Source organism: Alkalibacterium thalassium, from assembly GCF_900101165.1.
GTDB classification, from domain to species: Bacteria; Bacillota; Bacilli; order Lactobacillales; family Carnobacteriaceae_A; genus Alkalibacterium; species Alkalibacterium indicireducens.
On record NZ_FNFK01000011.1, the window covers coordinates 1 to 57056 of the forward strand.

At 44.4% G+C, this 57056-nt stretch carries 46 protein-coding genes, 1 rRNA gene and 1 other annotated feature; of the genes, 5 read left to right on the forward strand and 42 right to left on the reverse strand.

The window, feature by feature from the left end:
* The 15 genes from BLR76_RS04175 to BLR76_RS04245 form a co-directional block, all read right to left on the reverse strand.
* A 16S ribosomal RNA gene (locus BLR76_RS04175) occupies positions 1-337 on the reverse strand; the annotation flags it as partial.
* Positions 338-792: 455 nt separating this feature from the next.
* Positions 793-2109 (reverse strand): AI-2E family transporter, encoded by a 1317-nt coding sequence (locus BLR76_RS04180; protein ID WP_091265839.1) that lies wholly within the window; start codon positions 2107-2109, stop codon positions 793-795.
* 153 nt (positions 2110-2262) lie between these two features.
* Complete coding sequence (lysS, locus tag BLR76_RS04185; RefSeq protein WP_091265843.1) at positions 2263-3765, reverse strand: lysine--tRNA ligase; 1503 nt, start codon at positions 3763-3765, stop codon at positions 2263-2265.
* 187 nt (positions 3766-3952) lie between these two features.
* Entirely contained in the window at positions 3953-4843 is an 891-nt protein-coding gene (gene hslO, locus BLR76_RS04190; protein ID WP_091265846.1) for an Hsp33 family molecular chaperone HslO, read from the reverse strand.
* A 103-nt stretch (positions 4844-4946) separates the two neighbouring features.
* Positions 4947-7073 (reverse strand): ATP-dependent zinc metalloprotease FtsH, encoded by a 2127-nt coding sequence (gene ftsH, locus BLR76_RS04195; protein WP_091265849.1) that lies wholly within the window; start codon positions 7071-7073, stop codon positions 4947-4949.
* Between the two features lie 179 nt (positions 7074-7252).
* Complete coding sequence (gene hpt, locus BLR76_RS04200) at positions 7253-7789, reverse strand: hypoxanthine phosphoribosyltransferase (RefSeq protein ID WP_091265852.1); 537 nt, start codon at positions 7787-7789, stop codon at positions 7253-7255.
* A 38-nt stretch (positions 7790-7827) separates the two neighbouring features.
* Positions 7828-9255: a tRNA lysidine(34) synthetase TilS gene (gene tilS / locus BLR76_RS04205; RefSeq protein WP_091265855.1), complete on the reverse strand. Its 1428-nt coding sequence runs from the start codon at positions 9253-9255 to the stop codon at positions 7828-7830.
* A gap of 72 nt (positions 9256-9327) precedes the next feature.
* Positions 9328-9768, reverse strand: coding sequence for a S1 domain-containing RNA-binding protein (locus tag BLR76_RS04210; protein WP_091265858.1), 441 nt, complete (start codon positions 9766-9768; stop codon positions 9328-9330).
* Positions 9769-9881: 113 nt separating this feature from the next.
* Positions 9882-10319 carry an FtsB family cell division protein gene (locus BLR76_RS04215; protein ID WP_091265861.1) on the reverse strand — a complete coding sequence of 146 codons (438 nt, stop codon included), beginning with the start codon at positions 10317-10319 and terminating at the stop codon, positions 9882-9884.
* A gap of 172 nt (positions 10320-10491) precedes the next feature.
* Positions 10492-10761 carry an RNA-binding S4 domain-containing protein gene (locus tag BLR76_RS04220; RefSeq protein ID WP_091265864.1) on the reverse strand — a complete coding sequence of 90 codons (270 nt, stop codon included), beginning with the start codon at positions 10759-10761 and terminating at the stop codon, positions 10492-10494.
* The gene (locus BLR76_RS04225; RefSeq protein WP_245683026.1) at positions 10751-11896 is read right to left on the reverse strand and encodes a MazG nucleotide pyrophosphohydrolase domain-containing protein; all 1146 of its coding nucleotides are present in this window, start codon (positions 11894-11896) and stop codon (positions 10751-10753) included. Before BLR76_RS04225 ends, BLR76_RS04220 begins: the two co-directional genes overlap by 11 nt.
* Positions 11897-11948: 52 nt before the next feature.
* Positions 11949-15452, reverse strand: a complete 3504-nt coding sequence (gene mfd / locus BLR76_RS04230; RefSeq protein WP_091265947.1) for a transcription-repair coupling factor — start codon at positions 15450-15452, stop codon at positions 11949-11951.
* 89 nt (positions 15453-15541) lie between these two features.
* On the reverse strand, positions 15542-16102 hold the full coding sequence (gene pth / locus BLR76_RS04235; RefSeq protein WP_091265867.1) for an aminoacyl-tRNA hydrolase: 561 nt from the start codon (positions 16100-16102) through the stop codon (positions 15542-15544).
* Between the two features lie 119 nt (positions 16103-16221).
* Positions 16222-16623, reverse strand: coding sequence for a zinc ribbon domain-containing protein (locus BLR76_RS04240; RefSeq protein ID WP_091265869.1), 402 nt, complete (start codon positions 16621-16623; stop codon positions 16222-16224).
* 133 nt (positions 16624-16756) lie between these two features.
* Positions 16757-17311 carry a hypothetical protein gene (locus BLR76_RS04245; RefSeq protein WP_091265871.1) on the reverse strand — a complete coding sequence of 185 codons (555 nt, stop codon included), beginning with the start codon at positions 17309-17311 and terminating at the stop codon, positions 16757-16759.
* A 431-nt stretch (positions 17312-17742) separates the two neighbouring features.
* On the opposite strand from BLR76_RS04245, the gene glmS reads away from it, so the two are divergent.
* On the forward strand, positions 17743-19551 hold the full coding sequence (gene glmS / locus BLR76_RS04250) for a glutamine--fructose-6-phosphate transaminase (isomerizing) (protein WP_091265874.1): 1809 nt from the start codon (positions 17743-17745) through the stop codon (positions 19549-19551).
* Between the two features lie 246 nt (positions 19552-19797).
* Here glmS and aspD read toward each other — a convergent pair whose 3' ends face one another.
* Together aspD and BLR76_RS04260 are read right to left on the reverse strand one after the other, a co-directional pair.
* The gene (aspD, locus tag BLR76_RS04255) at positions 19798-21384 is read right to left on the reverse strand and encodes an aspartate 4-decarboxylase (protein ID WP_091265877.1); all 1587 of its coding nucleotides are present in this window, start codon (positions 21382-21384) and stop codon (positions 19798-19800) included.
* Between the two features lie 227 nt (positions 21385-21611).
* The gene (locus BLR76_RS04260; RefSeq protein WP_091265878.1) at positions 21612-23567 is read right to left on the reverse strand and encodes a S9 family peptidase; all 1956 of its coding nucleotides are present in this window, start codon (positions 23565-23567) and stop codon (positions 21612-21614) included.
* Between the two features lie 183 nt (positions 23568-23750).
* Between BLR76_RS04260 and BLR76_RS04265 the strand changes: the two genes are divergently transcribed.
* Positions 23751-24734 carry an L-lactate dehydrogenase gene (locus BLR76_RS04265; RefSeq protein WP_091265881.1) on the forward strand — a complete coding sequence of 328 codons (984 nt, stop codon included), beginning with the start codon at positions 23751-23753 and terminating at the stop codon, positions 24732-24734.
* Between the two features lie 167 nt (positions 24735-24901).
* Here the strand turns inward: BLR76_RS04265 and BLR76_RS04270 are convergent, their stop codons facing one another.
* The 3 genes from BLR76_RS04270 to glmU form a co-directional block, all read right to left on the reverse strand.
* A complete protein-coding gene (locus tag BLR76_RS04270; RefSeq protein ID WP_091265883.1) occupies positions 24902-25345 on the reverse strand; it encodes a NusG domain II-containing protein in 444 nt (147 codons plus the stop codon).
* 52 nt (positions 25346-25397) lie between these two features.
* Positions 25398-26372 (reverse strand): ribose-phosphate diphosphokinase, encoded by a 975-nt coding sequence (locus BLR76_RS04275; protein WP_091265886.1) that lies wholly within the window; start codon positions 26370-26372, stop codon positions 25398-25400.
* Positions 26373-26481: 109 nt separating this feature from the next.
* Complete coding sequence (glmU, locus tag BLR76_RS04280; protein ID WP_091265888.1) at positions 26482-27855, reverse strand: bifunctional UDP-N-acetylglucosamine diphosphorylase/glucosamine-1-phosphate N-acetyltransferase GlmU; 1374 nt, start codon at positions 27853-27855, stop codon at positions 26482-26484.
* A gap of 235 nt (positions 27856-28090) precedes the next feature.
* Between glmU and BLR76_RS04285 the strand changes: the two genes are divergently transcribed.
* Entirely contained in the window at positions 28091-28711 is a 621-nt protein-coding gene (locus BLR76_RS04285; RefSeq protein ID WP_176759605.1) for a general stress protein, read from the forward strand.
* A gap of 140 nt (positions 28712-28851) precedes the next feature.
* Here the strand turns inward: BLR76_RS04285 and purR are convergent, their stop codons facing one another.
* The 15 genes from purR to BLR76_RS04360 all read right to left on the reverse strand — a co-directional run bounded on the left by purR (position 28852) and on the right by BLR76_RS04360 (position 47786).
* Positions 28852-29673 (reverse strand): pur operon repressor, encoded by an 822-nt coding sequence (gene purR, locus BLR76_RS04290; RefSeq protein WP_091265893.1) that lies wholly within the window; start codon positions 29671-29673, stop codon positions 28852-28854.
* Positions 29674-29873: 200 nt separating this feature from the next.
* A complete protein-coding gene (locus tag BLR76_RS04295; RefSeq protein WP_091265896.1) occupies positions 29874-33305 on the reverse strand; it encodes a pyruvate carboxylase in 3432 nt (1143 codons plus the stop codon).
* A 500-nt stretch (positions 33306-33805) separates the two neighbouring features.
* Positions 33806-34663 (reverse strand): metal ABC transporter permease, encoded by an 858-nt coding sequence (locus BLR76_RS04300; protein WP_091265899.1) that lies wholly within the window; start codon positions 34661-34663, stop codon positions 33806-33808.
* Entirely contained in the window at positions 34600-35316 is a 717-nt protein-coding gene (locus tag BLR76_RS04305; protein ID WP_091265902.1) for a metal ABC transporter ATP-binding protein, read from the reverse strand. The genes BLR76_RS04300 and BLR76_RS04305 overlap by 64 nt, the downstream gene beginning before the upstream one ends.
* A gap of 127 nt (positions 35317-35443) precedes the next feature.
* Positions 35444-36670, reverse strand: a complete 1227-nt coding sequence (locus BLR76_RS04310; protein WP_091265905.1) for a metal ABC transporter solute-binding protein, Zn/Mn family — start codon at positions 36668-36670, stop codon at positions 35444-35446.
* Between the two features lie 128 nt (positions 36671-36798).
* Complete coding sequence (locus BLR76_RS04315; RefSeq protein ID WP_091265907.1) at positions 36799-37335, reverse strand: hypothetical protein; 537 nt, start codon at positions 37333-37335, stop codon at positions 36799-36801.
* Between the two features lie 262 nt (positions 37336-37597).
* Positions 37598-38446: a 4-(cytidine 5'-diphospho)-2-C-methyl-D-erythritol kinase gene (gene ispE / locus BLR76_RS04320; protein ID WP_091265908.1), complete on the reverse strand. Its 849-nt coding sequence runs from the start codon at positions 38444-38446 to the stop codon at positions 37598-37600.
* Between the two features lie 161 nt (positions 38447-38607).
* Entirely contained in the window at positions 38608-38865 is a 258-nt protein-coding gene (locus tag BLR76_RS04325; protein ID WP_091265911.1) for a Veg family protein, read from the reverse strand.
* Positions 38866-39069: 204 nt separating this feature from the next.
* Positions 39070-39591, reverse strand: a complete 522-nt coding sequence (thiW, locus tag BLR76_RS04330) for an energy coupling factor transporter S component ThiW (protein WP_091265914.1) — start codon at positions 39589-39591, stop codon at positions 39070-39072.
* Positions 39592-39919: 328 nt separating this feature from the next.
* Entirely contained in the window at positions 39920-40822 is a 903-nt protein-coding gene (gene rsmA / locus BLR76_RS04335; protein ID WP_091265917.1) for a 16S rRNA (adenine(1518)-N(6)/adenine(1519)-N(6))-dimethyltransferase RsmA, read from the reverse strand.
* The gene (rnmV, locus tag BLR76_RS04340; RefSeq protein WP_091265920.1) at positions 40815-41384 is read right to left on the reverse strand and encodes a ribonuclease M5; all 570 of its coding nucleotides are present in this window, start codon (positions 41382-41384) and stop codon (positions 40815-40817) included. The genes rsmA and rnmV overlap by 8 nt, the downstream gene beginning before the upstream one ends.
* A 4-nt stretch (positions 41385-41388) precedes the next feature.
* Entirely contained in the window at positions 41389-42159 is a 771-nt protein-coding gene (locus BLR76_RS04345) for a TatD family hydrolase (protein ID WP_091265921.1), read from the reverse strand.
* A gap of 123 nt (positions 42160-42282) precedes the next feature.
* Entirely contained in the window at positions 42283-44310 is a 2028-nt protein-coding gene (metG, locus tag BLR76_RS04350) for a methionine--tRNA ligase (protein WP_091265924.1), read from the reverse strand.
* A gap of 95 nt (positions 44311-44405) precedes the next feature.
* Positions 44406-45230, reverse strand: coding sequence for a Cof-type HAD-IIB family hydrolase (locus tag BLR76_RS04355; RefSeq protein ID WP_143009188.1), 825 nt, complete (start codon positions 45228-45230; stop codon positions 44406-44408).
* Between the two features lie 144 nt (positions 45231-45374).
* Entirely contained in the window at positions 45375-47786 is a 2412-nt protein-coding gene (locus BLR76_RS04360) for a glycoside hydrolase family 31 protein (RefSeq protein ID WP_218121393.1), read from the reverse strand.
* A 174-nt stretch (positions 47787-47960) separates the two neighbouring features.
* Positions 47961-48167 (forward strand) — a binding site (T-box leader).
* Between the two features lie 73 nt (positions 48168-48240).
* Between BLR76_RS04360 and BLR76_RS12340 the strand changes: the two genes are divergently transcribed.
* Complete coding sequence (locus BLR76_RS12340) at positions 48241-48372, forward strand: hypothetical protein (protein ID WP_281241333.1); 132 nt, start codon at positions 48241-48243, stop codon at positions 48370-48372.
* A gap of 61 nt (positions 48373-48433) precedes the next feature.
* Complete coding sequence (gene tyrS / locus BLR76_RS04365; protein WP_091265928.1) at positions 48434-49699, forward strand: tyrosine--tRNA ligase; 1266 nt, start codon at positions 48434-48436, stop codon at positions 49697-49699.
* Positions 49700-49920: 221 nt separating this feature from the next.
* Here tyrS and BLR76_RS04370 read toward each other — a convergent pair whose 3' ends face one another.
* The 7 genes from BLR76_RS04370 to BLR76_RS04400 all read right to left on the reverse strand — a co-directional run bounded on the left by BLR76_RS04370 (position 49921) and on the right by BLR76_RS04400 (position 56836).
* A complete protein-coding gene (locus BLR76_RS04370; RefSeq protein ID WP_091265930.1) occupies positions 49921-50886 on the reverse strand; it encodes a DUF1002 domain-containing protein in 966 nt (321 codons plus the stop codon).
* Positions 50887-51130: 244 nt separating this feature from the next.
* Positions 51131-51784, reverse strand: a complete 654-nt coding sequence (locus BLR76_RS04375; protein WP_091265932.1) for an SDR family oxidoreductase — start codon at positions 51782-51784, stop codon at positions 51131-51133.
* 105 nt (positions 51785-51889) lie between these two features.
* Entirely contained in the window at positions 51890-52672 is a 783-nt protein-coding gene (locus BLR76_RS04380) for an ABC transporter ATP-binding protein (RefSeq protein WP_091265935.1), read from the reverse strand.
* Positions 52673-52708: 36 nt separating this feature from the next.
* A complete protein-coding gene (locus tag BLR76_RS04385) occupies positions 52709-53659 on the reverse strand; it encodes an ABC transporter substrate-binding protein (RefSeq protein ID WP_176759606.1) in 951 nt (316 codons plus the stop codon).
* Between the two features lie 13 nt (positions 53660-53672).
* Positions 53673-54716, reverse strand: a complete 1044-nt coding sequence (locus BLR76_RS04390) for a FecCD family ABC transporter permease (RefSeq protein WP_091265939.1) — start codon at positions 54714-54716, stop codon at positions 53673-53675.
* 1 nt (position 54717) lies between these two features.
* Positions 54718-55776 (reverse strand): FecCD family ABC transporter permease, encoded by a 1059-nt coding sequence (locus tag BLR76_RS04395; RefSeq protein ID WP_218121394.1) that lies wholly within the window; start codon positions 55774-55776, stop codon positions 54718-54720.
* 40 nt (positions 55777-55816) lie between these two features.
* Complete coding sequence (locus BLR76_RS04400; RefSeq protein ID WP_091265942.1) at positions 55817-56836, reverse strand: NAD(P)/FAD-dependent oxidoreductase; 1020 nt, start codon at positions 56834-56836, stop codon at positions 55817-55819.
* Between the last annotated feature and the right edge of the window lie 220 nt (positions 56837-57056).

Below are 57056 nucleotides of genomic sequence, written 5' to 3' on the forward strand. Positions count from 1 at the left end.
TGTCTCAGTTCCAGTGTGGCCGATCACCCTCTCAGGTCGGCTACGTATCACAGCCTTGGTGAGCCATTACCTCACCAACTAGCTAATACGCCGCGGGGCCATCCATAAGCGATAGCCGAAGCCATCTTTAATGATCTAAGCATGCGCTATGATCACCTATGCGGTATTAGCACCCGTTTCCGGATGTTATCCCCCTCTTATGGGCAGGTTCCCCACGTGTTACTCACCCGTTCGCCACTCATCCACACTCTGCAAGCAGAGTGTTTCAGCGTTCGACTTGCATGTATTAGGCATACCGCCAGCGTTCGTCCTGAGCCAGGATCAAACTCTCGTTTTAAGTTTGACTTGCTCATTGTATTACTTGTGAGTTAACCATGTTAACTCGTTTGTTGCTTTCGACTCCAAAAGAATCGAAGACCCCTGGCACATTTGGTTGTTTCTACTTTGTTCAGTTTTCAAAGATCTATCTCGTTCAGTTTGTGTTGCTTGCGTTTCGCAACAACTTTTATATAGTACCATGTCTCCGATTCGCGGTCAACACTTTTTTTGAAAAAGTTTCTGAGCACTTCTCTCTTGAAAGCGTTACCTTCATTCGTGTGACAGCTATTTTATTATAGCTCATTGTCGACTCACTGTCAACAATCAACTTTATTTTTCTCATTGCCGTTACGTGTTTATGTTTTGCAGCAACGAGATTAATAATAACAGGTTTCTGCATCATCGTCAACAGTTAAATGTCATCTTTTCTATAAAAAAACTGGCCCGTCTGTAAGACAGGCCAGTTTTTAATTATTATTCATCATCGATTTCTACTGAATCATCTAGCTGCTCTTCTCCTGATTGACCAGCCTCAGTATCTTCTTTAACTTTCTTGTTCTCTTTTTTATTTTTTAGTTTCGCTATTTGTATATTACGCTTAAGCTGAGGGTCATGTTTGCTCTTTGCACTGACCGCAGCTTCGATTGTTCTGACTTCGTATTCTCCAGCAAGGTCCCCATAGTATTTATTATACCGTTTCTTGAACTGCTGAAACAAATGAACAACGATGACTTTAAGAATGGCATAAATCGGCACACCGAAAATCAGGCCGAATAGTCCCAGGAGGTCGCCCATGACCAGCAGGACTATAATAATAGTCAGCGGGTGAACATTTAACTGTCTTCCCATAACGTTCGGCTCAATCAGATTTCCGTCAACGAACTGAACAACTGCCCAGACGAGAAGCAGCTGTATAACCATCCACCAGGAATCGATCAATGCTATTACAAGCGCCGGGATAAAGGCCAGCGTCGGACCGATATAAGGAATAATAGATGTAAATCCGGCAATTACTGCTAGTACCCCATTAAATTCCAAATTTATTATTGAGAAGCCAATGAACATCATGACACCAATCGATGTTGCAATGATAAGCTGTCCTTTAACATAAGCCCCCACCTGATCATTAACTTCAGAGGATACTCTAATTAGATCTTCTCTCCATTTTGGTGGGACAATACTCAGCACTGCGTAAAAGAAACGTTTTTCATCTTTCAGCAGGAAAAACAGAATAATTGGGAAGGTAACGATTGTTACTACTACATTCGTCAAACCAGTCATGACCGCCGATAACCCACTGAATCCATCTGATAGATACTGATTTAAGTTGTCTGGTATCGAAGTTACAAAGTCTTCTCCTTCTTCAATAAACGATTCTATCTCATTGCCAAAAGGAAAATCTTCCAGCCATCCAGTAACTGAAGCAATGATCGACTGGATAAAGTCAGGAAAGTTTTCTACAAAGCTGGTAACCTGATCTCTAAGCAGGGGATAAAGTGAACCTATCCCTACAACCAATACCCCGATAAGTAGAAGAAATAATATGACTACTCCATATATTCTTTTGACTTTTTTCTTTTCAAGAAAATCGACGAATGGATTAAATAAGTAATACAATAATAAGGCAATAACAAATGGCATTAAGATGTTGGACACAATAACAAAGAAAGGCGTGAAAATATAGTCGACCTGGTTAAATATTATCGCCACGATACCGATCAAAATTAGTGTGACTAACGTAAACAGTAAATTGCTTCCCCCAAGAAAATTGATCCATCTTGTCTTTTTCATTCTTATTCCCACTTTCTCCTGATTCTTTATTCTCTTACCTATTATAGTATAGAAGTTTGAAGATATTATCGAGAAAATCATACTATAATTCCTGACTTCTTTTAGTTATGTAAAAAATCTGGAAGTCACAAAGGGTGGCTTCCAGATTTTCGGTTAATCAATATTTTTCATTGTAGGGAAGAGCAGAACATCACGTATAGAGTGAGAATCAGTCAGAAGCATGACCAGACGGTCTATACCGATACCTAAACCACCTGTTGGCGGCATACCGTATTCAAGTGCTTCGATGAAATCTTCATCAATATCGTGCGCTTCGTCATTTCCCTGCGCTTTTTCAAGAGACTGCGCTTCAAATCGTTCTCTCTGATCGATCGGATCATTCAGTTCGCTGAACGCATTCGCATATTCGTGTTTAGCTATAAAGAGCTCAAAGCGATTAGTGAAACGCGGATCTTCTTCATTTTTCTTAGCAAGAGGAGATATTTCCAGAGGATGACCATATACAAATGTCGGCTGAATCAGCGTATGTTCGACAAATGTTTCAAAGAACTCATTCACTACATGACCAAAAGTAGCATAATCGTCAATCGGGACATTATGCTCTTTAGCTAGCTGACGTGCTTCTTCATTTGTATAGTCCTGGAAGAAATCGATTCCCGTTTCTTCTTTGATAAGATCGACCATGTGACGACGATCCCACTTCTTACCTATTTGAATCGTTTCATCTCCATAAGGAATGTCTGTAGATCCCAGGACGTTTTCTGTTACTGTACGGATCAGGTCTTCTGTCAGGTCCATTACATCATCGACATCATGGAAAGCTGTATACAGCTCAAGCATTGTAAATTCGGGATTGTGCGTCGTATCGATTCCCTCATTACGAAAGACTCGGCCAATTTCATAAACTTTTTCCATCCCACCGACGATCAGGCGTTTCAAATGCAGTTCAATAGCTATTCGAAGATACAGTTCCATATCCAATGCATTATGATGTGTAGTAAATGGACGAGCAGCTGCTCCTCCAGCTAAATTATGCAGCAGAGGTGTCTCAACTTCAAGATAATCCAGTGAGTTCAGATACGTTCTGATTTCCTGAATGATCCGGCTGCGTTTAGTAAAGCGGTCATAACTCTCTTCATTTGAAATAAGGTCCAGGTATCTCTGACGATATTTCTGTTCAACATTTGTCAGGCCGTGGTATTTATCAGGAAGAGGACGCAGGGCTTTAGATAGATAAGTCAATTCCGTTGCGCGGACCGTTACTTCGCCCGTATTGGTTTTCATGACTGTTCCTTCGATTCCTAGAAAATCACCAAGATCGGCAGTTTTGAAACTCTCATATTGCTCATCACCAACGGCGTCTTTTCTAACATAAATCTGAATCGATCCATTTTTATCTTTAAGGTGAGCAAAACCGGCTTTTCCTTTGCCACGTTTAGTCATCAGTCTACCCGCTATTTTAACAGTAATTTCTTTTTCTGCCAGTTCTTCTTTTGACTGATCTTCATGTGCTTTATGAAGTTCGTCTGAAAAATGTGTTCGTTCGTAACGTCCGCCAAACGGGTCGACGCCTCTCTCTTTAAGGTCATTCATCTTCTGACGGCGTACCACCAGCTGATCAGTCAGTGTTTCCTCGTTATGTGTATCTTGAGACAATCCTGTCACTCCATTCTATTGACTTTTCTTCAGTAAGGTATTCATACAGGAAACACGTTTTTTATAGAAACAAGGGGTTCTTCTAAGAACCCGACCTTTCTTTTCCTGTTCTCTTAATACCTGTTATCTGAATTATAGTACCATATCTTTACTCCAGCATAAAGATGATTTCCTGACTTAATTCAGATCAGCCATTGATCCCGTCAGCTTCTTCCATCAGTTCTTCCAGTTCATTCCGGTCGAAATGGTAAGGTGTCCGACAGAATTGGCAGACTGCTTCCGCTCCGCCGTCTTCATCTATCATGTCATTTATTTCCTGTTTACCTAGTGTAATGATTGCATTTTTAAATCGTTCCTTTGAACAATCACAAGTAAAACTGACAGGCAAACCATCAATAATTCGTGCTGATCCATCTCCGACTAATCGGTCAAGAATCTCTTCTGGGGTTTCTCCCTTTTCCATAAGCTGTGAAACCATAGGTAATTCTGCAATAGCCTGTTCGATTTTATCAATTGTTTCATCCTCTGCGTTAGGAAGGACTTGAATCATGAACCCTCCTGCAGCTTTTACAGATTCATCCGGGTTGACCAGAACAGAAAGTCCGATCGCTGAAGGGACCTGTTCAGAGTTTGCCATATAATAGGTATAGTCTTCACCGAGTTCTCCGCTGATCAGTGGAACCTGGCCTACGAAGGGTTCTTTCATTCCCAGGTCCTTACTGACTGTCAGCATGCCTTCGGTTCCAACTGCTCCTCTTACATCGATTTTGCCCTGATCGTTAAGAGGCAGGCTGATATGAGGATGCTTGATATATCCCTTTGTCTCGCCTTTACCATTGCTGTCGATCAGAAGATATCCGATCGGACCATCCCCATCGATTCGAACGGTCAGCTTTTCTTCACCTTTTAATGTGGCTCCCAGAAGTGTCGTTCCCACCATTGCACGTCCCAGTGCACAAGTTGCTGCACTCCAGGTGTCATGTTTTTTCTGTGCTTCTCTTATCATATCTGTCGCATCAACGACGTAGACTCTGACCTGATCTTTGTATCCTAATGCTTTAATTAATTTATCTGACACACTATTCACGATCCTTTATTTCAGTATTTACTGCATCTTATTCTTTATTTTACATGGAAAGAAGAGGAGGGCTAATGATACGCCTCCTCTTCTACTTCAGCTGTTATTCTTTCGTTTCGTCTTCAGAAGATTCTTCTGAGTCTGTTGTTTGACTGTCGGACTCATCTGACTGTCCCTCTTCAAACTGTTTCTCTCGTGCTTTTTCTTTTTCTTCTCTTGCTGCTTTTACTTCTTCGAAGGATGTTCCGATTTGTTCCTCTTCAGGATCACGGTCAGCTTCTGCGCTTTCGCGTGGGAATTCAGTCGGCTTCTCTCCTTTTTTAGCTGGCATTTCACCTTCTTCAAACAGAGACTTGATTTGCTTCTCATCAAGTGTCTCAAACTCAAGAAGTTTTTGCGCAATTAGTTCATGAGACTCTTTATGCTCCTCAATGATTCGCTTAGCTTCTGCATGTCCTTCATTAAGAATACGTAGAACTTCCTGATCTATCTGATAGGCAAACTGTTCAGAATATGCCTTGGATTGAGAATAGTCTCTTCCAAGGAATACTTGTCCGCCGCCTTCGTACTGTACTGGTCCGAGCAGATCACTCATCCCGTATTCCGTAACCATGCTTCTGGCAATTTGTGTCGCCTGCTGGAAGTCATTGGATGCCCCACTTGACTGAGAACCGAAGATCAGCTCTTCAGCTACACGTCCACCAAGAAGGCCGACGATCTGCTCGAACAACTCTTTCTTAGTCATTAAGAAGCGGTCTTCTTTAGGCAGCATGATGGCATATCCACCGGCACGTCCACGAGGGACGATCGTCACCTTATGAACGATACGGGCATCACTTAGTACTAAACCGACAATGGTGTGTCCAGCTTCGTGGTAAGCAACCATGCTTCGTTCAGTCTCGGAAATGACTCGGTCCTTCTTAGCTGGACCTGCAATGACCCGGTCATATGCTTCGTCAATATCCATTGCTTCTATTTCTTTACTGTCGCGTCTTGCAGCGACCAGCGCAGCTTCGTTAAGCAGATTCTCAAGGTCAGCTCCTGCAAATCCAGGGGTCTGTCTTGCGATAACTTTCAAATCGACATCAGGAGACATCGGTTTATTCTTGGAGTGAACTTTAAGGATCGCTTCACGTCCTTTAACATCCGGTCTGCCGACCATGATGCGTCTGTCAAAACGTCCAGGTCTCAGAAGTGCCGGATCCAGAACGTCCTGTCTGTTGGTAGCCGCAATGACGATGATTCCTTCATTACCGGTAAATCCGTCCATTTCAACAAGCAGCTGATTAAGTGTCTGTTCACGTTCATCATGACCTCCACCCATTCCAGCGCCACGCTGACGACCGACTGCATCGATCTCATCGATGAAGATGATGGCTGGTGCAGTTTTCTTGGCATTCTCGAACAAGTCACGTACACGACTTGCCCCAACTCCGACGAACATCTCAACGAACTCAGAACCTGAGATCGAGAAGAAAGGTACGCCGGCTTCACCCGCTACTGCTTTCGCTAGCAAGGTCTTACCTGTACCGGGAGGCCCCTCAAGCAGCACACCTGCTGGAATTCGAGCACCCAGATTTGAGAATCGCCTTGGATCCTTAAGGAATTCAACGATTTCAACGAGTTCTTCTTTTTCTTCGTCTGCTCCTGCAACATCTGAGAAGCGGACTTTACTTGTCTTGGCATCCGTTTCTTTAGCTTTGGACTTGCCGAAGTTCATGACTCCGCGTCCACCGCCTGCTCCGCCACCTTGTCCAGCCTGACCCATCATAAAGTAGATGAATCCGATGAACAGAAGCATCGGCAGGAATGTAAACAGAAGACTGGTCCAGACACCGGTTGTCGGCTCTTCGACCGTCACAATATTAACATCATTTTCTCTTGCTAATGAGAACATTTCATCAACGACAATGTCGTTAACTAAAATATAAGTTGTAAATCGGGAAGCCTGCTGCTGATCAAGACTACCGAACAATGTGACATCCTGATCCTGTTCAACTTCTACTTCCTGTCCTTCTCGAAACTGCGCTCTTATCTCATATACGCCAGCTGTAGGCTGGACCTGAAATTCTTCTATGCGATCATCTTCCAGATATTCGATAAACTGGGTTGAACTAACCCTTTCTGAAGCCTGATCTCCACCGCCACTAGTCGCCCAACTTGCAATACCTATAACTGCAAGAAACACGATGACGTAGAAGAATCCACTCTTAAAAAATCCTTTCTTCATGTCATCCTCCATCTATCAACTGATTTTGATTGTGATCCATTTTAAGGTTACTTACTTAAAATAATATACCATATCATGTTACCATACTTGACCATTTTTGACTATGAATTTTGTTTGATGATTTCATATACTAGCTTTTTCAGCATTGAAAATCCATACTTCTTTCACAAGTCAGTTGACTACCGGTAGATTTCAGGCTTAAGGACGCCTATGAATGGCAGGTTACGGTAATTTTCAACATAGTCCAGTCCGTAGCCCACTACGAATTTGTGCGGCACTGTAAACCCTACCCAGTCGGCATGAATATCGATTTTACGGCCGGACGGCTTGTCCAGCAGCGTGACGATTTTGACCGAAGCTGCTTGACGGTATTTGAAAAGATCCTTCAGGTAAGCCAGAGTACCCCCAGTATCGATAATATCTTCCACGAAAAGGACGTGTCGGCCTTCGACGTTTGTATCTAAGTCTTTCAGGATCTTGACTTCTCCAGATGAGACCATTTCTTTTCCGTAGCTTGATACATCCATGAAGTCGATTTCCAGGTGTATGTCCATCTTTTTGATTAGATCTGCCATAAATGGCAGAGCACCTTTAAGTACACCAACCAATAGAGGGTTTTTCCCGTCATATTCCTTGCCAAGAAGCTCACCAAGCTCCTGAACTTTCTCCATAATTTCCTCTTCAGATATCAGTATGCTTTCAATTTCATTTCTCATGTCATGATCTCCTTTTCATCTACTCTTTACTTTTAAATTTACATTCTTTCATATACGAGTACGTAGCTAATTGTATCAGTTCTAGGGTCCAGTGACAATGCAGATTCCTTAAGGTCAACGACCCATAAAATGCGACCTGTACTGTCTGTCACGACCCAAGCCCGCTCTCTGTCTTTTCTCGGTATTTTCTGATCTATAAAAATATCTTTCACTTTCTTTGTTCCAGTCATTCCCCTGACAGTCATCCTGTCTCCATTGTGTCTGTGACGTATTGTCAATGGGGTGCTCTGTAATGGAATTCCAAGATACAGATGTCGTTCATTCTGACTTGATTCCCTGGACCGGAATGATTCATAGGTGAGCAACCCCATCGAGCTGCCGTCCTCCAGTTCGATCCATTGACCGACTGCCAGTTTCTTCTCAATTTCATTTTCGCTTTCGATCTCATACCTGCTGTCAGACTCTTTTTTTCGAATCATGCAGCGATCATACATTCTCTCTGCAGTCAGCCCCCCCGGAAGATCCAGTGTCGTATTAGGACTAGACGCTTTCAGCCAGTCAATGATCATCTGTATGTGCTTGTGCCCGAGAGTGTAGGACTGCTTGCTGGACCACTGTTTGATCCCACTGCTCAGTACCCGTCTCTGCAAGGCCTCATCCGCCTGTTTAAGAGCAGGAACCATGATGTACAGAGCGTCATTATCAAATGATAGTATGTCTTTTTTCCACTCTTCGACACATGGGGCAGAGAGGGACAGAAGACTATCGAGATCTTCTGTAAACCGGATCAGATGATCGTCAACTGCTGGGTTTTCAGATCTGAGAAGCGGTAGAATTGTCTGCCTGTATCGATTTCTCGTAAACTTTACCGATGCATTGGACTCATCTTCAGCCCAGCGCAGCTGTCTTTGTTCTGCGTAGGATATCAGATTTTTCTTGGTAAATGGCAGTAGTGGCCTGACTATCGTAACTGTCCCCTCTGATCGTTTAGCTGATATACCTTTCAGTTCTTCCAGCGCACTGCCTCTGACCAGCTTCATGAGGATCGTTTCAACTTGGTCATCCTTATGATGGGCAGTCAGAACTGCACGGCTGCCCATCCGCTGGGCAATCTCTTTGAAAAAGGAATAACGAATATCTCTTGCCGCTTTCTCGATGCCTGAGTCCGGGTGGTCTTCTTTTCGCCAGTGATGGACGTAAACAGGAACAGTGTATCGTTCAGCAAGTTTTCTGACTGCCGATTCCTCATCATCAGAGATCCCTCTCAGATGATGATTGACATGAGCAATTATAATATTCGGTTTGACATCCTCTGGCAGCCTGCCCATCAGGTCAAGGAGGACGACAGAATCAACCCCTCCCGATACTGCGACGATGACCGGTTCGTCAGGTTCCCAGGCATCGAGCGTTCTAATGTGTTCAGTAAACTGCTGGAGCAGATCCATCTTCTCCCACCTTTCAGACATTGGATATTCCAATTAAAAAGGGTTCAGGGACTCCCCCCAAACCCTTTCTCTTATGATTTAAATGTTAATGTGTCAACTTCTTCTTCCGCCACGTCCACCGCGTTTGTTTTCAGTGTTTCGTTTAATGGAGGTCAAGCGGTCTTCACTGTCTTTCAGGAATGAACTCATTAGAGAGTCGAAGTCCTGTTTTTTCGGAGCTGAGCTGGTTCTTTTATTTGAAGAAGAACTTGAACGCTCACGACTTGGCGCTTTAGGTTTTGGAGCTGATTCAGCAGGCTTGTCCTGGGCTTTGCGAAGAGATAGTCCGATTTTGCCGTCATCTGCTATAGATAAGACTTTCACTGTAACGGTCTGGCCAACTTCCAGTTCTTCATTGATGTTTTCTACATAACTGTCTGACACTTCACTGATGTGAACTAACCCTGTCTTGTTATTGCCTAAATCAATAAACGCACCAAAATTGGCAATACCCGTGACTTTACCTTCTACTTTGCTTCCAACTTCAATTGACATATTTTCTATGTTTCCTCCTAAATAATTTGAAACAATTATACCATGCAATTTTTTAAGAATAAAGGTCTATATAGAAGAATCTTGATAAATCACTCTCGATTGTTCGGGTTTTGTCATTCTTCGTCCGTTTCTTCTTCGTCAGCATCCGGATTTTCATCAGTGGCTTCCAGATGATCCGGATTTCGGTCATCCGGGAAGCTGAAGACGATTTCGTTATCCTTTGTCAGATAATACTCGCTTCTAGCGAGCTTGGTTACATACTCCTCGTCTTCCAGGAGACCGATATAGTAAGCTAGTTCTTCCTGCTGGAGGTCCAGAGATTCCAGTTCCTGCTGTGCTACCACTCTCTGTTCCTCCAGATCCTGAAGTTTAATATAATATCTTGCCAGGGTACTTCCAGCCAGAACAACCAGAAGCATGCCTGCTGCGACGATGATACGCATCCTTCTTTTCAGCTTTTTACGTCTTTTATGCGCTCTAATATTTTCCAGGGTCTTCGTTTCTATAAAGTCGTTTTTCATACGGGCAATACGTGGTTTTTTATTTCCCATAGTGATTGCTCCTCCTTCTTCCAATTCAGGGAATCGTGATTAAAGTATACCAAGAATAAGCCGAATGATAAAGATGCTCTGGAGAGGAAACCGGTCCAGATTTAAATTGTAATGAAAAAGACACAATCAGTTCCGCTAAATCAAGCGGTTCTGATTGTGTCTAACTGATCAGTCAGTTGTTGTCAGACTCCTTATAGGTCTCTTCCAGCACAGTATATAGATCTTTTGCTTCATCTTTTTTCGTTGTGTCTTTTATATTATCGACTCTAACTTTCAGTGTTTTGTTTCCGAACTGTATCGTCAGTTCATCTTCAACTGCTACTGAACTCGAAGATTTAGCTGTCTTTCCATTGATCTGTATACGGTCTTTATCCGCAATTTCTTTTGCAACAGATCTTCTTTTGATTATACGTGACACTTTAAGAAATTTATCAAGTCTCATCTCTCAACCTCTTCTCTTCCTGTTTGATTTTCTGCCAGATGGCATCGACTTCTTCCGGCGTGGATGCACTCACACCGTCAAAGACATGAGGGTGACGGCGTCTCATTTTGCGGTTCACACTTCCAAGCACCTCTTCGAATGTAAAGAGTCCCTCTTTTTCAGCTGCATTGGTCTGGTAAAGTATCTGAACAAGGACGTCTCCCAGTTCCTCCATCCAATTATCTATATCTTCCCGTTCGATGGCTTCGATCAGTTCTTCTGTTTCTTCTCTGATGTATTCCACCAGAGAAAGCGGGGTCTGCTCAATGATCCATGCATCCCCATCTTCTCCGGTAACCCTGTCTATATAATACTGAAGGGTGGATAGTGACGTCACTTGTTCGTCCTGAGTCAACGGCGGGACATACAGCGACCTCAAATTGAACACACCGTCAAAACGGTCCATTTCAAATAATGGGAGCCACTGCACTTTTTCCTCAGATGTTCCAGCGCCATCGATAACTGCCACCTGATGGTCATCCGGATATTTCTCCATTAAAGTCAGTTTAACTTCTCCTGCCATTAATGCATTAAACACTTGCATGACGATGATATGCTGACCAGTCTGAACCAGATCATGATTCAGCTCAAAGGAATCAACCAGCTGGAACCCTTCGACCGGATCGATGTGGACAGCTTTGAACAGATCATCGAGAAAACTTTTTCCGTCCAGGATTTCGACTTTGTCATATTGTTCCAGCAGATCCTTGACCGTCTTCTCAGCAACCATAGGATGACCCGGAACGGCGTAAAGCACTTCCCTGCTTTGTGCTTCTGTTATCAACTTTTCGACAATCGCCTGATAGACTTTATTAAAATCTTTACTATACTGGTCGTAGAGGTAGTCCATCGATTCAAAGACGAGTCCTTCTTCTTTCAGTTCGTTTAAGGCAGGATGGTCCGATGTTCTGACAAATACCGACTGACTGTTCATGAGCTTCTCATATACACTCAATGGCATCTGCTGTTTTTCTCCAGGTCCCAGCCCGACTATAGTGATGGTGTGCATAACTGCCTCCTTATGATGATGTATTGACAACTGCTTGATGCTGCCTACTCCGACGACATCAGGCAGCAGATAAGATTCTTTGTTCATTGCAGACAATTCGTCTCAGTTCCGGACGGATACTTTTTCCTATCTGATCGGGTTATTTCTGTGGATCAGCTGACTGTTTCTGCTGTTCCTCTTCTTCTCTTTTCTCTTTTTCAATCAGATACTCCGCTGTATTTTTAGAAAAGAGAACCAGCGCATCCAGCCATTCATTGACAGACGTCCGACTGGTCAGCTTAAATGCGACAGTCAGTTTCTCCTCTGCCTGCATATCTGTTTTCAACGTGATCGGTTTAAGCGCCTTGAACACTTCAGGAAGTGGAAGACGCGTCGTTCCGGCCTTCGAGAAGACGACAGTCAGATTGTTTCCATCACGCCTAATCAGTTCTATAAGCGCCTGTTCACTGTACATCTTGAGCAGACCTACTGAGAGCAGATCTGCGACTTCCTGAGGGTAGTCCCCAAAGCGGTCGATCAGTTCATCCTGAAGCTCTACATAGTCCTCATCGGAAGAAAACTGTCTGATACGCTTGTACAGCTCGATTTTCTGACGTTCATCCTGGACATACGTTCCAGGCAAGTAAGCATCGACCGACAGATCCATTTCCACCACCGTTTTCTGGTGACGCTTGTCCCCGCGTTTTCGTGCAACTGCTTCTTCGAGCATCTGTGAATACAGATCAAATCCGACACTGTCGATGAATCCGTGCTGCTGCTGCCCTAAGAGGTTACCAGCCCCACGTATGGCAAGGTCTCTCATGGCAATCTTGAAACCTGATCCGAGTTCGGTAAAGTCCTTGATCGCCTGCAGCCTTTTTTCACTGACTTCTGTCAGAATCTTGTTCGGTTGATGCATGAAATACGAATAGGCAATCCGGCTGCTCCGACCGACCCGTCCCCTCAACTGATAAAGCTGGGACAAGCCCATACGGTCAGCATCCTCTACGATAAGCGTATTGACGTTAGGGATATCGACCCCTGTTTCAATGATCGTCGTTGTGACGAGCAGATCATACTCTCCCTGTATGAACTGGTATAGAATGTTCTCCAGCTGAACTTCTGTCATCTGTCCGTGTGCATGCGCAATTCGGGCTTCGGGAACGAGCTGCTGAAGTTCGTCTACCCGCTGCTCGATCGTGCTGACACGGTTGTGCAGATAGAATGCCTGACCGCCTCTAGCCATTTCTCGTTTGATCGATTCAGCTACCACTGCCCCATTCATCTCCATAACGTAAGTCTGTACCGGGTAGCGGTTGGCCGGCGGAGTTTCTATCACTGACAGATCTCTCACACCCAGCATGGACATATGAAGAGTCCGGGGAATAGGGGTGGCCGTCAGCGTCAGCACATCCACCTCGCTTTTCAACTGTTTCAGTCTTTCCTTGTGCTTGACTCCGAAGCGCTGCTCTTCGTCTACAATAAGCAGCCCCAGATCCTGAAAGACAATATCTTTAGACAGAACTCTATGCGTCCCGACGACGACATCTATGTGTCCTTTTTTCAGTCCGTCGACAGTTTCTTTCAGCTGCTTACCTGTACGGAAACGACTCAGCAGTCCGATCTCCACAGGAAAATCAGCAAATCGTTCTAGCATAGTATTGTAATGCTGTTGAGCCAGAACGGTAGTTGGCACCAAAAATGCCACCTGTTTCCCGTCCTGAACTGCTTTGAAAATGGCACGCATAGCTACTTCTGTTTTTCCGTAACCAACATCTCCTACGATCAGGCGATCCATAGGCTTGTCTTTTTCCATATCTTTTTTCACTTCACGAATCGAGCGAAGCTGGTCATCCGTTTCTGTGTAAGGAAACGCATCATCGAACTCCCTCTGATAGGCATTGTCTTTGGAGAAGGCATAGCCGGTTCTCTGCTCTCGTTCAGCATACAGCTCGACCAGCTCATCTGCTATGTCTTCAACCTGAGAGGCTACTTTTTTCTTCGTTTTCGCCCATGATGTGCCTCCCAGTTTATTCAGTTTGGGGGATTTCCCTTCTGATGACACATACTTCTGGAGGAGATTCAGCTGTGTCACAGGTATGAACAGTTTCGATGAATCCTTGTACACAACACTGAGGTAATCCTGATGCACCCCACCAATTTCCATGGTTTCCATGCCCATGAACTGACCGATCCCATGATTGACATGCACCACGTAGTCGCCTTTGTCCAGTTCAGAGTAGCTTTTCAGTCTTTCAGCATTCGACAGATTCTGTCTTCTCGGTTTCTTTTTAGGCAGTCTATTGAAGAGCTCTTTCTCTGTCAGTACCGCAATTTTTTCATGAGGCAGCTCAAATCCCGTCATGACACTTCCACTGATGACCTGTATAATGCCTTCTTTTAAATGATCCCTGTCCGATAAGGTACTCGGAATCTCAAAATTGAGAAGAGTCTGATGTACTTTTTCCGCCCGGTCTTCACTTTCTGTCATGACAATGACAGTATAATCCTGTTTCAACCAGCGGTCCATTTCCGTCTTGACTAGGTTCATCTGTCCAAAGAATTTCTGCATCGTCCGATACTGAAAGGCATGGATGCTGTCCAGTCGGAGTCCTTTCATTCCTTTCTGGAACAGTGAGAAATAAAGCTGATTCAGTTCTGAACCTTTGAGTGTGTCTCTGAAATTTTTCGAGAAGGACTGATTGATGAGGATATTCCCCTGAGATAACTGGGATGTAACCCATTCACCCTCCTCTTCTTCCAATCTTGCTTCGTTTTCAAGTATACGTGGGTATTCATCCATGACGACGATCGCATCATCCGACGCATAGTCGATGAGGGTCGCTTTATCCTTATACAAAAGATCCGCATATCTGACCAGCTCTTCGCTGTAAGTTTCGTCTTTGATCGTATCTATGATATCCCTGACTGTCTCATTCAGATTAGTCTGCTGGTCTTCGTCCTTTGTTTTTTTCAGTGACGAGGCCAGTGCTTTCTCAAACCGGGTGATGATGGCATCTTTTTCCTCTATACAGAGTAAGGTATCTGTAGCAGGGATGATTTTTACGGTTTCAATATTCTGTTCAGACCTTTGAGTGTCCGCATCAAAGTACCTTAGTGAATCGATTTCCACATCAAACAGCTCAATTCTGACAGGCTTTTCTTCAGTCAGCGGATACACATCAATGATGCCGCCTCGAATGCTGAATTCTCCAGGAGCGGATACTTTCTGCTCCCGCCTGTAACCCATCTCGGCAAGTTTCCGCTGGAGCTGCTCAAGCTCTACTTCATCTCCGATAGAGAATAAAAGCTCTGCCTGAGCAAAGAGGACCGGATCGGGAAGAAGCTTTCTTGCCCCGGCCAGAGAAGTGACCACCACCCCCGGTTTATTTTTCAGCATGAAATCTAGAGCCTTGACGCGCTCTGCCCGGGATTCCGGAGAAGAGACGGCCATTTCAGCATGGATCATATCGTCCACTGCAAACAGAAAGAGCTGGTCATCAGGAATGAGACCAGTTAAATCGGTTATGAGCTGATTGGCATGATAGACATTTTGAGTGACCACGACGAGCTGTCTAGATTCTTCTTCAAATAATGATTTGAGCACTAATGTCCGCGCCGATCCTGCCATTCCAGTTATGAGGTGCTTCCTCTTTTTTCCCATTTGAGAAAAAAGTTCTTTAACGGATGGTTTCTCGCTAATTAATGTGTGTAAGTCTGCCACGCTATTTTCTCCTTTTCTCTAAAATTCATTTAGTTAAATTGTGTCATCGTGTCAGTAAACGAATGACCCTCGACCCAGTATAAAGCGGCATCGGCTGCTTTCTTCACTGAAAGAAGCACCTCTTCATGCGTCGATTTGTGAAAGGGACTCAGGACATGAGAGACGACCGACTGATTCTCATATGGGCGTCCGACACCGATTCGGAGACGATTGAACTGTTTCGTCCCGAGATGATCGATCATACTCTTGATGCCATTATGTCCACCGGCACCACCCTTCTGTCTCAGCCGGATTTTACCAATCGGCAGGTCCATATCATCATAGACGACAACTATGTCTTCCACACTACAGTCATAGTAGTCCAGCCACTGTCTCACTGAACGTCCCGATTCATTCATATAAGTCTGAGGCTTGATCAGGATGACCTTTTCAGTTCCGACCATCCCCTCTGCATAAACTGATTCAAAGTTGGACCGGTTGAATGTCCAGCCTCTTTGAAAAGCTATTTCATCTAATGTAATAAATCCAATGTTATGTTTAGTCTGAGCGTATTTAGCTCCCGGATTGCCTAACCCTATTATTAATTTCATATTATAGAAACTCCTTAACGTTTTGTACATGCAAAAAAAGCTGAACGAAACTGTCGTTCAGTTTTTTTATTTATTCTATTGTACCATATTTGGAAGTCACTTTTCCCTCCGGTGATCGATCAGGTTTTTTTAATGAATGTATCCTGACATTTAGGGCAAGTCACCCGCAGTTTCTTCCTTCCTCTCGGGAGACGGATCTGCTGTCTACAGTTAGGACATTTAACGATTTTATACGCTTTTCGCTGAGCCCACCTGTTTCTTAGTTTCCTTGTTTTCAGCTGAACGGTCTGCTTGACAGATAAATATTTCTGAAGTTCTCTATAGCGGTTTGCCTTATCTCTGGAGAGGATCCTGAGCGCACCATAGGCGAGCAGAGCAATTCCAGCAGCTGAGACCCAGATGCCCCCAATAAAGTTAGCCAGGATACCGAAAACCAGGCCGGCAGCCATCAGCACTTTTGATAACTCATCAAAGCCATACCGACCTGACATATAAAACAGAATTTTCTGAAGCCATTGCATATTAGTCATTCCTTTAATTTGCTGTTATTTTATCAATTATACTATAGGAGTTTTAAGATTATATGAAGATTCTCAGCAAAAAAACAGAGGCTCCCCTCGCTCACGAGAAACCTCTGGTCTGTATTATTTAAAATTATTCACCGGGAGCTAAGATGATGATGTTTTCGAATCTAACGAACTCTTCGACGTCACCTTCATCGCCTACTTCATACAATTCTTCTTCAGATACACCGACTTGGTATTCCTGATCAGAATCTGTAGCTTCAACTGTAAAGCTGAATGCTCCATCTTCGACTGCAGGTGTTTCTACTACTTCCCCGTCCTGAAGAACGTAGGCATAGACGTCTCCTTCTCCAACAGCTGAACCGTTAACTGTAGCTTCTCCGTCTTCAGGTGTGAATACATATCCTTCCTGAGACCAAGTTCCACCAACGATTTCCAGCTCGATAGATGCAGTGTAACCTAGATCGCTTCCGATTCCGTCAATGATATCGTGAGCACTTTCACCGTTTCCGGCATCCTCATCAGTTTCGTCTTCTGGAGTTTCTTCTACATCTTCAACCTCAGCATCGTCTTCTACTTCTTCTTCTTCGACGTCTGGTGTCGGGCTTGGATCTCCATCTGTATCACACGCAGCTAGTGCAAGTGTAGATACTGCCAGCAAACCTAATAGTTTTTTATAACTCATTTTGTACATTCCCTCCTAATATCTTACATCTCTTTTATATAAGAGATAAATGGGATAGAACTATCTTTATAATTTCGCTCGTCGCTATCATAACACAATAAAAAACATATGACAATTTTTATACATATATTTGTCAACAAATTTTTAATGTTCTCTAAACCTCCAGAACATGCAGTTGACTTAACTGTCCGCCCTCCTTATTATATAAGAGCTGTACCGTGCATTCATGATTAAAAGCTCCCGCCCGCATCCAGCAAAATGACTATACCAATCAGAAAAAATAATCAGTAAAAATGGTTGACTTTTAACATATTTGCTTTTAATATTATTATGCTTGCATAAGCAACTACTACACCACAACACAACTAACAACTATACCACTTCAGTTAAGTGGGCTAAAACATTTAATCTATAAGAAAGCAGGGATACACATGTGTGGAATCGTTGGATACATTGGATCGAAAGACGCTAAAGAAGTATTATTACACGGACTTGAAAAACTGGAATACCGGGGCTATGACTCTGCCGGGATTTATGTCATCAGAGAACAGAATGACGGCCATTTATTTAAAGAAAAGGGCCGTATTGCAGCCTTACGAGATACAGTCGACGGATCGGTCGAAGCTAATGCTGGAATCGGACATACCCGCTGGGCTACTCATGGTGAACCTAGTGTACGCAACGCCCATCCTCATCAGTCAACTAGCGGTCGCTATACCATTGTACATAATGGTGTAATCGAAAATTATCAGGAAGTAAAAGATGCTTATCTTGAAGATGTTGAACTGGTCAGCGAAACTGACACGGAAATCATTGTTCAGCTGATAGCCTGGTTTGCAGAAAACGAAGGTCTGGATACACTTGATGCCTTCAAAAAAACCATCGTGACCCTTGAAGGTTCATACGCTATTGCTCTGATCGACAAGGAAGATCCAGATGTTATCTATGCCGCTAAAAACAAGAGTCCTCTGCTTCTAGGTAAAGGAGACGGCTTCAATGTTATCTGTAGTGATGCCATGGCTATGATCAAGGAAACGAATCAGTTCGTAGAATTAATGGACAAAGAAGTTGCAGTCGTGACTAAAGACAGTCTGTCCATCGAGAACTTCAGCGGCGATATTATTGAAAGAAACCACTATATCGCAGAACTGGATTCCAATGACCTTGAAAAAGGCACCTATCCTTACTATATGCTTAAAGAAATCGACGAGCAGCCAGCCGTTATGCGTAAGCTCGTTCTGAAATATCAGGATGAGGAAGGCAAGTTGTCCATCGATCCTGAAATCGTCAGCACTATGATGGACTCTGACCGCATTTATATTATCGCGGCCGGAACAAGTTATCATGCCGGTCTAGTTGGCAAAAAACTTCTGGAAGAGATGACGAATATTCCAACAGAAGTGCATGTATCAAGTGAATTCGGCTATCATACGCCTCTGCTTCCTGAAAAACCATTTTTCATCTTCATCTCTCAAAGTGGGGAAACGGCAGACAGCCGTCAGGTACTGGTCAAAATGAACGAACTGGGTCATCCGTCTCTTACTGTGACAAACGTGGCCGGTTCAACATTATCCAGAGAATCCAACTTCACCCTGCTTCTGAATGCAGGTCCGGAAATTGCTGTAGCTTCTACAAAAGCCTACACGGCTCAGATTGCTGTTCTGGCTATTTTATCTGAAGTGGTCGGTATGGAAAAAGGTCTGATCGATGAGCCGACAATGATTCACGATCTTGGTATAGTTGCAAATGCTATGCAGACGCTCGTTGATGAAAAAGACGTGATCGAAGAGCTTGCATCTGAATACTTGAGCATCACACGCAATGCGTTCTACATTGGCCGTGGCATGGACTATCATGTCGCTCTCGAAGCTGCACTTAAGCTGAAAGAGATTTCCTATATCCAGACAGAAGGATTCGCTGCAGGTGAACTGAAACATGGAACGATCGCTCTGATTGAGAAAGGTACACCAGTCATTGCGATCGTGACTGAACAGGCTGTAGCCGGACATACCCGCGGCAACCTTCAGGAAACACGTGCACGTGGCGCTCATACTATGGTCATTTCAATGGATGGACTGGACCGCCCGGGTGACCACATCGTGATTCCTAAAGTCAATCCACTGCTGTCAGCTTTAGTCAGCGTCATCCCGACTCAGCTGCTTTCATACTACTGCAGCCTGCATCGTGGGAATGATGTAGACAAGCCTCGTAACCTGGCTAAGTCAGTAACTGTAGAATAATCATACTGATAGTGATATTAGACTACTAAACCCCCGGTGGGGCGTCTGACAGACGGCCCACCGGGGGTTTTTCATTTAATCCTCCTCTTTGCTGGCTGTGGATAACATGTGGATAACTTCAAAATTTGTTTATTTCATTAGTCGTTCCTGCGTCAACTTAAGTAAAAAACGAGTCCTTTTAAGGTCGGACAGACTTTTCTAAATCTGCCTTCTCTTATAAGGATCCCGCTTTTGTATGCTATTATCTTATTTTGTCAGAGCTGTCCATGATTCATGCATCCGGTCAAGCATGGCAATAAGTCGCTCGCCGACTTCCTTGTAGGAATCTGTGTCCAGATTGGCGAGTGACACCCGGACTGTCCACTTGCTTGAGCCGAACGCTTCTGATTTAAGCAGCATCAGGCGCTCTTCCTCAGCCAGTTTCGTAACGATATCCGTCATCGTCCAGCTGGACTGGATATACTCTTTAAAGTCTGATCCATACCGTTTATTAAGCAGCCATTCAAAGTCTATTTCACAGTAGTAAGCTGTATTATATTCTTCGACCGGCATCATCAGTCCCAGAGAGTTATACAGCAGCTGCCCCCTCTTCTGACAGATCTGAATGACCTCCTGTTTGTACTGGTCTTCAGTGTCAAGCAAAGCATAGAGACTGAACAGCGTCATCATGACCTGCTGTGGTGCAGACAGGCCAGCTGCATGGTTCAGCGCTACTGACCGGCTGTCAGCCACCATTCTGTCAATGAAGGAAATCCCTCTTGGGTCTGACGTCAGTGTGCCGTACCGCTCATCAAGCGCCACTTTCTTCTCCTCAGGAAGCTCTTCTAATCTTCTATCAAACACATTATCTTTTGCCAGGGCGATCGTTCCGATTCTCCATCCCGTCGCACCAAAGTATTTAGAGTAAGAATAAATGCAGGCAGTATTGTAAGGAATAGCTGTAAACAGCGATGTGAATGATTCAAGGAAGGTGCCATACACATCGTCAGATAATATCATCAAATCAGGATTATCCTTTTCAACAATGTCTTTCAGCTGTTCAATCGAATCACCGTATATCGCATTCGCTGTCGGATTACTTGGATTCACTACAAAAACTGCTTTAATGTCCGTATTCCTTAATTTTTTCAGTTCGTGTTCACTGAACTGATGACTAGTCTGTCCATCGATTGTCATGATTTCAGACCTAATATATTCTACATCGAATTCATATTCCGGCAGTTCAGGAATTTCCATGTAAGGCGCAAAGGTTGGGATCATCAGAGCAATCTTATCTTTGGGCTCAAGCAGGTGGTTGTTCACTAAAGACTTAAAGGTATAGACGATTCCAGCTGTTCCTCCTTCGACCGCAAAAATATCGAAGGGTTCCGTCTCACCTGAGAACAATTCATGGTGAAGATACTGCTTGATCGGCTGTTCACACGCTGTCAGCACGCGCTCAGGATAGGGATAGTTATCCCCAATTGTATAGTCGAGCATTTTCGTCAGCCACTGTTCTCTCGGCATGCCCAGCAGATGAGCAGCGTTTCCCCAGATGTTTCTGAGCATGTCAGCTCCATCCGATTCTTTTTCATTCAGGAAGGATTCGAATCGCTCCGTTCGTCCGCCTTCTTCTTTGATCATAGTGCCCAGACTTTCTTTTTCACTTATGACCGTTTCTTTTACTGCAAATTCGCCTAGAAGAAAATACGCTTCTCGGGGAATAGGGGCTGTCCAGTTCGGATTCCCTCGTCCGGCATTCAACCATTCTTTGGTCACATCTTGTGACCCCATACGATTTTCCAGATACAGCGACAACTCAAACGGACTTAAACTTTCTAAATCTTGCTTCAAAATTCCACTCCTATTATTATTTATTTCAATTACTTGTTAGACCTCTTAACCGTTAATGAGTATAACAAAGAAACCGGCAGCCCTGTAGTTATATGGAATCTATTTAATAGAGTCTCATAATCTTTTAACTTTCTCCTTATATATTTGATATGACCGGATGACTGGTCACTTGCGCCTGTCCACACAAAAAGAGAACTTCCTTGACGAAAGTCCTCCTTCATTATTATTTACTTCATCCAGTTACTGATTTCATTCAGTCGCTCGATTCTAAGGTTTGGCAGGCCGGCACGTGACAGTCCATGACTCGATTTAGGGAAGAGAACAAGTTTGGTCCTGACTCCCTGTTTCTTCATAGCTGTATACATCTGCTCACCTTGTTCCTGCGGGCATCTCAAGTCTTCCTGTCCGTGGATGACCAGCAGAGGTGTCTTGATATTCTTAGTATAGGCTAACGGAGACATTTTCCACAGGTCTTCCATTTGAGAGACGTCTCTTTTCAACTGGAATTCTACGAAGAACGCGCCCACATCACTGGTCCCGTAGAAGCTGACCCAGTTTGATATGCATCGCTGCGTTACAGCAGCCTTGAAACGGTCAGTGTGTCCGACGATCCAGTTTGTCATAAATCCACCGTAACTTCCACCTGCAACATATACATTCGACTGATCGATCTCCGGGTGCTGTTCCAAAACATAATCCGTACCTAGCATCAGATCCTCATAGTCCTTGTTTCCGTAATCGCCGAGAATGGACGCAACAAAATCCTGTCCGTAGCCGTTTCCTCCACGAGGATTCAGAAGGATTACACCGTATCCTTCTGCTGAGAGCTTCTGCATCTCATGGAAGAACGTTTCTCCGTAACACACCTGAGGGCCCCCATGGATATAGAGAACAGCTGGATGGTTTTCACTCTTGTCCACAGGTGGAACGTACCATCCCTGGATATCCCAGTCGTCTGCTCCTTTGTACCAGAATCTTTCCACAGGCGTGATTTGATGCGTGTCTTCAAACGCAGCGTTCGGATTATACAGATCCGTTACTTCTCCGGTTTCGACATCAATCAGCCCGAGAACGCTTGGTGTCGTCAAGTCAGAATAGGAAACTGCAAAAGTAGAGGCGTCCACAGGATCTCCATCTGTAATATGGAACGGCTTGTCCACCAGACATTTACTGCCGGCAGTTTTGTCTCCTTTGTACAGTTTCAGCTTGCCATGTTCGGTAACTGGATAGACAAAAGAGTCATCGTCCAGCCACTTGATCGGAAATCCCTTGGTTTTCTGCTGGAAGTCTCCGATGATCAGATCACCAACGTATTTATCCTCAACTGACAGTGACTCGAAAGTATGGTTTGCTCTGTCCCAGCCGTAAATTTTATCGAGGGTTACAAAAGCATGAGAAAAATCATTTCCAGTAAATAGGAAGTAGTTTTCCGACTCGTTTACAGCTTCAAATGAAAAGCTGCCTTCCGGTATATTTTCAGTGACGAGACGGGCTGTCTCCGAGGCAATGTCGTATTCGTAGACGCTTGCTCCGTAGACCCATTCATCATCTAGATTCAGCTTATCCACATAGAGCAGAAAAGATTCGTCTTTAGAAACATATTGAAGTCTGAAAGGACGGTCTTTCTCAAGAATTAGCGTCGATTCCTTTTTGGCCACACTGATTTTCTTAACTTGCTGCAGACAATTTTTTTCAGTAATCCCCTGACCATCCATTTTGTACTGCAGTTTAGTAATCGTCACTGGCTTGACTTTGTCATCGGACTTGCTGTCATTCTCTGCTTTTTCCTTATCCTGGTCGGGATCGACAGTCGTCTGATAATAGAGTGACCCACTGTTGCTTGTCCATTCAAATGAACTGACGCCTTGTTCCTCATCAGTCAGAGCAAAGGCAGTTCCACCTCTCAAAGGCATCAAGTAAATCTGAGGCTTCTCGCCTTTTTTACCGGCCAGAAAACTGATCCATTCCTTGTTCGGAGAGATTTTGATTTGGGAAGGATTCAACTCTTCATCGATCCACATGATCCGTTCCTTCGATTTCTGATCGATGCTCCATAAAGACGTCAGGTAAGTATTTTTTTCTTTGTCTGTTCGGGTTTCCAGGTAAAAGATACGGTCATCCAGAACAATCGGCTGTGATACATTCTTCAAGTCAAACAGGCTTTCACTCGTTATGTGCTTCATTCCTCTAAAACTCCTCTTCTGCTTATCATCTTAAATACTCTTTAAATTTCTTTCATCATTTTCTCATTTATGTCAGGGTCCGTCAATGTACAAAATTTTCATATTGTACAGTAAGCTTCTTATTAGTTTTGACGATTAGCTATGTTATACTAAGAGTGTAAAAAAAGGGAAAGGAATGATCATATGAACGACAGAAAAAAACAGCAGAAAATCATTCTCATAGGTGATGGAGCTGTCGGTTCAAGTTATGCCTACTCACTGATCAATCAGAATATCGGGCAGGAGCTTGGCATCATTGATGTCAATACAGAAAAGGCAGAAGGAGATGTAATGGACCTGAACAGTGCCTTGGCCTTCACTGCACCTAAGAAGATATATGTGGCTGATTATGCGGACTGCCATGATGCTGATCTGGTCGTCTATACTGCCGGAGCTTCTCAGAAACCCGGAGAGACCCGACTGGATCTGACCGAAAAGAACCTTCGCATTACTAAGGATGTCGTGGAGAAAGTAATGGCCAGCGGATTCAATGGCATCTTCCTGGTTGCGACCAATCCAGTGGATATCCTGACCTATGCTGTATACAAGTTGTCCGGCCTCCCTTCTCATCAGGTAATCGGATCTGGAACGTCGCTTGACAGCGCACGATTCCGTCAGGCAGTTGCCAATCTGCTGGATGTGGATGTCCGGAATGTTCACGGCTACATCATCGGTGAACACGGAGATACTGAATTCCCCGTCTGGTCACATGCTAACGTTGCCGGCCTTCAGATCAATGAGTGGCTGAACAATAACCCGGATACAGATGAACAGGCCCTCGTTGAGATTTTCTTCTCCGTGCGAGACGCCGCTTATGAAATCATCAAGCGTAAAGGTGCGACATTTTACGGTATCGGAGTATCGCTGGCCCGTATCACCCGGGCCATTCTGAACAATGAACATGCTGTCCTGCCTCTGTCAGTTTACCTTGAAGGAGAGTACGGACAGAATGATATCTACATCGGCTCCCCCGCCATCATCAATCAGAGAGGGATCGAAAAAATCGTCGAGATTCCACTTAATGATTCCGAAAAGGAGAAAATGACTCATTCAGCAGATACCATCAGAAATCACCTGAAAGAAGTCCTGGATAAAAATCCGGATTTAGGTTTCACGATCTCTGACTGATATTTTGCATCTTCAAGTGATCTACAATATAAAACAGGGACCGTCAGCCGATTTATACCAGCTGACGGTCCCTGTTTTATATTGAAAAGAACAGCCGCCACCGGACGTTTTCTCTGCCCCCTTATTACAAGAGTTTAGAGAAAAACATTCAGGTTTCGGCTGTTTTATTACATTGGTATGATTATGTCATCTTCTTCGTGAATTTCCTGTCCATCCTGATTCTCTGCATGAATCTCGATTATGAGCTGATGAGGCAGGACAACAACTGTTTCGCCAGGCTGACTGATCCAGCCTCTTCTCACTCCGAGCTGATCCGGACTGTTGTCTTCACGGTTGCGAATACGCGTGCCGTCCACTTCAATGATATTGTACTGCCCGTCACGAGGTTCGAGCCTGAATTCCTCTTGTGGTGTTTCCTCGCTCAGTTCCACACGGTACACTTCTTCTCCAGATATTTTAACTGTAGCAATGATCCGGGCGTCCTCATCGATGCTGCTCAGCTGGTAGCCGTATACAATATGCGGGATGAAGGATGCGACCAGAAGAATGATGATAATGGCGACATCCATCGGTTTCATCTTTCTCAAATGGAAAAGAACCTTATCTATCACCTGACCGCCTCCTTTCCTTTAATAAAGACGCAGGCTTTTAAACATCAGATACTTATCCTTTAAACTGCTTCTCAAACAATGGGGATACTGAACGGTTTTCATGGATCCGCTTGATAGCATGACCCATCAGTTCACCTACGCTGACTTGAACGACTTTATCAATTTTCTTGTCCTCTGGAAGCATGATGGAATCCGTGACCACCATATTTCTGATTGGGGAATCAGCCAGACGTTCCATAGCAGGTCCGGAAAATACCGGGTGAGTCCCACAGGCATAGACTTCTTTTGCTCCTTTTTCAATCAGAGCATCTGCCGCAAGGGTAATCGTTCCCGCTGTATCGATCAGGTCATCGATCAGTACGGCTGTTTTCCCTTCAACATTACCGACAATATTCATGACTTCTGCTACATTGGCTTTCGGACGGCGTTTATCAATGATGGCAATAGGTGACTTCAGGAACTCTGCCAACTTTCTGGCACGAGTCACTCCTCCGTGATCAGGAGAGACCACGACTGTGTTTTCTCCTCCAAGATTTCTGTCGATGAACCAGTTTGCCAGAAGTGACGCACCAAGTAGATGATCAACTGGGATATCGAAGAAGCCTTGAATCTGAGAAGCATGAAGGTCCAAAGTCAGCATACGGTCAGCCCCTGCCTGAGTGATCATATTCGCGACCAGTTTCGCCGTGATAGGTTCTCTCGAACGAGCCTTACGGTCCTGTCTCGCATAGCCGTAATAAGGCATGACAATGTTGATCGTCTTGGCACTTGCACGTTTCAATGCATCGATCATAATGAGCACTTCCATCAAGTGATCATTAGTCGGCGCAGAAGTTGACTGCACAACATAGACATGGTCCCCACGAATACTTTCTTCAATGTTGATACGGATTTCCCCATCACTGAACTTGTTGACGGATACTTTTCCTAATTCTACTCCTACATCCTTCGCAATCTTTTCTGCTAATGGCTTGTTGGAACTCAATGCAAAAATCTTCAGTTTTGGATCAGAATAATGTTCGGACATGTCGGCCTCCATAAATTTTATCTCATTGTTTTTACTACTATAAGTGTATGCCTAAGCACTGAATAAATCAACTGTATAAGGGCGTGAAAGCCCTGTTTTGAAGAGTTTTCTAATTTTTATGAGGCATTTTCTTAAAATAGCCCTCTTTATTTACTTGACGGGCACGAGCAATCGCCATCGCTTCTTCAGGAACATCATCAGTAATCGTAGATCCGGCTGCCACGTAGGTATTTGCATCAATTTTAACGGGTGCGATCAGGTTCGTATTGCAGCCAATAAAGGAATTATCTCCGACTTCGATGTGGTGTTTCTTTTCACCATCGTAATTGACGAATACCGTTCCGCATCCCAGATTGATATTTTCTCCTAGCGTTGCATCACCAACATAAGTCAGGTGGCCGACTTTCGTGTTTCTTCCAAGAGTCGCTTTTTTAACTTCTACAAAGTTTCCGATGTGTGCATGTTCTTTCACGACGGATTCTGGTCTCAGGTGACTGTTAGGTCCGATGTTACTCTCATTTTCCATTATTGATGATTCAATCATCGAGCTCTTCACATGAACACCGTTGCCGATCTGGCTGTCTTCGATAATCGAATGCGCTCCGATGATACAGTCCTCACCAATGGAAGTTTGTCCTTTAAGATAGACGCCGGGTTCTACAAGCGTGTCCTGACCGATCACCACATCACTTTCAATATAAGTCTGCTCAGGATCGATAAAAGTTACACCATTACGCATATGCTGCTCATTGATACGTTTCTTCATCAGCTTACTGGCCTGAGCTAATGCCACGCGGTCATTGACTCCCAGAGCGTCTTCCTTGTTCTCAAGCTGGAATGCAGAAATAAGCTCATTCTGTTTTTTTAGGATTTCCATAACATCCGGCAGATAATATTCACCTTGGGAGTTATTGTTGTCCACTTTTTCAAGTGCAGCGAATAATGCCTTGTTGTCGAAACAGTAGGTCCCAGTATTGATTTCCTGGACTGCCTGTTCTGCTTGAGATGCATCTTTCTGTTCAACGATTTTAGTGACTGATCCATCTTCAGATCTGATTACGCGACCATAGCCAAACGGATTATCCGCGTGAGCAGTAAGGACGGTAGCCTTCGCATTCACTTCTTCATGATGAGCCATCAGCCCTTCAAGTGTCTCCTTAGTTAGAAGAGGTGTATCTCCACAGATAACCAGTGTGGTCCCTTCCTCGCTTTTCAGGATCGATGCAGCCTGTTCGACCGCATGAGCTGTTCCCAGCTGTTCTTCCTGGAGGACATAGTCACTCTTATCGCCTAGATACTCCTGAACGGTTTCAGCACCGACACCTGTAACTGTGACGATTTTATCCATTCGAGCGCCAAGTGCCTGATCGACAACATGTCCGACCATAGGTTTCCCCATTACCGGGTGCATCACCTTGTAAAGTTTGGATTTCATTCGAGTTCCCTGTCCAGCTGCAAGCACTACTGCAAATCGTTTAGTCATTAGTTTCTCCTCATCATTTCTATTTATAGTTCCCTTACCCTTGCTTAATCAGCATGTCCAAAAGGGCATACAAAACCTCTTTACATCATACTTTATGACTAAGCTGTTTTCAAGTTTCATAAGGTGTATTGTTTGTCGTATTTATTACAGTTTCCTATAATTAAATTATATTATAAATGAGTGAACTAGAAAATAGATGGTTCTATTTCTGCCATCTTCAGGAAGGAAGCGTTTAATGAATAAAGATTTTACAGTCATAGGCAGCTATCCCACTGAAAGAGAAGCTGAACAGGTCGTTCGTCGCCTGATGGACGAAGGTACGGATAAAAAGGATATAACTATTTTTACCAACAAGGATAAAGGCAATCAGCTTCGAAACCCGGACAATGTCGATGTAGCCAATCCGGATGTCAACGGAACTGATAAAGATCATGACAACGAAAAGAGTTTCTGGGAATCACTGAAAGATGCTTTCTTAGTGAGAGATGATGAGTATTACAATGATTCAAATTATATACAGGAAGATGATACGCTCCACATGTATCGGGATGACTTGAAGAAAGGTCACCTGGTTGTCGCTATCGATCGTTCTGATAAAACAGATAATGTAGAAAATCCGACATCATCTTCCGCTACACATGCCGGAGATCCGGATCTTGAAACACTTGGAACAACAGCCGGTTTTCCTAATGAGGGAAGCGTTCAGGGAATGGGTGACGGCGGTCAGCCGCCGATGGAACCTAAAACGAATGACGGAACCCCTCCGGAACTGGAAGACACACACGGAGAAGCTGATGTGGATGATTCAACAGAAGACCGTCTTCGTCAGACACGCAAGGAAGACCTCGACACCTAGACTGAAAGATTTCTGAATAAGTAAAAAGCCTGCCGGAGATGGCAGGCTTTCCTTTTTGTCATTTATTTACTACTCAACTCGAGATAGTCCCTCAGTGGGCATTACTCACTGATTTTCCAGCCAACAATAGCTGCCATAGCTTACTCGATAGAGAAGTTTCCAGGAGATACTTCGATCGTGCGGTCCTGTGTGTTGACCTTATCAACTTTAATCAGTGAGGTGTAATCTTTCACTGAACGTTCCCCATTAAATATATTTTCAGCAATAACCGTTGCGCCAACTACTTCAGAATTGAATTCTTCGATCAGGCTGATCATGCCGTTGACCGTACCTCCGCCTTTCAGGAAGTCATCTACGATCAGCACCTTTGAACCCATGTCCAGACTTCTTCTGGACAGCTCCATTTTCTCCACTCTATCGGAAGATGAGCCGGACACATAGTTGATGCTGACTGTGGACCCTTCAGTCACTTTTGAGTCTCTTCTGACAATAACAAACGGAACATTCAGATAGAAGGCCACGGACTGAGCAATCGGCACACCCTTAGTCGCAACAGTCATCACGCTGTCCACGTCTTTATCCATATATCGGGAAGCAATAACTCGTCCAATGCCCCTCAGCCATTTTGGATCCCCCAGCATATCGGACAAATAGACATATCCACCGGGAAGCAGTCGCTTGGAATAATTCAGCTCTTCACACAAGTCGCGGATAAACAGTTCAACATCTTCTGCTTTCATCTTTGGAATATATTTGACTCCTCCAGCTGCTCCGGACAGAGTCTCAAGGAAGCCGATGCCTCTTTTGGCAAAGGTTTCTTTTACAATGGTAAGATCTTCACTGATACTTGATTTTGCAGACTCATACCGTTTTGAAAACAGAGTGAGTGGAATCAATGTGTGGGGATGTTCAATCAGATAATGTGTAATATCGATCAGTCGTTCGCTGCGTTTTACTTTCATTTTTACTTTCACCTCATTATGTAACGTACATTACAATCTATTACTGACCATTCTACCTCTTTTATTCGGAAATTCATAGGTTTTTTATTGCTTTAAATAATAAATGTTCGTCTATTGTGATTTCTTTTCGTCAGTACCAGTAATTTATTCTTGAAAAAAGAAAAGAGACCCGTCTGCCGAGGGTCTCTTCACGAATAATTTTATTTAGTTTCAATTTCAACAAGCAGATCATTAGACTGAATCTGATCGCCTTCTTTGACAAATAAGCGTTCAACTCGTCCAGCAATTGACGAACGGATCGTCGTTTCCATCTTCATTGCCTCAGTTATAACGATCGGTGCACCTTTTTCGACTTTGTCACCACGCTTGACCAGAACCTGAAGAACAGAACCGGGCATCGTCGCACCAATATGTCCTTTATTGGACGGTTCAGCTTTCTTGCGGACCGCTTTGGTCGTCGTTACACTCTTGTCCTGAATTTCGATCTGACGGCCCTGGCCGTTCAGTTCAAAGTAAAGGGTACGGTTACCTTCCAGATCAGGGTCACCAATCTGATTCAGCTTGATGATCAACGTTTTCCCTTTTTCAAGAGTCACTTCGATCTGCTCACCCATACGCATGCCGTAGAAGAAGGTCGGTGTATCAAACTTATTCACTTCTCCATACATATTATAGAAGAAGGTGTAATCCAGGAAGACCTGTGGATACATGATGTAACTGATGACCTCTTCCATACTCGGTTCTCTGTCCAGGTGTTCGCCGAGCTCAGCCTTGATCTTCTCAAAATCCATCGGCTCCTTGTATTCCCCTGGTCTTTTCTCAAGCGGTTTTTCTCCTTTTAGAACGATCTCCTGCAGACGTTTCGGGAATCCACCTTCGGGTCTGCCGAGCTCACCTTTAAAGAAGCTGACAACTGATTTAGGAAAATCGATGTCCTCTCCTTTATCGTAAATGTCCTGTTCGGTCAGGTCATTTTGAATCATGAACAGAGCCATGTCTCCTACTACTTTGGAAGACGGCGTAACTTTGACAATGTCCCCGAACATATGGTTCACGACAGTATAAGCGGCTTTGATATCATCCCAGCGATCCTCAAGGCCGACCCCTTTGGCCTGCTGTTTGAGGTTCGTGTACTGTCCACCCGGCATCTGGTGCGTATAGACTTCAGTAGACGCACCAGGCATGCCTTCTTCATAAACAGCATAGTATTTACGTGTATCTTCCCAGTATCGGTTCAACTGCTCTACATTCTGTATATTGAAATTAGGCGCATGGGATGTTCCTTCCAGTGCATAATACAGACTGCTCATGCTAGGCTGACTTGTTTTTCCACTTAATGCACTCTGAGCGACATCGACAACATCAACACCGGCACGGATCGCAGCACCATAGGTATAGACGCCATTTCCGCTCGTGTCATGCATATGCAGATGAATCGGTATCTTCACAGTGTTTTTCAGTTCGCCGATCAAACGATAGGCAGCATGCGGTTTAAGCAGTCCTGCCATATCTTTGATTGCAAGAATATGTGCGCCCATTGCTTCTAGCTCTCTTGCCATCCACTTATAGTAATCCATCGTATACTTGGTCTGAGACGGATCGTTCAAGTCACCCGTGTAGCAGATGGCCGCTTCTGCGATCTTATTCTCATCCCTAACAAACTGAATACTTTTCTCCATCTGAGGAAGCCAGTTCAGACTGTCAAATATTCTAAAGACATCGATTCCGTTAGCTGCTGCCAGACGGATAAATTCCTGAAGGACATTATCCGGCAGATTTTCATACCCAACGCCGTTCGATCCTCTGAAGAGCATCTGGAATAAAGTATTCGGCATTTTCTGACGGAGTTTTCTCAGACGCTCCCATGGGTCTTCGGTCAGGAAGCGGTAAGACACATCAAATGTGGCGCCTCCCCACATTTCCAGAGAGAAGAGTTCAGGTATCGCCTGCTCCGTCTGTTCAGCAATTGCCAGCATATCTTTCGAACGCATACGTGTTGCCAGCAGACTCTGGTGGGCATCTCTGAACGTCGTATCAGTCATCAGTACTGAGTTCTGTTCTTTAAGCCACTGGGCTACTGCTTCGGGACCATCTGAATCCAGAATATGTTTAGGATAGACAATATCTTCAGAAGGAAGGATCAGTTTCTCCGGCATTCTTGGTTTCTTGTAAGCTTTTTTCTCTACTTTTCCGATTCCCGGGAACCCATTGACCGTTACATTTCCGATATACTGTAGAGATTTATTCCCTCTGTCTCTCAGCTTTGAATACTCGAAAAGTTCCGGTGTTTCATCAATAAATCGTGTCGTCGCTTTCCCTGAAGAAAACTCAGGGTGCTTGAGTACGTTGATCAGGAAGGGAATATTAGTTTTTACGCCTCGAATTCTGAATTCGATCAGAGACCGTGTCATTTTCTGAACAGCTTTTTCATAGTCCATCGCCTGAACAGACAGTTTAACTAAAAGTGAATCGAAAAATGGAGTAACGACTGACCCCTGGAAGCCATTCCCTGCATCCAGTCGGATACCAAATCCACCCGGTGAGCGGTACGTATTGATTTTTCCAGTATCAGGAAGGAAATTATTTACTGGATCTTCAGTTGTGATCCGGCACTGAATAGCTGCACCGTTCAGTCGGATATCTTCCTGATGAGGCAGTCCGACTTCTTCAAACAGATTTTTTCCTTGAGCGATCAGAATCTGGCTCTGAACGATATCGATTCCGGTCACCATTTCAGTGATCGTATGCTCAACTTGTACACGGGGGTTTACTTCAATAAAGAAAAATTCGTCGTTTTCAAGCAGAAACTCTACTGTCCCTGCGTTGACATAGTCTACATGCTTCATGAGTTTGACCGCTGTTTGGCACAGTTCTTCTCTCACTGAAGGAGACAGGTCTACACATGGCGCTACTTCGACTACTTTCTGGTGACGTCTTTGAACAGAACAGTCTCGTTCATACAGGTGGACGATATTCCCATGACTGTCCCCGAGGATTTGAACTTCAATATGCTTGGGGTTGGAAATATAGCGTTCGACGTAAATATCGTCACGGCCAAACGCCGCTTTCGCTTCACTCCTTGCCCGCTCGAATCCTTCTTCAGCTTCGGCTTCGTTATGAGCTACACGCATACCGCGTCCACCGCCACCTAAAGCGGCTTTCATCATGATCGGATATCCGAATGTGCGTCCGAATGCCTTGACCTCTTCAACACTGTCGACCGGCCCGTCTGTTCCTGGAATAGTAGGAATACCTGCTTCTTTGGCTACTTCCTTAGCTTTCAGTTTATCTCCAAACACATCCAGATGACGCGTTTCCGGTCCGATGAAAATGATCCCTTCCTCTTCACAGCGTTCTGCAAAGTCCAGATTTTCAGATAAGAACCCGTATCCAGGATGGATCGCTTCAGCACCCGAATCTTTAGCAATAGAAATAATGCTTTCAATGTCCAAGTATGCATCGATGGGCTTCTTTCCTTCTCCCACCAGATAAGCTTCATCTGCTTTAAACCGGTGAACGCTCGCTTCGTCCTCCTGAGCGTATATAGCAACCGTTGAAATCCTTAATTCATGCAGTGCTCTAAATATTCGGATAGCAATCTCGCCCCTGTTGGCAACCAATACTTTCTTCATTAAGTCTTCACCTCAACCTTATTTGATTTGATTATTTATCATTCTATTTTAACCTTACTCTCTATTTTACCAGAGATTGGCTTCATAAGAAAAAAATATTTTTCATTGTCTCAGAAATCAAAAAGGAATGCCATCGATAGGCACCCCTCTATACTGACATCTATAAAAAGCTTGTTCAGTAACTTACCACATTTATTCCTTTATCTTTTGCTCCAAAAGGGTAATCCTTTCCCTGATGAGGCAGAAGGAAAAAAGAGATATACCCTCTTTTCTAAACAGGTTAAGCAATACGATCAGAAACCTGCTGCCATTTTTCTTCTCCAATCGTCTGCTTCAAACCTAGTCCACATTAATATGTAATCAATCATTACCATTCTATCATTCATGCCCGACTGAATCTCAGACAGTTCGGATAATTTTATGACAACATTCGCACAAAGACCCTCAATCAAGGAAAAATCACCTGTCCTTGGTTGAGGGTCACTTTTTTATCTTGCAAATTAATCTGTATCGCCAGTTATATTTCTGCGACGGGTCAGTCGTTCATACTGGGAGGCCGAGAATAGTTTCTTTATAGCAGTGGTCAACCCAAAAATGAAAATAAATATCAGAGTGATCGATGCTCCTGGCGGTGTGCCGTATTGATACGAAGCAGTGAGACCACTCAGCATTCCGATAACTGCAATGACTATGCCGATGAGGATAACGCCATTAAAACTCTTGCTTAACCGCATGGAAATTGCGGCTGGGAGAATAATAATCGCCGACACTAGTAAGGCGCCTACAATTGGCATGATGACTGCTATCGTCACACCAGTCAGTACGTTGAACAGAATCGACATACGCTTAATCGGAAGGCCAGCTGTAAATGCCGTATCTTCATCGAACGTCAGAATATACATCGGTTTTCTGAAAATAATGTATAAGCTCCCGATCGCCAGGGTCAAGCCAAGCAGAAGCCAGATCTGCTGCTGGCTTATCGTAACGATGGAACCGAACAGGAACTGGTTGATATTCAGTGATGCACCGCCCTCGTTCAGACCTAGAAGAACCAGAGCGACTGCCATCCCTCCGGACATCAACATTGCTACTGATATTTCAGAATATGTCCGGTATATCATTCGAAGATACTCCAGTAAGATGGCTACGCCTATCACGACGATAATATTTGTCCAGGTCGGGTCAGTACCTAACAGCATACCAAGTGCCACCCCGGCAAGCGATACATGCGAGAGGGTATCCGCCATCAGAGACTGTCTTCTCAAAATCAGAAAAAGCCCCAGAACTGGCGCAATCAGTGAGATGAGGAATGATGCTTGGAAGGCTCTTTGCATGAATCCATAGAAAAACATCTCCAAGGGGAATCCTCCTTCCGTATCAGTTCGATATGTTTATTCGCGTATTGACGCAGCTCTTCATGATCATGCGTCACCATCAGTATGCCTTTTCCATGATCCTGACTGTTATGCTTAAGTAGGCGATAAAATTCTTCACGGGAATGGCTGTCCATACCTGTGGTCGGTTCATCCAGGACAAAGAGATCAGGGTCCGTTGCAAATACTCGGGCGATCGAAATACGCTGCTTCTGCCCCCCGGACAGTTCACCTATTTTCTTGTGACGCATATCCCACATACCAACGGATTCAAGAGATCGTCTGACATGTTCCTTATCTTCTTTATCCAGTTTTTTGAACCAGCGTCCTCTAGGATATCTCCCTGACTGAACGAGTTCCAGAACAGTACTTGGAAAGCCTGCGTTGAATGAAGAAACCTGCTGAGGAACATAGCCTACAACGAGTTTTTCATTCCACCTATTTGTTCTGGACAGAGTGACGTTTCCTTTCGACGGTTTAAGAAGTCCCAGGATATTCCGTAATAAAGTTGTTTTTGCTGCCCCGTTTTCACCAGTCAGCATGACAAAATCACCGGAGTTCACCTCAAAAGAGATATTTTCCAGGACGGGTTCATCTTCATAATGGAAAGCAAGGTCATCGACTGTAATATATTGCATAAATTATCGACCTTTCTTAGATAGATTCGCTCTTAAGTATAGCATTTTATCCAGCATTTTTCAGCTGAATCTGTTAAACAGAAGACGAGGTGTGCCGTTTTAAGCTGCGCACACCTCGTTAATTGATTTAGTTAATGGACTGTTTCAGTGCTTCGAGATTTTCTCTCATTGCTTCTACATATCCAAGACCTTCAGCTTGCAGTTCTTCTGACAAAGTTTCCAGATCATGCAGAACGGCTGTTTCTGTACCAGTCTCATTGGCTACTGTCTGGGCAATCGCCGAATTGGCACCCTGCTGATAGTAAATGACCGGCACGTCGTATTCATTCACCAGCTGGTTTATTTCAGCTATTCTTGAAGGACTCGGCTCCACTTCTGTAGAAAGCCCTCCGATTGCTATCTGATCCAGATCATACCTGGCTGCAAGATAGCCGAATGCCTGATGCTGAACAACAAAGGTTCTATTTTCCGCACCCTCGAAAGCTTCCAGATAATCTTCATGAAGTGCAGACAGTTCATTGATGAACTGGTCTGCGTTTTCCTGATAGCTCTCTGCATTCACCGGATCTGCTTCAATCAGTGCTTCCATGATAAGCAGGACCTGATCTTGTGCAAGGACAGGATCAAGCCAGATATGAGGATCTTCTTCTTTATGATCATCAATGTGTACATGAGCCACTTCTGATTGTGCGAGTTCATTTCCATCACCATCAGTTGCTACAGCCTGTACCAGAATATCTTCTCTTTCAATCTGGTATTCGAACCGGTCAGATGTCAGGTTATCGACCTGTTCCCATTGGCCTTCTTTTTCCATGACATACCATTGCCAGTCTTCTGCCTGTTCATATTGAGCCATTAAAGTGACGGTATCACCACTATGATAGTGGCCTGCCAGACCAATGATCTGAACATCCTCAGGAAGATTTGCCACTGGCTCAGCTGAAAAGTCTGTTTCATTTCCACTTGACGCCGGCGAGTCATAATGCCTTTCCGTTCCCAGAGCGTCAGCTGTTCGGACAACTTCCAGTTCTTCATTCTCAATTGAATTCAGCAGGCTGGGTACCCAGAACTCCATTTCCTCACTTGTATAGATGAACAGATCTGCATTATTGATTCCTGCAATATCCCGAGCACTTGGTTCATAACTGTGTGGATCTGCTCCTCCACCTACCATGAGAGAAATATCTGCATGCTCACCAGCCACCTGCTGAGTAAATTCATACACAGGATAAAAAGAAGTGACAATTGATAAGTTATCATCTGATGTTTGTTCAGAATTTTCTGGCGTACATGCACTTAAACCAAGAATTGCGAGAATAAGAGGCAGCAGCCCATACATTTTTTTATTAATCATCGTTAACTCCTTCAGATTGTAAATCGTAATCATTACGGTGAATAAAGTATCATGAGAATAGATACTCTGTCAAATTATAATTTCAGAAGAGAAGGCAGCCGACTATATCAGCTGCCTACATTTTCTATTTAATGATTGTCCACTTCAAGCTCAACAGCTTCAGATTGTGCATATGGTGCGTGTGCATCATCGTAAAGAACCGCCCTAACGTTTACTGTTGTTTCAGGTGCTTCCATAATCAAGTCTTGAGTATGCTGGCCGGAAATGATTTCCCATTCATCAGCATCATCTTCCCGGCTGTACCAGTGCCAGTCATCATAATCTGTCTCTTCTGACATGACAGCTGTCAGTTCAACTAGTTCTCCAGTGTGGTAATGATCCGCCACTCCTTCGATCGTGATCAGCTCTGCGACATCTGCATCAGCTTCATCATGATCATAATGTTCATCTTCGGCCTCTTCATCAAGATCAGCAGTGTCGTCCGCTTCTGTATCTTCATCGCTGTCTTCTTCTAGTGCAGCTTCGTCACCTGTTTCTTCACTTCCTTCTTCTTCAGCCATATCTGTCGTGTTATCTTCTATACCTTCATCTTCTGCTGTATCACAGGCAGCTAAGTATAAACTCATTAAAGCAACTCCAGAAAGTTTGATCCATTTATTCAACACAATTATTCCTCCTATATAAGTAAATCGTAATTGTTACGTTTTACATTTAACCATGTTCCGCAGATGATGTCAACCACTTTTTTTGTAAAAACTTTCGTTACACCTCGTAATGAGCAGCCAGACTACTAAGAATCACGGGAAAATAATGGTCAGGACTGGATCTTTGTCAGGCACAATAAAAGAGCTGCTCTTCTGTGCAGCTCTTAATTTAGTCATTCTAACTTTTCGGGTGTGAAAAAAAGAGTCTTGTCTGAACCGTTTTTCAACTAATCGTACGTACTAAGTACACTTCCTTGCAGAATCCCTTGAGCCCATTGACTATGCGACGGGCTTTGGAAAGATTTTGTGTCAGCCCATAAACAGTCGGCCCTGTTCCGCTCATCAAAGCGGTATCTGCACCGAAACTGCTCATTTTTTCTTTGATTTCCTTTACCATATGATTTTGTTCAACAGCTTTCTCTTCCAGTGCATTTCCAGTTGCTTTGATGATGCGCTTATAATCTGACTGTATCACGGCCTCTTTCATTTCATTCACGTCGAAAACAGGCAGATTAGCAACATCAAGATCTTTAAAAACAGTCCAGCTGGATATGCCTTTTGGCGGCTTGACTATAATGACCCAGGCATGAGGAAAAGAAGGAAGGGGTTCAACTTTTTCGCCTCGCCCAGTTACATAAGCGGTCTGGCCGTATACACAAAAAGGGACGTCCGACCCGATCTGTTCCCCCAGCTCAGCCAGCTCATCAAGAGTCAGGTTAAGTCTCCACAGGCGATTTAGGGCCCTTAAAGTAGCTGCCGCATCGGCACTACCTCCCCCTAGACCGGCTGCGATCGGGATATGCTTATCAATAAAGATATCTGCACCATATCTCACTCCATAAGTGCGTTTCAGAAGAAGCGCAGTCTTGTAGACAATATTCTTTTCATTAAGCGGCATAAATGAACTCGAAGAATCCAGAGTGACAGCTTCATCAGTCAATTTAAAAGTCAGCCTGTCCGCCAGATCTACGGGTGTCATCACCATTTCCATCTCATGAAAGCCATCCGGACGCCTGCTCAAGACATTTAAACAGACATTGATTTTAGCAGGGGCTTTTTCATATTCCTCCATTACATCCCTCCTCATGAAAAGTCTGATTCTATCTCTATTGTAGAACAGTTAGGCAATATTTTAAAAAGAAAAACCTTTATACTGAGGAAAACCCCTCATTCACGGACTGTTTTAGGGTATAAAAAAAGTAGTATAATGTGACATTATACTACGATCTGTAACTAGTTTAAGATAACTTCTCTTTCATCTTCAAATTCCAGTTCGACTGAATGTGTCAGTACGTCCGTGTAGCTATATGAGACGCGTTCAACGGCGTTCTCGTCCTGATCGAGTTCTACAACAAAAACCGCAGGGTACGTATCAGTTAAAATTCCTTTGCGTTCTGTCGTTTTCTTTCTTCCCGCCTGGGCAATCAGAGTAATTTCTTTTCCAATGTGACTGTCCAAGTTTTTCTTGATGCTAGCTAAAGTAGTTGGCATAATCGACTCTCCTCACAAAGTATTGACTATACTATAACACAAAAAGACGAAAATTGTAAGCCAACTTTAAAAATAAAGATAGGATTTCCTTAAATCATTAAAAATAAATGAGCCAAGAGAACCCTATAATAAAAGTTATTTCGTAGTTTCCATTAATACTTTAACTACAATTCCATGAGAACAGCACTGGTGAAACGTTCGGATTTACCGTTCCTTCTCCCTGTCCTGTAAAGAAAGGAGTCTGGAAAAGGCGCTGGACTTTTTCATCTGATATGCGAGGATCACCCCTGCAACGGTTCCAATCAGTGCGCTGATGAAGAACACCGGAACGAATCCAAATAAGGCAGCCTCCGCATCAAGAAAAAGTCTTGCCACCGGGTAACTCACCAGTGCACCAAAAATACCCGTACCGACCAGTTCTCCTGCTCCTAAAAGATAAAATTTCTTTCCTTTTCTGAAAAGATAGCCTGACAGAAACGCTCCAATCATGCTTCCTGGAAAAGCAAGCAGTGAACCTGTTCCTGTTATGTTTCTCAATACAGAAACACCAAATGCCTGCGCGAGACTGTACCAGGGCCCCAGAAGGAAGCTGACAATAATATTCATAAAATGCTGAAAAGGTGCAGCTCTGACGAATCCCAGCGGAATGATGATCAGACTTCCTCCAATATAACCGATTGCAATGGATAGGGCAGTAAAAACAAGGGCCAGTGTCCGTTTGTTCATTTTCATTCTTCCTTTCTTTGTCTGCAAAAAAACACTTCCCTTAACTGGATTCATCAAGGCGGAAGTTTAGAAAGGCAGCATGAATAAGCTGTGTGTCAGTATAGACACTGGACTGGGCCGCACTGGCCACAAGCCCCATATCTTTTATCATACTTCACCCATTCCCTCCGCTGGTATCATCCAGTTCAGGTAACGACAGACCAGTACGATCTGTTAGGGATAAGGCTTATTCGCCACTTTCAGAACTACTCACGGAATGCTATCCGCCAAGAACTCTCCCAGGGTCAACGTATTTAATTGTGTCGTGAGTTTTTCTTTGTTAAACGTACTATTTTTTATCCTCGAATACAAGATTCAAGTCAGACAACGCATTTGCCAGTCGGGCAAACTCGTCTATGTCGAGTGTTTCTCCTCTTCGCTTTGGATCGATTTCAGCCTGTTCGAGAGCCTTAGCAAGAATGTCTTTCGTATGTTCATCTTTTCCTAAAACACTTGTCAGATTGTTCCATAATGTTTTTCTTCTCTGCACAAACGCAGACCGGACCAATCTGAAGAACAAGGGCTCGTCTTTCAAATCGGTCAGCCTTGTCGATTTTTCAGTCAGCTTGATGATGGCCGACTCAACATTCGGCTGGGGCATGAAGACTGTTTTAGGGACCGTAAAGGCAATCTCTGCATCCATATAGTACTGCACGGCAATCGACAGCGATCCATAGGCTTTCGTACTCGGAGATGCCGATATGCGGCTGGCTACTTCTTTCTGCATCATCATAATCATACGGTCAATATGCATGCCTGCTTCCAGAAAACGCATAATGATCGGTGTTGTAATGTAATACGGGAGATTAGCCACGATAACGACTTCTTCTGCCTCGCTCAGATAGTCTGCTTCAAATGCCTTGAAATCCACTTTCAGGACATCAGAATGAATTATTTCGATATTCTTATAAGCAGACAAGGTATCATCAAGGACAGGAATCAGCCGGTCATCGATTTCAAAAGCTATGACTTTTTTTGCTTTCTTTGCAAGCTGTTCGGTCAGCGCTCCGATTCCCGGACCGACTTCGATCACCGTTGTTTTCTTTGTGACATTTCCAGCCTTGACAATTTTACCGAGGATATTCGTGTCCACAATAAAATTCTGCCCCAGGCTTTTTTTGGCGGACAGATCATATTTGCTTAGTATCTCTGCTGTTCTCACAGGCGTTGCTATTTCTCTATATTCAGTCATGAGATGATTCCTTTCTAATCTCTTCAAGTGCACCTGCTACCTCTTTTTCCGTAATCCCGAACATATTCAGCCGTTTTTCCAGCTGCTTTCCATTAGTATAGCCTATGCGCAGACGATTCCCCAGTTTTTCTCTCAGCAGGCGGGCATCGGATGTCCCGATCAGGTTGTGTCTGATCAGGAAAGACTTTGTTACGGTTGGAGCATTATCAATTCTTTCTTCTACTACCTTGTCCAGAGCCTCTCTTATGGCGGTTACGGAAGCGTGTTCGATCCCTATGCTTTCACGGGACTTTCCCTGCTTTCTTGCTTCGTCTCTTGTCAGAAAGGCGTGCTTGACTCCAGGGATCCGTTGAGAAATAATTTTCCTTATCTGTTCACCAGGACCGTCCGGGTCGGTAAAGACGATGACCCCACGCGTTTCGTGCGCATGCTCGATCTGAGCAAGGGTCAAGTCGTTGATTGCCGATCCGTTGGTTTCGATCGTGTCACAATCAACGGCCATTTTCAGGCGTTTTGTATCATCTCTGCCCTCTACAACTATAATTTCTTTTAGTTTTTTCACTCGATTACCCCTTCAGTTTGAATAAATCACGTGCATTCTCAGTGGTCAGTCGAGCAACTTCTTCGAAGGGCATCTGTCTAAGTGAGGCAATTTCTTCTGCTAGATACCGGACATAAGCCGGTTCATTCCGCTTGCCTCTGTTTGGCATCGGAGCAAGATAAGGGGCGTCCGTTTCAATAAGCAGCTTGTCTGCCGGGACTTGTTTCGCAACCTCTTTGACTTCCGGGGCATTCTTAAATGTAACGACTCCACTCAAAGAGATGTGCATACCGATATCAATAAATTTTTCCATCCAGTAGGTATCCAGATTGAAGCTATGCATAATTCCGCCAGTATCCCCGGCATGCTCGTCTTTTAGCACCTTATACGTATCTTCAGTCGCTTCACGGTTATGGATACTGATCGGCAGCCCAAACTCTTTTGCTACACGGATCTGACGACGGAATACATCCTGCTGAACGGATTTGGGAGCAGTATCCCAGTAGTAATCCAGACCCATTTCTCCCATGGCTACAACGGTCTCATCCGACAGTCTGTCGATCAGATATGCTTCGACTTCATCAGAGTATGTTCCAGCTTCAGTAGGGTGCCAGCCAATAATGGCATAAAGCCTATCATGCCTATGAGTCAGTTCCAAGGCTTTGTCGATCGTCGGGTAATCGAATCCGACAATCGCCATTTGGTCTACTCCGTTTTCATTGGCCCTTCTTATTATCTCGTTCTCTTCACCTTTAAACTTATCTACATTAATGTGTGTATGTGTATCAAATAACATCTCATTTATCCTTCCTGTCTGCTTATTTGTCCGTCATCCTGTTCAGAATACAACATCCTCAAAAAAATTCCAATAAAGCCGGCCTCATTGCTCACCGCTTTACTGGAATTTTTAACTGTCAGGTCAGGCTACGACAGACCCGTTGGGCATATGAGCCGGAGCTTCAACAACAGTCAGGTTGCCTTTGGAATCTTCAGCTGACAGGATCATGCCCTGGCTGATTTCTCCACGCATCTTTCGTGGTTTCAGGTTGGCTACGATCACAACTTTTTTACCAATCAGCTTGTCCGGTTCAGGATAAAACTCAGCAATGCCCGACAGAATCTGACGGTGTCCGCCTTCATCTCCAGCATCCAGTCTGAACTTCAGCAGCTTGTCAGCATTTTCCACCTTGTCTACAGCAATGACTTCGGCTACTTTCAGCTCGACTTTATCGAAAATATCGTACTTGATTTCCTTCTCTTTAACAGAAGTCAGCTGGGTATTTTCCGGGTCAAATGCCTCATCTTCCTCAGTATCTACTGTAGCTTCCATCCAGCTTTTAATTTCTTCCACTTCACTCTCAACATCCAGGCGAGGGAAGATCGGTTCTCCTTTGGAAACAACCTGCCTTCCTTCAGGGAAGTGACCGAAATCCACTTTATCAAAAGCCAGGTCAGACTCGTCCAGTCCCAACTGTGTGGCAACAGATTTAGCTGTGTGCAGCAGGATCGGCTGAAGCAAAGTCGCCGTGACTCTTAAGCTTTCCGCCAGGTGAGTCATGACACTTTCAAGCTGATGTTTCTTTTCTTCATCCTTTGCCAGAACCCAGGGCTGAGTCTCATCAATATATTTGTTTGTACGGGAAACAAGTTTCCATACAGATTGCAAGGCTGAGCTGAACTGCATTTGATTCATGTTCAGGTCATACTCATTGACCGTCTCCAGTGCCTGCAGTCTCAATTCACCATCAAAGTCGGTAATATCGCCTTTGTAAGCAGGGATATGTCCATCAAAGTATTTATTCATCATGGCAATGGTCCGGTTGAGCAGATTACCCAGGTCATTTGCCAGATCGTAATTAATGCGGGATACAAAGTCTTCAGGAGTGAACACCCCGTCACTGCCGAACGTCACTTCTCTCATCAGATAGTAACGGACCGCATCGACGCCATAGCGCTCAACCAGTTTCTCCGGATAAATCACGTTTCCTTTGGACTTGGACATCTTGCCGTCTTTCATAAGAAGCCAGCCATGACCAAATACTTGTTTCGCCAGAGGAAGATCCAATGCCATCAGCAGAATCGGCCAGTAGATCGTATGAAATCGTACGATTTCCTTCCCGACCATATGCACGTCTGCAGGCCAATATTTTCTGAACAGTTCCGGCTGGTCATCAAATCCGCCTAATTCCGGGTCATAGCCCAGAGCTGTAATATAGTTGGTCAGCGCATCGATCCATACATAAATGACATGTTTAGGGTTCGAAGGAACAGGCACTCCCCAGTCGAAAGTCGTACGGGACACAGCCAGATCTTCAAGTCCCGGTTTGATGAAATTATTAATCATTTCCTTCTTACGTGATTCAGGTTGAATAAATTCAGGATGCTCCTCATAGTACTGAAGCAGACGGTCAGCATACTTGCTCATTCTGAAGAAGTAAGACTCTTCCTTGACCCATTCCACTTCATGACCACTCGGCGCAATGCCTCCAGTGACATTACCTTCAGCATCTTTAAAGACTTCCGTCAGCTGTGTTTCAGTGAAGAATTCTTCGTCAGAAACAGAGTACCAGCCAGCGTAGTCCCCAAGATAGATGTCCCCTTTTTCAAGAAGCTTCTCAAATATCTTTGCTACCACCGCTTTATGCTCAGGCTGTGTCGTACGGATAAACTGATCGTTTGAAATATCCAGTGTTTTCCACAGAGACTGGATGCTTTCTGCCATCTCGTCCACATACTCCTGTGGGGTCTGATTTCTCTCATTAGCTTTCTTTTCGATCTTCTGACCGTGTTCATCTGTTCCAGTCAGGTAATACGTGTCGAATCCTTTTAAACGTTTAAATCGGGCCAGCACATCACAGGCAATTGTTGTATAGGCATTACCTATATGAAGATTACCACTCGGGTAATAGATTGGTGTTGTTATATAAAAAGATTGTCGTTCAGACAAGTGAATGTCCTCCTTTAGATTTATCTTAGGCATCGTCAGGCCTCATGTATACTTGATTAGTATAGCACAGCTCATATCGCTCTAAAAGTTCAGGTTTAGATCAGACCCAAGTATTTTAATCCTTTAGCTATCCCATCCTGGTCGACTGGTGCTGTCACATGATCTGCGGCCTCTTTTATTTCATCCCAGCCGTTGCCCATCGCTACTCCTGTATTGACGTAGCCCAGCATTTCCTTGTCATTCGGACTGTCTCCGAAAGCATAGGTATCCTTCTGATCGAGGTTGAGCTTCTCCAGAAACTTCTGGATTCCTACAGCTTTGGAAATCCCTTCACTGATAATATCGACTGTGTAGTGATTGGAACGTGCAAAATGCAGCTCCGGAAACTCTTTACTGTAATGCTTCTCTTCATCCATGGATGTTTCTAAAATAACCTGATAGATCGGCTTACCTTCATATTCTTCTGGATTAGGCGGTTTTCTGATCAGACGCTTGAACAGAGACAGCTGAAGGTGTCCTGGTATGATCTTGCCCAGCCCTTTAAGAACTGTCCACACAGAACTTCTTTTAGCCAGAGAAACAATCGAGTTGCTGAAGATATCCTTCGCTCCACAGAGAATGATCCCGTTTTTGCGTTCCACTGCTTTCTCAGTCAGACGATCTACAGTCTCTTTCTGAATAGGATTATGAAAAATCACTTCCCCTTCATGCATGACAAGCTGACCGTTCATTGCAATATAGCTTTCGATGCCGAGCTCCAGTCTGATTTCTTCAATGAGAATCGGTGCCCGTCCTGTAGCAATCACTGGAATGACATCATTTTTCTTCAGCTGATCGATGGCTTTCTTTGCAGATTCAGGGATGGTATTACGTTTAGTCACTAATGTTCCGTCTATATCAAAAAATACGATTTTAGTCATCTGAGCCGTTCCCTTTCCTTTCAACTTCCTTATTATTGTATCACGTATTGCTTTGTGTATGTATGATTATGGAAAGAAAAAGCCATTCTTCTCTGGTCTATGCCCAGAAAGAAGAATGACTTCTTTTCTTTATATTTGTTTCATTCAGCTGACATCATCAGGATTTGCCCAGACGATTTCACTGATTGCTTCCATCAGGTCCGGATCGATATCCAGAGCAAGCAGTGCACTGATTACTCTCCCACTCGATTTACCTTTGACGATCGTACTGTAAATGTTCTCTTTCTCACTTGCTTCGATTTGAGCACGGTCCAGGAATCGGAAGAGTTCTCCGTGCATATCGTTTTTCTTAAGTTCCACTCCTTTAAAGTATAGAGTGTACTGAGCATCAGACGGCTGCTCAGGGATCACGATCTTAGTAACTTTTCCTTGTCGTGTCACCTCGGCCTCCACTTTATCATCATTGACATGGACTTCAGGCATTCGAGTGCATTTGAATCCTATCAGTGATATAGTGAACTGCCTGTTTTTCGGAAGGATATCAATATTCCCTTCAGGACTGCTGATCTGGAACATTGCCCACTCGTTTCCATTCTCTTTCCATTTCAGAGACATTTTAGTTGTAGCGGCTTCGCTTCCCTGACCTACTCCATCATCTTCATATAATGTGAAATTACCGTCTTCTCCGGCATAAACTCTGACTTCCATATTCTCAGGGTTGTCTATATGATTCTGATGACTCTGATCCATCGGAACAATTCCCCCAGCCTTCACAAATACAGGGAAAGTGGACATCGGTCTGAACACGTCAAGCATGCGGTCGCCCTCATAGCTGCGGTTGTTAAAGAAATCGTACCATTTTCCTTCAGGCAGCCAGACTTTCACTTTTCCTAACCGCAGATCATCTTTCGTGGGTGTCGTAATCGGCGCGACGATCATCTGAGTACCAAAGTAATACTGATTTGGTACATCATACGCTTCATCTTTCCAAGGATAGTGATAATACATCGGTCTGACCAGCGGAAAGTCATCAAGGTGATTCAATACATTCATAGTATACAGGTAAGGAACCAGACGATGGCGAAGCTGCATGAAATCTGTCACGATGCGTTCCGCTTTCTGTCCATATCTCCATGGCTCTTTCCCGCTGAATTCCCCGTTCTGACTATGCAGACGATTGATTGGGGAGAAGACGCCGAACTGGACCCATCTGACGAACAGATCATTGTCTTTGATTCCGCCCATATGCCCGCCGATATCATGGCTCCACCAGCTGTAGCCTACATTGGAAGCTGTTGCTGTAAAATAGGGCTGGAAGTGAAGAGAATCCCATGTTGCGGCAGTATCTCCTGAAAATCCGATTGGATAACGGTGTGAACCGAGACCTGCATACCTTGAGAAAATAAGCGGACGATTACCGTTTCGCCCATGATCAAGGAAGTGGTAGTGGTTGAGCATCCACAGTGGGTCCAGTCCTTCAACTTTTGTCACACTGCCTTGCTGCCAGTCGATCCACCAGAAATCTACCCCGATTTCTTCATGAGGATGGTGCAGATACTTGAAATAGGCATCTAGAAATTCAGGATCGGCGATATCGAACCGAATGGGTTCTTCCTCTTCAGCATTGACGCCGAGTTCCTTAGCCATTGGTTCATACATTTCTTCAAAGGGCTGGACGCCGTTGGCTGGGTGCAGATTAAGTGTTGTACGCATGCCATTATCCTTGAGCCAAGTCAGAAATTCTTCCGGATCGGGGAACAGTTCAGTATTCCAAGTGTAACCGGTCCATCCTGATCCGTATTCCGGTGGGATATCTGTCACATGCCAGTCCATATCGAGGACAGCCACTGAAAACGGGATTTGTCTTTCCTGAAATTCGAGCATAAGACGTTTGTACCCGTCTTGACTATATGGGTAATAACGGCTCCACCAGTTTCCTAATGCGTATCTCGGGAGGAGTGGCGTCTTTCCTGTCAGATAATGATAGTCCTTCAGGGCACCTAGGTAATCCCGACCATAGCCTAGGAAATACATGTCAGTCACATTCTTCGGACGCTTCTCTACCCAACCGTCTTCTGTCAGACGCATAGATGTACTGTCATCAAAAACTGAAAAACCGTCCTTGTTCATCAGTCCTTCTTCCAGTTCAATAGCTCCATCAGCGAAATCCAGGGTTCGTGCCGTCCCTTTCAGGGTATCCGGTTTATCTCCAAAATACCATGTACTGTGGTACAGACTGTAATTACCTATTGCTTCAATATTTAAATTATTTCGTGTAAAGCCACCCTCGGTCTTGTAAAACATCAGGTGAACATGTGAGGTGATGATTTCAATATATTCATCTGTTTCTTTTAAATTATATTCGGGCGTGTCAAAATCTCTGTTCAGGACTGTCTGAGTTGCCTCATCTTCAAAAATCCCTTCAGGGTGATGTTCTAATCGGATCATTGCAGGGGTAAGTACAGTAAACCGATAATTTTCCCAGGTCACAACGGACTCATCCGGTGCCAGGGGGTGTGTTTCCATTTTGAATGTTTCTGTTCTATTCTTTACCAAGCGCAGTCATCCTTTCCTCGTCTAACATAACTATATTTTAGCATACCAGAAATAATCTGCCAGTTTTAAGTGTTTTACATTTATTAATAAAAAGGTATAATCCTGTCTTTCGGATATGAGCTAAATGAGTATATTGACTATTCCCTTTATATCCTTTATACTGACCACTATAATATTTCAGCGATGAATAGGCACAGTAGTGCGTTCTGTTTCATAGTAATTTCAGAGAACGGGTGGCTGGTGAAAACCCGTATGAACGAACGACACGAATTACACCTAGGAGCACTCTCACTAGAGACGCATCCCGGCGTTATGGGAATGAGTGAAAGTAGGTTTTTCTACTTTAAACTGGGTGGTACCACGGCACTGTTCGTCCCGACAAGAAGCATAGGCTTTTTGTGGGGCTTTTTTTATATCTTTATTTAGCTGAGACTTGAATTTAAGGAGGCTGCTTATGTTCAAAACCCATGATTATTACGATATTCTTCATTTTGGGGTTTACTGCATCAGTATGGTACGTGAACGATATTGGCACTTATTCAGAGTACTGGATGACAGCTATGGCAGCACATCCATTTTCAACTGACACTATACATGGTGTTTCAATCATCTAGACCAATAGAATACATTATTAAAGGAGATTCAAAATGACTATACTAGACGAACTTGAATGGCGCGGAGCCATCAACCAGCAGACAGATGAAGAAGGGCTGAAATCCCTGACTGAAGAGAAAAGTATTGCCCTTTACTGCGGAATCGACCCGTCAGGTGACAGCATGCACGTCGGCCACCTGATCCCATTCATGATCCTTAAACGATTCCAGCTTGCCGGTCATAAACCGGTGATTCTGATTGGTGGAGGAACAGGGTCTATCGGAGATCCAAGCGGGCGTAATTCTGAACGTGTCCTTCAGACAATGGATAAAATCATGGATAATGCAGATAAGCTGAGTGCTCAGATGCGCAAGCTTTTCAAAGCAGGGTCAGAAGAGTCCGGTATTAAGCTGGTTAACAACTACGACTGGCTGAGCGGTCTGTCTTTCCTTGATTTCCTGCGCGACTTCGGAAAAGAATTCAATATCAATACGATGCTGGCCAAAGATGTCGTATCCAGCCGACTTGACACCGGTATCTCCTTTACAGAATTCAGCTACCAGATTATTCAGTCAGTCGACTTCCTACATCTATTCCAGAATGAGGACGTCCAGCTGCAGATCGGCGGATCCGACCAGTGGGGAAATATCACAGCTGGCCTTGACCTGATCCGTAAAAAGGAAGGTCCCGAGGCTAAGGCATTCGGCCTTACAATTCCACTATTACTGAAGGCTGACGGGACCAAATTCGGAAAATCTGCGGACGGAGCGATCTGGCTCGATCCGGAGAAAACCACCCCATACGAATTTTACCAGTTCTGGTTCAATCAGGATGACCGAGATGTTGTGAAATACCTGAAATACTTCACTTTCCTGACCAAGGATGAAATCGACGAACTGGCGGAGCAGGTGGAGACCGAGCCGCATAAACGTGCTGCTCAAAAAGCGCTGGCTGAAGAAATGACACGTTTTGTGCACAGTCAGGAGGCGCTGGATGAAGCAATCAGCATCTCACAGGCTCTCTTCTCAGGTGACATTCAGGACCTGACAGCCGATCAGATCGCTACGACATTTAAAGATGTCCCTTCATCTGAAGCTGCTAAGGGTGAACACAATCTTGTCGAACTGCTGGTTGACATTACAGGCATCGAGCCGTCACGACGCCAGGCTCGTGAAGATATAAAAAATGGAGCGATTCGTCTGAAAGGTACCCAGATACAAGACGTTGATTACGTTGTCAGCGAAAAAGACAGCTACGACAACCGCTTCATCATCGTCCGTAAAGGGAAGAAAAAATACTTCCTGATCAATCTCGTGTAATCTTTTATCTAAATATAAAGTCGCTGCTACTCAAAAAGGTAGCAGCGACTTTTTTTGTATGGGTACAGAGATTTGGGTCTTCTTTATTCTTACCCTCCCATAGTCAGTTTTGTACAGCTCAATTCTTTCAATCAAAAAAAGCCTCAGGCTCAGCTTAAGAAAGAGATCGTTCTCTTTACACGCTGAGCTTAAAGCTTATAATTTTAATATCTGGTTGATAATTAGTTGAACAGGCCTCTGATTGCTTCCCAGATTTGTCTGAAGAAGTTGCCGATCTGATCGACTAGTCCGCTGTCTTCTGCCTGCTGCCAAGCGTCTCCAAAACGATCACGCAAGTTACCGGACAACTGTTCCAGCTGTTGTCTGACTTGAGCCGAATCAATCGCCCCTGTCTGCTGATAGCGTTCAAAGAATGCCAAGAGTCGATCAATCTGATCCTGAGAAATCACAGATTGAAGATTATTGTTTTCCAATGCATCATTGATGATCTGTTCGATTTCTTCCCTCGTAGCCAGTTCATCCTGACGGTCCCGTAGTTCTGCCAGCTGCTGCTTGATTTCAACAATTGCCTGATCCAGACGGCTGGAGTCGAATTCCTCTTCATCCGCATTTTCCTGAGCAATCTGATTCGTCGTTTCCAGTTCCTCCTGTGCAACCTCCATACGGTCCTGATCCAGTTCCTCACCGTTTACATCGAACGCTTTATAAATTCCAGTCAAGGCACTTTCGCCAGTCACCGGGCGAATACTGGCTACCATGATGGTCACATCTTCTACTCCGGCAGTAATGGCTGCATTGCTGTATTGTTCTTCAGTAATCTGAGTGATATTATCCGGGGTTTTGTTGATAACATTGACACCATGTCCTTCATTTTCCCTCTGGACCAGAACAGATGAGATCATGCTGGCCGTATTCCCGGAGCCTGTACCCAGATAGTTCTGAAGGTCTTCACCTGTTACAGCAACGCTGGCTACATTGTCCATGCTGTCTATGCCTAAAAGGTCGGCCGTTTCTTCGACCTGGGCATCATTCAACCCGCCGCCATAGACATATGTGGGAAGGCCCCATGCTTCGTTGACAACGCTTGTGTCGATGCCTTCAGAAGCCTGTGCAGAAGGCATCATCAGCACAGCTGATGCAGTCAATGCGATACCTGCAGCCATTAGTTTTTTTAAGTGTTTCTTCATACTTAATTCTCTCCTTTGTATAACTCATTCAAACAAACTATTTAATCTAGACTACAGTATACCACCAACAAAAACTTTTTCCTATATAATAAAAGCAGCCGCTTCAGTCCCAGGAACACGCCGAGAACATTGACCGACTGCACTTTATCGAAATCATTGATATCCTGATCCCTCATTATCATAAAGGGAAACGTACGCTGATTGTTCACTTGCTGTCTATCCTTAGACTACGCAGTTTATAGGCTTATAATTTGTTCAGTGCATCACTGATATCGTCTTTACCAGTGACCAGGTCGAATGCTTTTTTGTAGGTTGCTTCCGTATCAAGACTGGCTGCTATCACTTTAGCCACATCTACTCTAGGGATACTAAAGTTATCTGGTGTACCGATATCAGTACTGGCTGTGACCGTTCCGATTGAGTCTTCGTTTTCCAGCATTCCCGGGCGGACGATCGTATAGTTCAGACTTGAATCCATCAGCCACTCATCAGCGTAATGCTTGGCAACATAGTACGGTTTGATTTCTTCGTTCCATTGATCACGGTCATCTGCTTTAAAGGCACTGACCATGACAAACCGGTCGATTCCAGCTGCTTTCGTCGCTTCGACTGTTTTCACTGCCCCATCCAGATCGATTAGCAAGGTCTTGTCTGCACCTGTACTGCCTCCAGAACCGGCAGTAAAGACAACAGCATCGATGTCAGTCATGCGTTCTTTAATTTTGTCGACTGAATCTTCCAGATTACCTAGCCTGGCTTCTACGCCTTTGTCTTCAAACTCCTTCACTTGTTCTTTTTTTCTGACAAAAGCTACTGGTTTATGCTTGCCTTCTTCTTTAAGAATATCGACTAGGTGACGACCGATCTGACCGTTTGCTCCGACTATCAATACGTTCATTAATATCGCTCCTTTAAATTTCATCTCCAATCTTACCATAACAAAAAGGAAATCATTCTTCCAAAGATAAGCTTACTTTTTGGAAGAAGATTCCCTCATGATTATTTATATTAAGTGATAGGTCAGGCAGGCTGGTTTTTTTGTTGATGGATCCTGAACGATTTGAGCATCGATATCGAAGACGTCTCTCAGCACCCCATTGGTCATAACTTCTGACGGTTTACCCGCTTTGATGATCTTTCCGTCTCTTAACGAGATGAGATAGTCTGAAAAGCGTGATGCATGATTCAGGTCATGCAGAACCATAACGATCGTCTTGTTCTGATCCCGGTTCAGTTTCTCCAGCACCTGAAGCACATCCAGCTGATGCGCCAGATCCAGATAGGTCGTTGGTTCATCGAGCAGCAGGATATCCGTATCCTGAGCAAGGGCCATTGCGATCCAGACGCGCTGGCGCTGACCACCTGACAAGGCATGCACATAACGGTCCGCGTATTCCAGCAGATTTGTCTCTTTCAGTGCCCAGTGGATCATTTCCCAGTCTTTTCCTGAGAGCTGACCAAATCCTTTCTGATAAGGCGACCGGCCATAGGATACCAGATCCTTGACTGTCATTTCTTCAGGCGTATGCGGTGACTGAGCCAGTATGGCTATTTTTTTGGCGATACTTTTAGTGGACTGCTGATGGATAGCTTTTCCGTCGAGGAGTACAGACCCGCTTGATGGCTTAAGCAGTCGAGCAATTGTCTTCAGAATCGTCGACTTCCCGCAACCGTTCGGTCCAATGATGCATGTGATTTTTGAATCCGGAATCGTCAGCTCGAGTCCGTCGACAATCAGCTGTCGTCCGTACCCGATAGACAAGTCATCTGTAGATATCCGTGACACGCTACCCACCCCTCCTTTACTATTAGTTAATATATTTTACTGCTGCAGGCTGCTGTCAATATGCTCCAGCACCTGCTCGTTAGCTATTGGTCCATAATACAACCAGGCTGACTGCGAGTCAAATGTGTATACATTGTCATTTTCGACAGCAGGTATATTCTGCCACAACCGGTCTTCCATGAGTTCGCTTTCAGCATCTGAGATAAGGAAGAGATGATCAACATCCATTTCAGCCAGCTCCTCTAGTGAAACAGCAGCCCAGTCTGCATCATCAGACAGCTGATCTACGACATCAGGAATATCAAACCCCGCATCCCCGTATAGGACAGAGCCACTCGAACGTTCGGGATGAACAACGAACAGACTCGTATCGATCATCCAGATCGCAGCGGCTGACTCACCTTCTGCAGTTTCCTGAACTAGAGACGCTGTTTCCTCAGCCCTGGCATCGTAAGACTCGATAACTGAAGCTGCTTCGTCTTCTCTGTCCAGAACCGTACCGATTTCTCTCATTGTTTCTCTCCAGCTTGTTGGACTGGCATTCATAACGTAAGTCGGCGCAATTAGATTGTATTGGTCCACCATATCCTGTTCGATCTGATCACGGACAAGGATCAGGTCCGGCTCAACCGACATGACGGATTCGTATGGTAAATCATAAGGAATCGTCTGCACATCCGCCAGATCGTCTTGAAGATAAGACTGAACGCCCTCTCCATCATTGATCGACCACTGCGCAACAGGTGTGATGTCAAGTGCTGTAAGGTAGTCTTCAAGATAAGAAGCAAGCACTGCTTCCGGATCTTCCGGGATTTCTACTTCGTTCCCCAGTCCATCTGTCAGAACACGCGGGCCTTCACTTTCCTGTACCTCTTCTGTTGCTTCATCTGTTCCATCAGCCGGATCCAGTTCAGTATCTTCCTCGTTGTTCCCGCAGGCCGCCAGAAGTAAAGTCAGTGATAATGTACCTAAAGCTAGTTTTTTCATCATATTTCCTCCATTAGTCTTTGATAGTTATTAATAGATAAATAAAGTAAGGGGCACCGATTACAGAGACAATCAAGCCGACAGGTATTTCAGATGGTGCAAGTATTGTACGTGCCAATGTATCGGACAGGACGATTAGAATGGCTCCGGTCACAGCTGATACAGGAATCAGCCGCTGAAACTTTCCTCCGACCAGCCTTCTGGCCAGATGAGGAGCGATCAGGCCGACAAAGGCGATGCCCCCGGCAGCTGATACACTTGCTGCGGAAAGTGCAACGCCTATGGTCAGCAGCTTGATCCGTTCTTTTTCAATCGCTGTGCCTAGTCCTACAGCCATCTCCTCACCGAGCTGCATGACAGACAGCACTCTGGCTTTATACAAAGATAAAGGGATGAATATCAGGATCCACGGAAGCAGTCTCAGGACAGCAGCCCAGGAAGCATTCCAAATCGAGCCCGAGAGCCAGATCAGTGCCCTATTGAAGTCACTTTCACTCATTCTTAGCTGAACAAGTAGCAGCGCCGCAGAAAAGCCGGCATTTACTCCGATACCGACCAGAATCAGTCGGATCGGGGTAACCCCTTCTTTCCAGGCAAGCACATAAATAAGTACGGCAGCTGAGATGCCTCCGATAAATGCTGCAAAAGGCAGGCCAGCATTTAACCATACGGGTGGCTGATCCTGATTCAAAGTCAGAAGATAAAGGTATAGAACAGCAAAAAATCCTGATCCTGAATGGATACCAATGATCCCAGGGTCTGCCAGGCCATTCTGAGTGACACCTTGAAATATAGCACCAGCCGTAGCCATTCCAGTTCCCACCAGTACGGCCAGTACAATGCGTGGGAGACGGAACTGATACAGGAGAAGCTCATGAGAAGCTGTACCAGCGCCCGTAACTGTCAACCAGATTTCAGTTGGTGTCAAGGCCATATAGCCTGACGCCAGACTGACCATGACGAGAACGCCTAAAAGACAGATAAGAAAAAGTAAGAGCCATGTACTTCGCTTGAATGCTTTATCTTTATAATGAGAGGATTGCTTTGATCGTTCCATTTCAGCCTCTCCCTTTTTTTCTAGCCAGTAAAAGGAAAAATGGCACCCCGATCAGTCCAGTCAAGGCCCCGACAGGCGTCTCGTAAGGCGGATTGATCGTTCGAGCTGCAATATCTGCAAGAACAAGCAGACCAGCGCCGAAGACAGCAGAGCCTGGGATGACCCATCTGTAGTTCATTCCCATGACTTTTTTCGCAACATGAGGAATGACCAGTCCGACAAATCCGACCGTACCGGCGATCGAGACGGCTGCACCAGTTAAAATCAGGACGACAAGAACTGAAACGAACTTGATCCAGCCGATTCTGATTCCAAGTCCCTTAGCCATCTCTTCTCCAAGCCCCATGATTGTCAGTGAACGAGACAGCGCGAAGGCAGCGATCAGTCCGGCAAATGCCAATATGCCAATTACTCTGACGCTTTCCATTCGCACTCCCGCGACTCCACCTGCAAACCAGAAGCTGATGTCTCTGGCGACATTGAAATGGATGGCAATAATCGTCGACAGGGACTGGAGAAGCGCGCTTACCGCAGCTCCAGCTAGAGCCAGCTTAACGGGAGTCAGTCCACGTTTACTGAAGGAGCCGACCAGAAAAACCATTCCGGTCCCTAATCCTGCTCCAGCAAAAGACCAGAGGATCAGCTGCCAATAATTGGACTGGGGATAAAAAGCAAAAGCAACAGCAATCATGAAAGCCGATCCTGATGTCACCCCCATAATGGATGGTGAAGCCAGCGGATTAAGCGTGAGTGCCTGCATGATGACACCCGACACAGCAAGAAAGGCGCCAACCAGAGCGGCCGCAAGAATACGCGGGATCCTCAGGTCTCTGATGATGACATGACTCGTACTGCTTGAGTCGAAAGCGGTAAAAGATTCTATAATGTCTCGCCACCCGATATCAGAGACTCCTATGGAAATAGAAACAATCATAATCAGAACCAGCGCTGCTATACTGGATATTAAAATAAGAGCGGCCGGGTGAGGGGCACTCAGTCGCTTCATCAGCCGCTTCTGTGTCTCTTTTTTTGTAAGCTGGTCCTTTCTGATCTGTTCCATAATACGCCCTTTTCTTTTGATTCAATTAATTCGTTCACGTTTATTTCTCCTGCAGACCTTTATGAAAAGATGACATGATAACTTCAGGAGTTTCAACAGGAAGAAGCGTTGACTTGATCTGATTGACTGCATTGATGGCATCCTGGAATGCACCGGCAATCAGCCTGACTTTCCCTTCATAATCAACGATGTCTCCAATAGCATAAATGCCTTCCACGGAGGTCTGCATCTGTGTATTTCCTTCAATATAGTAGTTGTCTTTCAAGTTCAATTTCAGAGTTTTTTCCTGATAGAAATTTGGCTCACTGTCAAACCCTATATTGACGATCAGTTCATCAAGTGACAAAGTAAACAGCTGACCAGTCTGGCTGTTCCTGACTGCTATGGCCTGAATGCCGGTTCCCTGTTCATCGGGTATCAACGTTTCTATTGAAGTATAAGAATGTATTGCCACATTTGATTCTTTCAGTTTTCTAAGCTGAGACTCATGCGCCCGAAAGGTGTCGTTTCTGTGGATCAGATGAAGTTCATCTGCCGTTTCTTTCAGTTCATTGGCCCAGTCGATAGCTGAATTGCCTCCTCCGACAATCACAACTTTTTTTCTTGAGAAGTCTTCTATACGAAAAATTCTGTAATGCAGATTTGTCTGTTCATAATGTGATGCTTTATGCATGTTCAATTTTCGTGGAGACACTAGACCGCCTCCGACAGCTATGATCACAGACCGGCTGTAGTAGCATGCTCCAGATTCGCTGATCACTTTAAATAAGTTTTCTTTTAATTTATCAATATTCACTATTTTCTCTTTAAGTATGATTTCCGGATCGAACAAGGTTCCCTGTTCTTTCAGGTAAGACATGACATCTGCCCCGTGTGTAGGAGGCATGCCTCCTATATCCCAGATTCTTTTTTCCGGATAGAAATGAAGCTTCCCACCCAAAGTTTCTTTCACTTCAATCAGACGTACAGAGAGATCCCTCATGCCTGCATAAAAGGATGCGTAGAGACCTGCCGGCCCGCCACCTACTATCGTGCAGTCTGTTATTTTTGTATTATCCATTGTATCCCTCTTAAATAATTGAGAATGATTATCACTTTCATATAAGTTATACCATTCACAAAGTAATGTGTCAAGATGACATCCGCTTAAGACCGGTGCTTTCGTCTTCTTTTCCCCACCCTTGTTTACAATCGAGTAGGAGGTAAATAATTAATTTATTTACCGTCCTCTCACACCACCGTACGTACGGTTCCGTATACGGCGGTTCAATATCTTAAGT

What these genes read in the sequence shown, in the direction of transcription:
- BLR76_RS04400 (WP_091265942.1), bottom strand. Translation starts at nt 56,836, where the DNA reads ATGGATAATACAAAAATAACAGACTGCACGATAGTAGGTGGCGGGCCG.
- BLR76_RS04390 (WP_091265939.1), bottom strand. Translation starts at nt 54,716, where the DNA reads ATGGAACGATCAAAGCAATCCTCTCATTATAAAGATAAAGCATTCAAG.
- BLR76_RS12340 (WP_281241333.1), top strand. Translation starts at nt 48,241, where the DNA reads ATGTTCAAAACCCATGATTATTACGATATTCTTCATTTTGGGGTTTAC.
- purR (WP_091265893.1), bottom strand. Translation starts at nt 29,673, where the DNA reads ATGAAAGTAAAACGCAGCGAACGACTGATCGATATTACACATTATCTG.
- BLR76_RS04395 (WP_218121394.1), bottom strand. Translation starts at nt 55,776, where the DNA reads ATGGAACAGATCAGAAAGGACCAGCTTACAAAAAAAGAGACACAGAAG.
- pth (WP_091265867.1), bottom strand. Translation starts at nt 16,102, where the DNA reads ATGAAATTAATAATAGGGTTAGGCAATCCGGGAGCTAAATACGCTCAG.
- BLR76_RS04325 (WP_091265911.1), bottom strand. Translation starts at nt 38,865, where the DNA reads ATGCCAACTACTTTAGCTAGCATCAAGAAAAACTTGGACAGTCACATT.
- hpt (WP_091265852.1), bottom strand. Translation starts at nt 7,789, where the DNA reads ATGAGAAATGAAATTGAAAGCATACTGATATCTGAAGAGGAAATTATG.
- BLR76_RS04245 (WP_091265871.1), bottom strand. Translation starts at nt 17,311, where the DNA reads ATGAGTTATAAAAAACTATTAGGTTTGCTGGCAGTATCTACACTTGCA.
- BLR76_RS04285 (WP_176759605.1), top strand. Translation starts at nt 28,091, where the DNA reads ATGAATAAAGATTTTACAGTCATAGGCAGCTATCCCACTGAAAGAGAA.
- BLR76_RS04305 (WP_091265902.1), bottom strand. Translation starts at nt 35,316, where the DNA reads ATGCAATATATTACAGTCGATGACCTTGCTTTCCATTATGAAGATGAA.
- BLR76_RS04260 (WP_091265878.1), bottom strand. Translation starts at nt 23,567, where the DNA reads ATGAAGCACATAACGAGTGAAAGCCTGTTTGACTTGAAGAATGTATCA.
- BLR76_RS04210 (WP_091265858.1), bottom strand. Translation starts at nt 9,768, where the DNA reads ATGTCAATTGAAGTTGGAAGCAAAGTAGAAGGTAAAGTCACGGGTATT.
- tyrS (WP_091265928.1), top strand. Translation starts at nt 48,434, where the DNA reads ATGACTATACTAGACGAACTTGAATGGCGCGGAGCCATCAACCAGCAG.
- BLR76_RS04310 (WP_091265905.1), bottom strand. Translation starts at nt 36,670, where the DNA reads ATGATTAATAAAAAAATGTATGGGCTGCTGCCTCTTATTCTCGCAATT.
- ftsH (WP_091265849.1), bottom strand. Translation starts at nt 7,073, where the DNA reads ATGAAGAAAGGATTTTTTAAGAGTGGATTCTTCTACGTCATCGTGTTT.
- thiW (WP_091265914.1), bottom strand. Translation starts at nt 39,591, where the DNA reads ATGAACAAACGGACACTGGCCCTTGTTTTTACTGCCCTATCCATTGCA.
- BLR76_RS04355 (WP_143009188.1), bottom strand. Translation starts at nt 45,230, where the DNA reads ATGACTAAAATCGTATTTTTTGATATAGACGGAACATTAGTGACTAAA.
- rsmA (WP_091265917.1), bottom strand. Translation starts at nt 40,822, where the DNA reads ATGACTGAATATAGAGAAATAGCAACGCCTGTGAGAACAGCAGAGATA.
- glmU (WP_091265888.1), bottom strand. Translation starts at nt 27,855, where the DNA reads ATGACTAAACGATTTGCAGTAGTGCTTGCAGCTGGACAGGGAACTCGA.
- tilS (WP_091265855.1), bottom strand. Translation starts at nt 9,255, where the DNA reads ATGTCTGAAAGGTGGGAGAAGATGGATCTGCTCCAGCAGTTTACTGAA.
- BLR76_RS04215 (WP_091265861.1), bottom strand. Translation starts at nt 10,319, where the DNA reads ATGGGAAATAAAAAACCACGTATTGCCCGTATGAAAAACGACTTTATA.
- BLR76_RS04220 (WP_091265864.1), bottom strand. Translation starts at nt 10,761, where the DNA reads ATGAGACTTGATAAATTTCTTAAAGTGTCACGTATAATCAAAAGAAGA.
- BLR76_RS04275 (WP_091265886.1), bottom strand. Translation starts at nt 26,372, where the DNA reads ATGTCCGAACATTATTCTGATCCAAAACTGAAGATTTTTGCATTGAGT.
- mfd (WP_091265947.1), bottom strand. Translation starts at nt 15,452, where the DNA reads ATGGGAAAAAAGAGGAAGCACCTCATAACTGGAATGGCAGGATCGGCG.
- BLR76_RS04370 (WP_091265930.1), bottom strand. Translation starts at nt 50,886, where the DNA reads ATGAAGAAACACTTAAAAAAACTAATGGCTGCAGGTATCGCATTGACT.
- BLR76_RS04180 (WP_091265839.1), bottom strand. Translation starts at nt 2,109, where the DNA reads ATGAAAAAGACAAGATGGATCAATTTTCTTGGGGGAAGCAATTTACTG.
- BLR76_RS04295 (WP_091265896.1), bottom strand. Translation starts at nt 33,305, where the DNA reads ATGAAGAAAGTATTGGTTGCCAACAGGGGCGAGATTGCTATCCGAATA.
- BLR76_RS04265 (WP_091265881.1), top strand. Translation starts at nt 23,751, where the DNA reads ATGAACGACAGAAAAAAACAGCAGAAAATCATTCTCATAGGTGATGGA.
- BLR76_RS04345 (WP_091265921.1), bottom strand. Translation starts at nt 42,159, where the DNA reads ATGTTATTTGATACACATACACACATTAATGTAGATAAGTTTAAAGGT.
- BLR76_RS04240 (WP_091265869.1), bottom strand. Translation starts at nt 16,623, where the DNA reads ATGCAATGGCTTCAGAAAATTCTGTTTTATATGTCAGGTCGGTATGGC.
- BLR76_RS04375 (WP_091265932.1), bottom strand. Translation starts at nt 51,784, where the DNA reads ATGAACGTATTGATAGTCGGAGCAAACGGTCAGATCGGTCGTCACCTA.
- glmS (WP_091265874.1), top strand. Translation starts at nt 17,743, where the DNA reads ATGTGTGGAATCGTTGGATACATTGGATCGAAAGACGCTAAAGAAGTA.
- BLR76_RS04385 (WP_176759606.1), bottom strand. Translation starts at nt 53,659, where the DNA reads ATGAAAAAACTAGCTTTAGGTACATTATCACTGACTTTACTTCTGGCG.
- BLR76_RS04225 (WP_245683026.1), bottom strand. Translation starts at nt 11,896, where the DNA reads ATGAACAAAGAATCTTATCTGCTGCCTGATGTCGTCGGAGTAGGCAGC.
- ispE (WP_091265908.1), bottom strand. Translation starts at nt 38,446, where the DNA reads ATGGAGGAATATGAAAAAGCCCCTGCTAAAATCAATGTCTGTTTAAAT.